At 63.1% G+C, this 55,471-nt stretch carries 54 protein-coding genes (1 of these 54 cut by a window edge); 27 read left to right on the top strand and 27 right to left on the bottom strand.

Annotation, left to right across the window (positions count from 1 at the left end):
* Nucleotides 1–476 precede the first annotated feature (476 nt).
* The 6 genes from F3J17_RS27940 to F3J17_RS27965 all read left to right on the top strand — a co-directional run bounded on the left by F3J17_RS27940 (nucleotide 477) and on the right by F3J17_RS27965 (nucleotide 3,784).
* On the top strand, nucleotides 477–803 hold the full coding sequence (locus tag F3J17_RS27940) for a hypothetical protein (protein ID WP_167066861.1): 327 nt from the start codon (nucleotides 477–479) through the stop codon (nucleotides 801–803).
* Between the two features lie 154 nt (nucleotides 804–957).
* Nucleotides 958–1,839, top strand: coding sequence for an alpha/beta hydrolase family protein (locus F3J17_RS27945; protein ID WP_167066864.1), 882 nt, complete (start codon nucleotides 958–960; stop codon nucleotides 1,837–1,839).
* A gap of 239 nt (nucleotides 1,840–2,078) precedes the next feature.
* On the top strand, nucleotides 2,079–2,435 hold the full coding sequence (locus F3J17_RS27950; RefSeq protein WP_167066867.1) for a hypothetical protein: 357 nt from the start codon (nucleotides 2,079–2,081) through the stop codon (nucleotides 2,433–2,435).
* Nucleotides 2,436–2,610: 175 nt separating this feature from the next.
* Nucleotides 2,611–2,919 (top strand): DUF1488 domain-containing protein, encoded by a 309-nt coding sequence (locus tag F3J17_RS27955; protein WP_240161184.1) that lies wholly within the window; start codon nucleotides 2,611–2,613, stop codon nucleotides 2,917–2,919.
* Nucleotides 2,920–2,938: 19 nt separating this feature from the next.
* A complete protein-coding gene (locus F3J17_RS27960) occupies nucleotides 2,939–3,517 on the top strand; it encodes a hypothetical protein (RefSeq protein ID WP_167066873.1) in 579 nt (192 codons plus the stop codon).
* A 102-nt stretch (nucleotides 3,518–3,619) separates the two neighbouring features.
* Complete coding sequence (locus F3J17_RS27965) at nucleotides 3,620–3,784, top strand: DUF1328 family protein (protein ID WP_027820439.1); 165 nt, start codon at nucleotides 3,620–3,622, stop codon at nucleotides 3,782–3,784.
* Nucleotides 3,785–3,895: 111 nt separating this feature from the next.
* Here F3J17_RS27965 and F3J17_RS27970 read toward each other — a convergent pair whose 3' ends face one another.
* Nucleotides 3,896–4,690 carry an SDR family oxidoreductase gene (locus F3J17_RS27970; RefSeq protein WP_167066876.1) on the bottom strand — a complete coding sequence of 265 codons (795 nt, stop codon included), beginning with the start codon at nucleotides 4,688–4,690 and terminating at the stop codon, nucleotides 3,896–3,898.
* Between the two features lie 137 nt (nucleotides 4,691–4,827).
* On the opposite strand from F3J17_RS27970, the gene F3J17_RS27975 reads away from it, so the two are divergent.
* Entirely contained in the window at nucleotides 4,828–6,057 is a 1,230-nt protein-coding gene (locus F3J17_RS27975; protein WP_167066879.1) for a YbfB/YjiJ family MFS transporter, read from the top strand.
* Nucleotides 6,058–6,353: 296 nt separating this feature from the next.
* Nucleotides 6,354–7,559, top strand: a complete 1,206-nt coding sequence (locus F3J17_RS27980; protein ID WP_167066882.1) for an NAD(P)/FAD-dependent oxidoreductase — start codon at nucleotides 6,354–6,356, stop codon at nucleotides 7,557–7,559.
* 139 nt (nucleotides 7,560–7,698) lie between these two features.
* Here F3J17_RS27980 and F3J17_RS27985 read toward each other — a convergent pair whose 3' ends face one another.
* The 4 genes from F3J17_RS27985 to F3J17_RS28000 all read right to left on the bottom strand — a co-directional run bounded on the left by F3J17_RS27985 (nucleotide 7,699) and on the right by F3J17_RS28000 (nucleotide 12,152).
* Nucleotides 7,699–8,220: an Rrf2 family transcriptional regulator gene (locus F3J17_RS27985; RefSeq protein WP_167066885.1), complete on the bottom strand. Its 522-nt coding sequence runs from the start codon at nucleotides 8,218–8,220 to the stop codon at nucleotides 7,699–7,701.
* A gap of 89 nt (nucleotides 8,221–8,309) precedes the next feature.
* Nucleotides 8,310–8,915 carry a TetR/AcrR family transcriptional regulator gene (locus tag F3J17_RS27990; protein ID WP_167066888.1) on the bottom strand — a complete coding sequence of 202 codons (606 nt, stop codon included), beginning with the start codon at nucleotides 8,913–8,915 and terminating at the stop codon, nucleotides 8,310–8,312.
* 77 nt (nucleotides 8,916–8,992) lie between these two features.
* A complete protein-coding gene (locus F3J17_RS27995; RefSeq protein ID WP_167066891.1) occupies nucleotides 8,993–11,134 on the bottom strand; it encodes a phospholipase C, phosphocholine-specific in 2,142 nt (713 codons plus the stop codon).
* A 109-nt stretch (nucleotides 11,135–11,243) separates the two neighbouring features.
* Nucleotides 11,244–12,152, bottom strand: coding sequence for a LysR substrate-binding domain-containing protein (locus F3J17_RS28000; RefSeq protein WP_167066894.1), 909 nt, complete (start codon nucleotides 12,150–12,152; stop codon nucleotides 11,244–11,246).
* A gap of 158 nt (nucleotides 12,153–12,310) precedes the next feature.
* Between F3J17_RS28000 and F3J17_RS28005 the strand changes: the two genes are divergently transcribed.
* Entirely contained in the window at nucleotides 12,311–12,586 is a 276-nt protein-coding gene (locus F3J17_RS28005) for a hypothetical protein (RefSeq protein WP_167066897.1), read from the top strand.
* A 93-nt stretch (nucleotides 12,587–12,679) separates the two neighbouring features.
* Here the strand turns inward: F3J17_RS28005 and F3J17_RS28010 are convergent, their stop codons facing one another.
* The 3 genes from F3J17_RS28010 to F3J17_RS28020 all read right to left on the bottom strand — a co-directional run bounded on the left by F3J17_RS28010 (nucleotide 12,680) and on the right by F3J17_RS28020 (nucleotide 13,731).
* Complete coding sequence (locus F3J17_RS28010) at nucleotides 12,680–12,886, bottom strand: hypothetical protein (protein ID WP_167066900.1); 207 nt, start codon at nucleotides 12,884–12,886, stop codon at nucleotides 12,680–12,682.
* Nucleotides 12,887–12,952: 66 nt separating this feature from the next.
* Nucleotides 12,953–13,456 carry a response regulator gene (locus F3J17_RS28015; RefSeq protein ID WP_167066903.1) on the bottom strand — a complete coding sequence of 168 codons (504 nt, stop codon included), beginning with the start codon at nucleotides 13,454–13,456 and terminating at the stop codon, nucleotides 12,953–12,955.
* Nucleotides 13,457–13,476: 20 nt separating this feature from the next.
* Complete coding sequence (locus tag F3J17_RS28020) at nucleotides 13,477–13,731, bottom strand: DUF2795 domain-containing protein (protein WP_167066906.1); 255 nt, start codon at nucleotides 13,729–13,731, stop codon at nucleotides 13,477–13,479.
* A 371-nt stretch (nucleotides 13,732–14,102) separates the two neighbouring features.
* Here F3J17_RS28020 and F3J17_RS28025 point away from each other — a divergent pair, with 371 nt between their 5' ends.
* On the top strand, nucleotides 14,103–15,275 hold the full coding sequence (locus tag F3J17_RS28025; RefSeq protein ID WP_167066910.1) for a GGDEF domain-containing protein: 1,173 nt from the start codon (nucleotides 14,103–14,105) through the stop codon (nucleotides 15,273–15,275).
* 923 nt (nucleotides 15,276–16,198) lie between these two features.
* On the top strand, nucleotides 16,199–17,497 hold the full coding sequence (cqsA, locus tag F3J17_RS28030; protein ID WP_167066913.1) for an alpha-hydroxyketone-type quorum-sensing autoinducer synthase: 1,299 nt from the start codon (nucleotides 16,199–16,201) through the stop codon (nucleotides 17,495–17,497).
* Nucleotides 17,498–17,592: 95 nt separating this feature from the next.
* On the opposite strand, the gene F3J17_RS28035 is transcribed toward cqsA, so the two are convergent.
* From F3J17_RS28035 to F3J17_RS28045, 3 genes are all read right to left on the bottom strand, one after another.
* On the bottom strand, nucleotides 17,593–18,630 hold the full coding sequence (locus F3J17_RS28035) for a response regulator (RefSeq protein ID WP_167066916.1): 1,038 nt from the start codon (nucleotides 18,628–18,630) through the stop codon (nucleotides 17,593–17,595).
* A complete protein-coding gene (locus F3J17_RS28040; RefSeq protein WP_240161185.1) occupies nucleotides 18,627–19,988 on the bottom strand; it encodes a HAMP domain-containing sensor histidine kinase in 1,362 nt (453 codons plus the stop codon). Before F3J17_RS28040 ends, F3J17_RS28035 begins: the two co-directional genes overlap by 4 nt.
* 378 nt (nucleotides 19,989–20,366) lie before the next feature.
* Nucleotides 20,367–22,016, bottom strand: coding sequence for a benzoate-CoA ligase family protein (locus tag F3J17_RS28045; RefSeq protein ID WP_167067211.1), 1,650 nt, complete (start codon nucleotides 22,014–22,016; stop codon nucleotides 20,367–20,369).
* Nucleotides 22,017–22,303: 287 nt separating this feature from the next.
* Between F3J17_RS28045 and F3J17_RS28050 the strand changes: the two genes are divergently transcribed.
* The 5 genes from F3J17_RS28050 (at nucleotide 22,304) to F3J17_RS28070 (ending at nucleotide 28,488) form a co-directional block, all read left to right on the top strand.
* Nucleotides 22,304–23,278 (top strand): helix-turn-helix transcriptional regulator, encoded by a 975-nt coding sequence (locus F3J17_RS28050; RefSeq protein ID WP_167066919.1) that lies wholly within the window; start codon nucleotides 22,304–22,306, stop codon nucleotides 23,276–23,278.
* Between the two features lie 166 nt (nucleotides 23,279–23,444).
* The gene (boxC, locus tag F3J17_RS28055) at nucleotides 23,445–25,178 is read left to right on the top strand and encodes a 2,3-epoxybenzoyl-CoA dihydrolase (protein ID WP_167066922.1); all 1,734 of its coding nucleotides are present in this window, start codon (nucleotides 23,445–23,447) and stop codon (nucleotides 25,176–25,178) included.
* A gap of 27 nt (nucleotides 25,179–25,205) precedes the next feature.
* Entirely contained in the window at nucleotides 25,206–26,645 is a 1,440-nt protein-coding gene (gene boxB, locus F3J17_RS28060; RefSeq protein ID WP_167066925.1) for a benzoyl-CoA 2,3-epoxidase subunit BoxB, read from the top strand.
* 25 nt (nucleotides 26,646–26,670) lie between these two features.
* Nucleotides 26,671–27,894, top strand: a complete 1,224-nt coding sequence (gene boxA / locus F3J17_RS28065; protein WP_167066928.1) for a benzoyl-CoA 2,3-epoxidase subunit BoxA — start codon at nucleotides 26,671–26,673, stop codon at nucleotides 27,892–27,894.
* A 135-nt stretch (nucleotides 27,895–28,029) separates the two neighbouring features.
* Nucleotides 28,030–28,488 carry a PaaI family thioesterase gene (locus F3J17_RS28070; RefSeq protein ID WP_167066931.1) on the top strand — a complete coding sequence of 153 codons (459 nt, stop codon included), beginning with the start codon at nucleotides 28,030–28,032 and terminating at the stop codon, nucleotides 28,486–28,488.
* A 36-nt stretch (nucleotides 28,489–28,524) separates the two neighbouring features.
* Here the strand turns inward: F3J17_RS28070 and F3J17_RS28075 are convergent, their stop codons facing one another.
* Together F3J17_RS28075 and F3J17_RS28080 are read right to left on the bottom strand one after the other, a co-directional pair.
* The gene (locus F3J17_RS28075) at nucleotides 28,525–29,436 is read right to left on the bottom strand and encodes a ketopantoate reductase family protein (protein ID WP_167066934.1); all 912 of its coding nucleotides are present in this window, start codon (nucleotides 29,434–29,436) and stop codon (nucleotides 28,525–28,527) included.
* 59 nt (nucleotides 29,437–29,495) lie between these two features.
* A complete protein-coding gene (locus tag F3J17_RS28080) occupies nucleotides 29,496–30,344 on the bottom strand; it encodes an NADPH-dependent oxidoreductase (protein WP_167066937.1) in 849 nt (282 codons plus the stop codon).
* A 291-nt stretch (nucleotides 30,345–30,635) separates the two neighbouring features.
* Between F3J17_RS28080 and F3J17_RS28085 the strand changes: the two genes are divergently transcribed.
* Nucleotides 30,636–31,499 carry an oxidoreductase gene (locus tag F3J17_RS28085; protein WP_167066940.1) on the top strand — a complete coding sequence of 288 codons (864 nt, stop codon included), beginning with the start codon at nucleotides 30,636–30,638 and terminating at the stop codon, nucleotides 31,497–31,499.
* 3 nt (nucleotides 31,500–31,502) lie between these two features.
* Here F3J17_RS28085 and F3J17_RS28090 read toward each other — a convergent pair whose 3' ends face one another.
* Both F3J17_RS28090 and F3J17_RS28095 read right to left on the bottom strand, forming a co-directional pair.
* A complete protein-coding gene (locus F3J17_RS28090; protein WP_167066943.1) occupies nucleotides 31,503–32,153 on the bottom strand; it encodes a hypothetical protein in 651 nt (216 codons plus the stop codon).
* Nucleotides 32,154–32,164: 11 nt separating this feature from the next.
* Nucleotides 32,165–33,559 carry a selenium-binding family protein gene (locus F3J17_RS28095; protein WP_167066946.1) on the bottom strand — a complete coding sequence of 465 codons (1,395 nt, stop codon included), beginning with the start codon at nucleotides 33,557–33,559 and terminating at the stop codon, nucleotides 32,165–32,167.
* A 251-nt stretch (nucleotides 33,560–33,810) separates the two neighbouring features.
* On the opposite strand from F3J17_RS28095, the gene F3J17_RS28100 reads away from it, so the two are divergent.
* The gene (locus tag F3J17_RS28100; RefSeq protein WP_167066949.1) at nucleotides 33,811–34,113 is read left to right on the top strand and encodes a DUF4148 domain-containing protein; all 303 of its coding nucleotides are present in this window, start codon (nucleotides 33,811–33,813) and stop codon (nucleotides 34,111–34,113) included.
* A 76-nt stretch (nucleotides 34,114–34,189) separates the two neighbouring features.
* Here F3J17_RS28100 and F3J17_RS28105 read toward each other — a convergent pair whose 3' ends face one another.
* Nucleotides 34,190–34,765: a TetR/AcrR family transcriptional regulator gene (locus F3J17_RS28105; RefSeq protein WP_167066952.1), complete on the bottom strand. Its 576-nt coding sequence runs from the start codon at nucleotides 34,763–34,765 to the stop codon at nucleotides 34,190–34,192.
* A 115-nt stretch (nucleotides 34,766–34,880) separates the two neighbouring features.
* Between F3J17_RS28105 and F3J17_RS28110 the strand changes: the two genes are divergently transcribed.
* Nucleotides 34,881–35,684, top strand: a complete 804-nt coding sequence (locus F3J17_RS28110; protein ID WP_167066955.1) for an SDR family oxidoreductase — start codon at nucleotides 34,881–34,883, stop codon at nucleotides 35,682–35,684.
* Between the two features lie 90 nt (nucleotides 35,685–35,774).
* Here the strand turns inward: F3J17_RS28110 and F3J17_RS28115 are convergent, their stop codons facing one another.
* The 6 genes from F3J17_RS28115 to F3J17_RS28140 form a co-directional block, all read right to left on the bottom strand.
* The gene (locus F3J17_RS28115) at nucleotides 35,775–37,247 is read right to left on the bottom strand and encodes an efflux transporter outer membrane subunit (RefSeq protein ID WP_167066958.1); all 1,473 of its coding nucleotides are present in this window, start codon (nucleotides 37,245–37,247) and stop codon (nucleotides 35,775–35,777) included.
* A complete protein-coding gene (locus F3J17_RS28120) occupies nucleotides 37,244–38,242 on the bottom strand; it encodes an HlyD family secretion protein (RefSeq protein ID WP_167067214.1) in 999 nt (332 codons plus the stop codon). Before F3J17_RS28120 ends, F3J17_RS28115 begins: the two co-directional genes overlap by 4 nt.
* 7 nt (nucleotides 38,243–38,249) lie before the next feature.
* Complete coding sequence (locus F3J17_RS28125) at nucleotides 38,250–38,459, bottom strand: DUF1656 domain-containing protein (RefSeq protein ID WP_027818583.1); 210 nt, start codon at nucleotides 38,457–38,459, stop codon at nucleotides 38,250–38,252.
* Nucleotides 38,460–38,496: 37 nt separating this feature from the next.
* Nucleotides 38,497–40,635 (bottom strand): FUSC family protein, encoded by a 2,139-nt coding sequence (locus tag F3J17_RS28130; protein ID WP_167066961.1) that lies wholly within the window; start codon nucleotides 40,633–40,635, stop codon nucleotides 38,497–38,499.
* Nucleotides 40,636–40,652: 17 nt separating this feature from the next.
* Nucleotides 40,653–41,108 carry a MarR family transcriptional regulator gene (locus tag F3J17_RS28135; protein ID WP_167066964.1) on the bottom strand — a complete coding sequence of 152 codons (456 nt, stop codon included), beginning with the start codon at nucleotides 41,106–41,108 and terminating at the stop codon, nucleotides 40,653–40,655.
* A 197-nt stretch (nucleotides 41,109–41,305) separates the two neighbouring features.
* The gene (locus F3J17_RS28140; protein ID WP_240161186.1) at nucleotides 41,306–42,001 is read right to left on the bottom strand and encodes an HAD family phosphatase; all 696 of its coding nucleotides are present in this window, start codon (nucleotides 41,999–42,001) and stop codon (nucleotides 41,306–41,308) included.
* A 107-nt stretch (nucleotides 42,002–42,108) separates the two neighbouring features.
* Here F3J17_RS28140 and F3J17_RS28145 point away from each other — a divergent pair, with 107 nt between their 5' ends.
* The gene (locus F3J17_RS28145; protein WP_167066970.1) at nucleotides 42,109–42,867 is read left to right on the top strand and encodes a class I SAM-dependent methyltransferase; all 759 of its coding nucleotides are present in this window, start codon (nucleotides 42,109–42,111) and stop codon (nucleotides 42,865–42,867) included.
* A 29-nt stretch (nucleotides 42,868–42,896) separates the two neighbouring features.
* Here F3J17_RS28145 and F3J17_RS28150 read toward each other — a convergent pair whose 3' ends face one another.
* Nucleotides 42,897–44,033 (bottom strand): alanine--glyoxylate aminotransferase family protein, encoded by a 1,137-nt coding sequence (locus F3J17_RS28150; RefSeq protein ID WP_240161189.1) that lies wholly within the window; start codon nucleotides 44,031–44,033, stop codon nucleotides 42,897–42,899.
* A 354-nt stretch (nucleotides 44,034–44,387) separates the two neighbouring features.
* Here F3J17_RS28150 and F3J17_RS28155 point away from each other — a divergent pair, with 354 nt between their 5' ends.
* Nucleotides 44,388–44,783 (top strand): PaaI family thioesterase, encoded by a 396-nt coding sequence (locus F3J17_RS28155; protein WP_167066977.1) that lies wholly within the window; start codon nucleotides 44,388–44,390, stop codon nucleotides 44,781–44,783.
* 93 nt (nucleotides 44,784–44,876) lie between these two features.
* Here F3J17_RS28155 and F3J17_RS28160 read toward each other — a convergent pair whose 3' ends face one another.
* From F3J17_RS28160 to F3J17_RS28170, 3 genes are all read right to left on the bottom strand, one after another.
* Nucleotides 44,877–45,671, bottom strand: coding sequence for an ABC transporter ATP-binding protein (locus F3J17_RS28160; RefSeq protein ID WP_167066980.1), 795 nt, complete (start codon nucleotides 45,669–45,671; stop codon nucleotides 44,877–44,879).
* Nucleotides 45,672–45,674: 3 nt separating this feature from the next.
* Complete coding sequence (locus tag F3J17_RS28165) at nucleotides 45,675–46,571, bottom strand: ABC transporter permease (protein ID WP_167066983.1); 897 nt, start codon at nucleotides 46,569–46,571, stop codon at nucleotides 45,675–45,677.
* A gap of 173 nt (nucleotides 46,572–46,744) precedes the next feature.
* Nucleotides 46,745–47,734 (bottom strand): ABC transporter substrate-binding protein, encoded by a 990-nt coding sequence (locus F3J17_RS28170; RefSeq protein ID WP_167066986.1) that lies wholly within the window; start codon nucleotides 47,732–47,734, stop codon nucleotides 46,745–46,747.
* A 1,050-nt stretch (nucleotides 47,735–48,784) separates the two neighbouring features.
* On the opposite strand from F3J17_RS28170, the gene F3J17_RS28175 reads away from it, so the two are divergent.
* From F3J17_RS28175 to F3J17_RS28195, 5 genes are all read left to right on the top strand, one after another.
* The gene (locus tag F3J17_RS28175) at nucleotides 48,785–49,912 is read left to right on the top strand and encodes a branched-chain amino acid ABC transporter substrate-binding protein (RefSeq protein WP_167066989.1); all 1,128 of its coding nucleotides are present in this window, start codon (nucleotides 48,785–48,787) and stop codon (nucleotides 49,910–49,912) included.
* 158 nt (nucleotides 49,913–50,070) lie between these two features.
* A complete protein-coding gene (gene livH / locus F3J17_RS28180; protein ID WP_167066992.1) occupies nucleotides 50,071–50,997 on the top strand; it encodes a high-affinity branched-chain amino acid ABC transporter permease LivH in 927 nt (308 codons plus the stop codon).
* A 7-nt stretch (nucleotides 50,998–51,004) separates the two neighbouring features.
* Complete coding sequence (locus tag F3J17_RS28185) at nucleotides 51,005–52,279, top strand: high-affinity branched-chain amino acid ABC transporter permease LivM (protein ID WP_167066995.1); 1,275 nt, start codon at nucleotides 51,005–51,007, stop codon at nucleotides 52,277–52,279.
* Nucleotides 52,276–53,046 carry a high-affinity branched-chain amino acid ABC transporter ATP-binding protein LivG gene (gene livG / locus F3J17_RS28190; RefSeq protein WP_167066998.1) on the top strand — a complete coding sequence of 257 codons (771 nt, stop codon included), beginning with the start codon at nucleotides 52,276–52,278 and terminating at the stop codon, nucleotides 53,044–53,046. The genes F3J17_RS28185 and livG overlap by 4 nt, the downstream gene beginning before the upstream one ends.
* Nucleotides 53,046–53,747: an ABC transporter ATP-binding protein gene (locus tag F3J17_RS28195; RefSeq protein WP_167067002.1), complete on the top strand. Its 702-nt coding sequence runs from the start codon at nucleotides 53,046–53,048 to the stop codon at nucleotides 53,745–53,747. Before livG ends, F3J17_RS28195 begins: the two co-directional genes overlap by 1 nt.
* A 103-nt stretch (nucleotides 53,748–53,850) precedes the next feature.
* On the opposite strand, the gene F3J17_RS36635 is transcribed toward F3J17_RS28195, so the two are convergent.
* Nucleotides 53,851–54,498: a LuxR C-terminal-related transcriptional regulator gene (locus F3J17_RS36635; protein WP_167067005.1), complete on the bottom strand. Its 648-nt coding sequence runs from the start codon at nucleotides 54,496–54,498 to the stop codon at nucleotides 53,851–53,853.
* Nucleotides 54,499–54,885: 387 nt separating this feature from the next.
* On the opposite strand from F3J17_RS36635, the gene F3J17_RS28205 reads away from it, so the two are divergent.
* Nucleotides 54,886–55,471, top strand: partial view of a DUF4337 domain-containing protein gene (locus F3J17_RS28205; protein WP_167067008.1) — the 5' portion only. The gene runs 32 nt beyond the window's last position; only the first 586 of its 618 coding nucleotides appear in the window; it begins with the start codon at nucleotides 54,886–54,888; its stop codon lies off the right edge, out of view.

The following is a 55,471-nucleotide window of genomic DNA, read 5'->3' on the forward strand; positions in this document are numbered from 1 at the left end:
CCCACCGCACCCCCGATCACCGCACCCGTGCTGCCGCCGACCGCGCCGCCCAGCGCAGCGCCCGCGACACCGCCGAGCGCGCCGCCCAGCGCGTTGTTCATGTCGCCGGCCATGGCAGGCAACGAAACCGCTGCGGCCAGCGCCGCAATCGCAACCATCGGGATGAATTTCTTCGACATGGAGGAGCCCATTCATTTTTAAGATGGAGCGGAGTATAGCGGGCAATCTGAAAGGCTTCTGTAACGCCGGCAGAGGCGGGGGGTAAGAGGTGTAACAAAATGATCCCAAACCTTCCGATGCGCGTGAGAGAGCGTTGCGGCGAGTGAGAAAGTCTTGCCGATTGGCGGGTCTCCGGAGGTTCCGAGCGCCTTGCCGTCCCCATTTCCTATGGCTTCCAGGACAATTCCTACGTGTGCTAACCTGTATATATATACAGTACTCGGCGCGCCGAATGGACCGGAAAGCAGGACGCAATCATGGGACGGAATCATCGTCATTTCCCGCCGCTCACCGCGGCGGAGCTAGCCGATATTTACGACCGGCACCCGCTGCCTGTTGTTTTGCGGCTGCTTTGGGAGATTCACCGGCTGCGCTCGACCGTTCGCCGGGCGAACCAGATTCGCCTGATGATCGGCACGCGCGTGGGGTCGGCCAATACGCCGGCGGGCATCTGGGAGCGCTTCGAGCAGGATCTGGACGCCGAGCCCTGTCTTACCGATCCGCTAACGCCGCGACAGAAGGGACTACTGCATGAAGGCGAGCCGGAAGGGCGATTGCGGCGACGCAGGCGTAATGGGGACTAATCGATCGGGCAAGAAAGGCGGGAACAAGAGGTAGTCTGAAGGCAAACGTGAAGGAAGCCGTAGGGTTCATAGAAATTTGGCTGTAAGTGCCCCTTGTTACAGTCATCGCAGGCGTCGTGCCTTCGGTGGCAGTTAAAACAAGAGCGATCAACTCATGCTGACAGCCCGCGCGTTCCGGCCCTTCAAATTATTCGCGTTGTTCCTGACGCCACTTTTCGCGCTGCTCCTCGCCACGCCCGCGTGGGCCTTCCAGACGCGTATCGTCTCGATCCCGAGCGCGGCCATGCATCGCGCGTTCGATGCAACCGTCGTGCTTCCCGACGATTACGCTCGCAGCAGCAGCGCGGCGCGCTTTCCGGTCATTTATGTGCTGCACGGCTCAGGCGGCAATTACGCCGACTGGACTTCGAACACGCAGATCGGCAAGCTCGCGGATCGTTATCACGTGATGCTCGTGATGCCCGACGGCGGCCACGAAAGCTGGTACATCGACAGTCCCTTCGATACCGCGAGCCGCTACGAAACCTATGTGGGCACCGAGGTCGTCTCGTATATCGACGCGCATTTCCGCACGCTTGCCACGCGCCAGACGCGCGCGATTACGGGCTTGAGCATGGGCGGCTTCGGCGCGCTGCGCATCGCGCTCGATCACCCCGAGGCGTTTGGCGCGGCGGGCAGCATCAGCGGGGCGGTCGATCCGCGTAATTGCGAGGATGAACCGGGCATCGACCGCATCTTCGGCAATCCCGCACGTCATGCCGATTTCTGGACGCGCAACGCCATTGTCGAAGGCGCGAACAGCTTCGAGCAGGCGCATATCGCGCTGACGATCGATTGCGGCGTGAACGATTCATTCGTGCAGTCCAACCGCACGTTGCACGAAAAGCTCATCGCGCTAGGCGTGCCGCACGATTACGCGGAGCGGCCTGGCGGCCATACGTGGTCGTACTGGTCCAACGCCATCCGTTATCAGGTGCTGTTTTTTGCCACCTCGTTCCAGCACAACGGTTGGCATCCGGCTACGCACCAGGCGTAACGCGCTCATGCGCGGGCATGATTCGCATGCCTGATTAATATCGCCGGTTTGTGGTTGCAGGCTCGCGCAATGCGAGCCTTTTTTCTTTTTCGCTCCCATCTGCGCACCTTTTTCAGCCGCCTGTGGCACATCGATTGCGCTTTCGATGGCGTTCGTGCGGCGCGTCATCGGCGCTGCCGCATGTCGACAAACGGATCGCAATTGGATCGCCAACGGATCGTTTTCCAAGGAGCGCAATCATGAATTCCACCCTCAAGGCAGTGACGTTGTCTCTCGCGATGGCCGTGTCCGGCGCGGCGTTCGCCGCGGGTGCAGCCGGTGGCACGGGTGGCACGGGCAGCGGCGGTAGTTCGGGCAGCATGGGCGGCAGCAACGGCGTAGGCGCGGGCGGCGGCAATACGCAAGGCGCGGCAGGCGTGGTGCCGGACAGCAATCGCAACAGCAAGAACATGAAGGGCTACGGCACCAGCGGCTACGGCTCGCCGGGCACGACGGGCGTGGGCGGCGGCCAGGGCGCGGGAACGGGCGCCACGCCCAGTCGCGCACCGTCGACGATGCCGGGATCGCAGCAGTCATCGCCTGATTCAAGCCAATAAGTCATCGCGGCAGGCGCGGCGCAGCGTCCTGAAATCCGCGTTGCGCCGCACCTGTTGACCTCGGGCATCGCACTTGCTCAAGGGGTTGAACGTGATTGAACAGACGCAGGCGGCGTGATTGCCGTCGCGCGATTGCAAATGTTGTGGCCAGGCAGTCATGGCCCGGGATACCGATATGAATATCCACTACAGCAACGATCCGCCTCAATTCGACGGCGCGAATCTGCAGTTGCACTTCGTCGCCGAAGTGGATGGCGAGGCGCTCGATTGCGCCATTACGGCGGAGGCGCTGGAAGATCACTTTGGCGCGCAATCGGCGCTTGAAGGGCCGTTGCGCGAAGCATTCGCGCGCGGACAATCGCGCATTCACGCGGTCTGCACGCGCGCCATCGAACAGCGCGGAGGCGCGGTGGTGCTGCACAGCGGCCGGTTCCGCGCGCCGGATGTACTCAACGTACGCGACATACCCGACGCTCTGCATTGAGCATCGAGGAGGTCACATCATGTCTCTGATCGTAGCGAGCCGTTTCACGACCTTCAATGACGCCGAAGCGGCGATGGACAAGTTGCACAACAACGGATTCGTCGATGAGGACGTGTCGCTGTTCTACGTCAATCCGGGTGGCCAGCACGCGCGCTTTCCGGTCGGCGGCGACCGTTTCACCGATCCGCAATCGCGTTGGGCTTCGCTTGGCGCAGGAGCGGGAGCGGCGGCGGGCGCGCTGGTTGGCGTGATTCTCGCCATCGTGCTTTCGCTCCTCTTTTTACGTTCGCTGCTCGTGCTGGCGGTCGCCGCCGGTGTGGGCGCCTACGTGGGCACGCTCGCGGGCGCGCTGTGGCAGACGCGAGGCGGCGGCCGTGGGCATCGTCCCGATATCGGCCATGACCCCGACGGCACGCCTGCCGCGCGCGAATCGGGTGTGCTGGTGGCTGTGCACGTGAGTCCCGGGACCGAGCAGCAGGCCGCACAAGTGCTGGGCGCGGCGGGCGGCCGGGAAATCGAACGCGCCGACGGGCGCTGGCAGGACGGTCATTGGTCCGATTTCGACCCGACCCATACCGTTGAGCCGCTGCAACGCTGAATGTTTTTCGAACTGTTTTCGACTGAGCTGTTTTGCTTTTCAATGCCGCGTGCGCGCGGCGCCTGACTTTAACCCGGGCTGAACCGGAGACTGGAGGACGTCATGCTTCAATACGCAGTCATTTTCTTCATCATCGCAATCATCGCCGCCGTATTCGGCTTCGGCGGCATCGCGGCGGGTGCGGCATCGATTGCCAAGATCCTGTTCTTCATTTTCCTCGTGGTGTTTCTCGTCACCTTGTTGCTGGGCGTCGTGCGGCGAGGCTGATGCGCTAGTACCGCGTAACCAGTCTCACGATAAAAACGGCCCGCGCATGACGGCGCGGGCCGTTTTTCGTTCGATAGAACCCGTGGTATTAATAAGGATGACGTAGGGACGTCAGGCGATCGTGTCCACCACGCCGCCATCGACGCGCAGCGCCGCGCCCGTGGTCGCCGAAGCCTCTTTGGAGCATGCGTACACCACCATGTTCGCCACTTCTTCCACACTCGCCGCGCGTTGGATGATGGAAGACGAGCGATGCTCGCGCACGAAAGCGGCCGCCACTTCCTCTGCGCTCTTGCCCGTTCTTGCGACTTCGTCCTTGAGCATCGCTTCCACGCCGTCGGAAAGCGTCGGGCCGGGCAGCACCGAATTTACCGTCACGCCGGTGCCGGCAAGCCGTTTGGCGAGACCGCGCGCTACAGCGAGTTGCGCGGTCTTGGTCATGCCGTAGTGAATCATGTCGGCCGGAATATTCAGCCCCGATTCCGATGAGATGAATACAATGCGGCCCCAACCTTGTTTCGCCATCGCCTCGGCGTAAGCGCGCGAGAGCCGCACGCCCGACATCACGTTGGTTTCGAAGAAACGCAGCCATTCGCTGTCGGGAATCTCGAAGAAGTCCTGCTGCTTGAACACGCCCAGATTGTTCACCAGGATATCCACCTTCGGATAAGCCTTCACCAGCGCCGCGCATCCCGCCTCGTTCGACAGATCGCCAACGAAACCCTGCACCTGCGCGCCGGACACGGCCGCGCGCACCGCGGCTTCGGCGTCGCGCACGTTGCCCTCATGGCGGCTGCTCACAATCACTTTCGCGCCCGTGCCCGCTAGCCCTTTGGCGATGGCCAGACCGATGCCCGCGGCCGAACCGGTAACGAGCGCAAGTTTTCCCGACAAGTCGATTTTCATGCTGGCTCCAGTCTCGTGAAGAACGGGCAGTGTACTGCGCGTGCCGTATCGCTGCACTCAAGGCTTGCGTTTTGTGTCAATCGATATAGAATGCGTCTGTATTGTATCGATTGATATAGAACGCGAGGAAAGCAAACATGTCGGCGACTCCTTCCACCCTTGGCGTGCGCGCGCCTGATCGGCTCGATACGCAGGCGCTGTTCGCGACGCTCGCGGGTCTGTGTGGCAGTTTCGTCGCGATTGGGCTCGCGCGTTTCGCGTACACGCCGCTGATTCCGTCATTGATCCAGGCGCATTGGTTCACGGCCTCGCAGGCGGTTACGCTGGGTGCGGCCAATTTCGCGGGCTATTTGCTGGGCGCGTTGCTCGGGCGTCCCATCGCACACCTGCTCGGCAATCGTCTTGCGTTGCGCGGGCTCATGGCGACCGCCACGCTGGCGTTTTTTGCCTGTGCCTTTCCGCTCTCGATTGCGTGGTTCTTTGCGTGGCGGCTCGCTTCGGGCGTGGCGGGCGGAGCGATCATGGTGCTGGTGGCCACGTCGATCCTGCCGCATGTGCCGCCCGCGCGGCGCGGCTTCGTGAGCGGGATGATCTTTCTCGGTCTGGGGCTGGGCATCGCGGCGTCGGGCACCGCGATTCCCTGGTTGCTTCACTACGGCCTGCGCGTCACGTGGATGGGACTCGGCGCGATTGCGCTGTTGCTTACCGCAATAAGCTGGTTCGGCTGGCCGCGCTCCGATGCGCCGGTGGCAACGGCTGCTCATGGCACAACACAGCATGGCCTTGCGAAACCCACCCGCGCGTTGCGGGTGCATTACGCGCAGTACGCTGCCAACGCGCTCGGGCTCGTACCGGCGATGGTGCTGCTCGTCGACTACGTGGCGCGCGGTCTGGGGCAGGGCGCGGCCAGCGGCGCGTATATCTGGGTGCTCTATGGCGTCGCGGCGATCGCAGGTCCGATCGTCTGTGGCCAGGTGGCGGATCGCATCGGTTTTCGTCTGACCTGGCGCTTTGCGCTGCTGGCTCAGGCAGCCGCGGTGGCCTTGCTGGCGCTGTCGAGCCACATGGCCGCAATTCTCACGGCAACCGTTGTACTGGGCGCTTTCACGCCGGGCGTCGTTCCGGTTGCGCTCGGCCGAATCCATGAACTGATCCCGCACGATCATCTGGAACAGCGCGCCGCGTGGAGCCGTGCTACGACGGCTTTTGCATTGTTTCAGGCGTTGGGCGGCTATGGCTATTCGTATCTGTTTTCACATACGCACGAAAATTACGCGCTCATCTTCACCTGCGGAGCCGTTGCGCTGGCCTTGGCGTTCATCGTCGATCTGTTCATGAGCCGACGGTCAATCGAAACGGTCATGTAATTCGTATCACTGAATAAACGATAACAAACGCTCGTGTGCCTCGTGCACGCGGGCGTTTTTTCATGTCCAGATGTCACGCGCGAGTGAGGCATCGCCGAATCATCCGATGAATCGGGCAACGATGTCGTCATCGATCATCGCGATTTCAGTCAACAGTGTGTTTCATTAAGTCGCATTGTAACGCATAACTACGACTCATAGAATCGCAGTTATGCGATGCGGCAACGCAGCGCGTTTTTCCAGATGCAGTAGTTCGATATCGATCGGGCTCACGCAACGATCTACAGGAGTGGAACATGTCGAAGCGAATTCTGATTGTCGGGGCCGGTTTTGCCGGTATGTGGAGCGCGTTGAGCGCGGCGCGTCTGATCGACGAGGCCGGTCGCGCCGATGTCGAAATCGCACTGATCGCGCCGGAGCCGCAACTGCATGTGCGCCCGCGTCTGTACGAGGAAGGCCCGGCAAACATGAAAGCGCCGCTCACGGAAATCTTCGATGCAGTGGGCGTGAAGTTCGTGCAGGGCACCGTCGACCAGATCCACACCGATCGCCGAGAAGTGACGGGGCAGGATGCGCAAGGGCGCGCTTTCACGCTGGGTTACGACCGTCTCGTGCTGGCGACGGGCAGCAAGCTGTTCCGCCCCGAAATCGCGGGCCTTGCCGAACACGCGTTCAGCGTCGATCAGGTCGACGAGGCGGCGGCGCTCGAAACGCATATCCGTAATCTGGCGCAGCAGCCGGATAGTCCTGCGCGCAACACCATCGTGGTGGCGGGCGGCGGCTTCACGGGCATCGAAACGGCTGCGGAAATGCCGGCGCGTCTGCGTGCCGCGCTCGGCCAGGACGCGCAGGTGCGCGTCGTGGTGGTGGAGCGCAACGATGCGATCGGTCCCGATCTTGGCGCGGGCCCGCGTCCGGTGATCGAAACGGCGCTGCGTGAGTTGGGCGTGACGTCGCTGCTGGGCCAGGGCGTTGCGTCCGTCGACGCAAATGGCGTGACGACTGCCGACGGCACGCGCATCGAATCGAACACGGTGATCTGGACGGCAGGCGTGCGCGCCAGCGCGTTGACCGCGCAGATTGCCGCGCCCCGCGATGCGGCAGGCCGTCTCTATGTGGACAGCAATCTGGCGGTCGAAGCCGTGCCCGGCGTGTACGCGACTGGCGACGTTGCCAGCGCGGCCACCGACGATGTGGGCAACCGTACGCTGATGTCGTGCCAGCACGCGATGAATCTGGGCCGCTCGGCAGGGCACAATGCAGCCGCCGATCTGCTCGGCCTTGAAACGATTGCCTATAGCCAGCCGAAATACGTGACCTGTCTCGATCTCGGTCCGTGGGGCGCAGTCTATACGGAAGGCTGGGAGCGCGAAGTGAAGCTGAGCGGCCAGGAGGCGAAGCAGCTCAAGCACCGCATCAACAGCGAATGGATCTATCCGCCGCGTGCGGATCGTGAAGAGGTGCTGGCGGCTGCCGATCCGCGCCGGATCGTGGTTGCTTGAGCTGACGCGGCATATTGAAGTCGCAATGCGAAAGCAGGCTCTGAAAAGAGCCTGCTTTTTTTGCGCCCGCGTTTTATAGCGGGCTTAAAGCGAATTCAAGCCTGATTCAAGCCGATATCAAGTTGATATCAAGCCGCTATCAAGCGCGATCGCTGCGCCGATTCGCGGCCCGTTCGCCGAACCACTGCACCACCTGCTTGCCATGACTCGCAGGCGCTTTTGAGTGAGCGCGTGTGGCGAGATCGGCGAGTGTGTGCTTTTTCAGTTCCTCGCGCATGCTGCGCTCCGCGCCTTGCATGACCGCGTGAATCGAACAGGTGCCGCGTGTGGCCCACGCGGGCGCGGCATCGTCGAATAGTGCGCATTGAGCGCGGATTTCGCGGCAATCGAATAGCGCTTTTTCGCCGTCGATGGCTTCCACCACGTCATGCACCGTGATCGCCTGCGGCGCGCGCGCAAGCGTGAAGCCGCCGCGAATGCCTTCGGTGGCGGAAACGAGTCCCGCCTTCGCCAGGCGGGTAAAAAGCTTGGCGGCGTAATCCACCGAAACGCCCTGCATTTCGGCCAGATCGCGCACGCTGGCTTCGCGTACACCTTCGGGATCGGCCAGATAGAGCAGGCAATGCAAGCCGTACTCGACGCCGGTGCTGATGTAAGACATGGCTATACCACGACTGAATGAATCGGAGTTATAAGCGTATCACGCTTGAGCATCGCGCGCAGGCTCTAGTGCAGGGCGAAAATAAGGACTCAATGTGCGGCATGTCCCGGCAGCAGGCCTAGTAGCGTGAGCGCAGGCGCGACGGCGCCCGTCAGCCATTCGCGCTCCGGATGAATGCGGGCGATCACGCGCAGGCCCAGCAGCACCGCGAGCAGATGCTGAGCCGCTTCCGGCGCGCTGACCGTCTTCGCGATTTCGCCGCTGCGCTGGCCTGCTTCGACGCAGCGCAGGAAAAAGTCGCGGATCTGCGTGACTTCCGCGGTGACGGCGGCGCGCAATTCGTGGTCATCCGGTGCGGCTTCCAGACCGGAATTCACCATCAGACAGCCGCGTTTGTCCGGATCGTCGAGCGAGCGCTGCACGGTCTCGGCGAAAAAGCCGGTGATGGCGGTGCCGGGCGTGGCGGCGGCTTCATGCCGCACGATACGGTCGCGCAGCGAATGTTCCAGATAATGATCGAGCACGCGCAGGAACAACGCGCGCTTGTCGCCGAACGCGTTGTAAAGGCTGGGTTGCGTGAGGCCGGTGGCTTTCACGAGATCACGCGTCGAGGTGGCTTCGTAGCCGCGCGCCCAGAACGCGCCGCAGGCGGCATCCAGTACGCTGGTTTCGTCGAATTCGCGGGGGCGGCCCATGGTGGCTCCATCGGGTGGGGACGCCTTATTTTAAATCAATCGATATAAAATGTCCTGCTCGTCGCCAGAACGATGCTTCACGCGCTCCCCATTTCCGGATCGCTGATGCTATCGCGTCCGGTTTCCACGCGACCCGCGAAGCGGCGTGTCACGCCGTTTTCCGCGCTCAGCGTGAAGTCGTACCATCCACCCGCATCGCCCAGTGACCAGCTATGTTCGGCGCGGCCTTGTGCGGGTACGGTGGTGGCCCAGGGCGCATCGGTGCGATAGGCGTTCGACTGTACGCTGCACGTGCTGGGTTCGCGCCCGCTGTTCTCAAGCGCGAGTGTCAGGATGGCGTTCGCCACGTCGTAGCGCAGACGCGCTTCTGGGTTCGGGCCGCGCAGTACGGCGTCCACGTCGCCGGTAAAGCCGCGATGGAAGCCATTGGGGCCGAGTATCCAGAGATCGTAGCGGTCGCCGTCGGCGGCTTCGGGCGTCCAGTCGTCGGCGAGTTGCTTGCCTGCCTCGACGGTGTAGCGGCGCGGCACGCGCTCCAGATGCAAGCGGTCGTAGACATGAAAGACCGCGCCCGCGCTGCCGTCATTGACGAAGGCGAGCCGCACCTTGCGCCGCCCTTTGACGCTCGCATGCACATGCAACTGATACGGCAACGCGCGTGACGGGCGCGCTAGCCGCGCCTGGCGCGGCAAGCTCTGATCGGCCACGGCTGGCGGTGGCACCGCCTTGAGCTTGCTTTGCTGGGCGTTGAGGGCGTCGGCGGTGGCCTTGTCGGTCGGTGGAAATGCAGCGGCTGATTTTTCATTAGGCGTGCTGAAGTTGAACGCAGAGGTCATATCGCCGAATACCGCACGACGCCACGCGCTGATATTGGGTTCTTCCACACCAAAGCGCCGTTCGAGAAAGCGCAGCACGGACGTATGATCGAACGCCTGCGAGTTGACGAAACCGCCCGTACTCCACGGTGAAATCACGAACATCGGCACGCGTGGGCCGGGGCCATAGGGCAGACCATCCGGCGTGAGCGGCTTTTCGTCGCCTGGCGGGTTGGATACGGTGAAGTATTCGTGCTTCGTGCTGACCGTGGATTTGCCCGCATAGCCGCCGTCGGCATTCGGAGAGGGGACGTCGGGCGGCGGGACATGATCGAAGAAACAGTCGTTTTCATCGTAGTTCACGAACAGTACGGTCTTGCTCCAGACCTCCGGATTGGCGGTGAGCGTGTCCAGCACCTGCTGGATGTACCACGCGCCCTGGTTGGGCGTGGAGATGGCGGGATGTTCGCAATAGGCCTGCGGCGAGACGATCCAGCTCACCTGCGGCATGCGGTCCGCGGCGATATCGTCTTTGAGCGCCTGCAGGAAGCCGCCATCGGGCATGGTATTGCCGATGCCTTTGTAAAGCGGCGCAACCGCTTCGATCTCGGGCGTCCACGGCGCATTCGGTGCGCCGCTGATCGATTCATGCACCTTGCGGAAGGTCGCGAAACCGCAGAGCGGATTGTCGTTGTAGTTATCGGGCTGGTTTTCGTAGACCTTCCAGCTTACGCCGGCCTGTTGCAGCCGCTCCGCATAGGTGGTCCATTTCAGCCCCTTTTCGGAAGGCCCCAGCCAGTCCCAGCCGTTATTGTTCACCACTGCATGCGCATCGAAGCCGCCGCCGCCGGGGCCGTTCGTGCCGGTCCACAGGAAGATGCGGTTCGAATTGGTGCCGCCATGCAGCGAGCAATGATAGGCATCGCAGATCGTGAAGGCATTGGCGAGCGCGAAGTGAAACGGCAGATCGGCGGCTTCCAGATAGCCCATCGAGGTATCGCCTTTCGACTTCGGCCATTGCGTCATGCGACCATGATCCCAGGCGCTGTGCGCGTCGAGCCATTCGTGCGCGCCGCCCGCGAGCAGCGCATTACCCTTGTTTTTATCGAGGTGAAAGGGCAGCACGCTGCGCGCCCCGTCGCTTTGCTGCCAGACGCTTGCGCCTTGTGGCTGCGGAATGGTGATGCGGTCGCCGAAGCCGCGCACACCCGGCAGCGTGCCAAAATAATGATCGAACGAACGGTTCTCCTGCATGAAGATCACGACATGCTGGACGTCCTGAATCGTGCCGGTGACGTTGTTCGCGGGAATCGCAAGCGCGCGGCGGATGGCCGGCGGAAACAGGCCAAGCGCAGCGCCCGCGGCGGCGGCGCGCAGAAAGTGACGGCGGTCCTTCGAGGTCATGGTGCCAGTTCGTTCGGGTTCGTTCTGGGTCGTTGTGGAGCTATCGTACCCGGAACGCGTGCTGGCAGCTTGTGCATGGCGCGCGCCATGCCGCATGAACTAGCTCGTTCTACGAAGCATCGGCATAGGCAGCCGCGGTATCGACCGGCTCCGCGTCCAGCACGCTCATGAACGCCTCGATCAGACGCGCATTGGTGCGGCTCTTGAGGTGATAGAGATATTCGTGCATCACCGGGCCATCCGGTTCGATCGGCACGCTCACCAGCGCCGCGCCGCGCGGCACCTCGCCCGAGGGCATCAGCGAGCACCCCAGGCCATGACGGATCGCCTCGCAGATCGCTTCGCGGCTGCCGATCTCGATGAGCGCGGCGGGCGTCACGCCGCGCCGCTTGAGCGCGGCTTCGGTGGCGTCGCGCGTGCGCGAGCCAGGCTCGCGCAGCAGCAGCGTCTGCTGGGCTAGCACATTCAGGTCGGTGCTGCGCTTGTGCGCAAGCGGATGAGCTGGATCGACCACCAGCACAAGCGAATCGGTCGCAATGCGATGGCGCGTGAGCGAGGGGTCGTCGACGCGATTCGACGAAACCGCGACATCGACGCGATATTGCACCAGCGCGTCGAGCACTTCCTGCGAATTGCCCACTTCGATGCCGATCTGCACGTTCGGATACCGGCGGCGAAACGCCGCGACGGCCGGAAGAATGTAGTAGGGGCCGGTCGTGCCCAGGCGGAAACTGCCCGCATCGAGCGTGCGGCCGTCGCGCAGCGCGCAGTCGATGGCCAGCTCGCTTTCCATCATCCGGTCGATGAGCGGCATCAGCGAGGCGCCCGTCTGGGTCAGTTCGACGCGGCTGCCGCGCCGATGGAACAGCTCGACGCCATAATGCTTTTCGAGCTGCTGGATGCGCGCGGTGACCGTGGGCTGGCTGATCGAGAGATGCCGGGCGGCGGCGGTAATGCTGCCATGCCGGACGGTTTCGTAGAAGGCGGCGACGAGCGGCGCGAGTTGCGGGGCGAGCATAGGAGGGATCAGCGGGGGGAGGAGTCAACGACCGAATCTACGGCAAATAGCCTCGACTCTACCGCGCATGCGCGACAGTTTTGTTAAGCCGTGCTTGGTCGCATGCAGCGGGCATCGGGTTTGCGCCATCTCGTCATACATAGCACGGGAGGTTTGCCATGAAAACCCAGCGCAAGTCGACTGAAGTGCATCCTGCGCAAGCACCGCAGGTGGATCACGAGGACGATGCTCCGGTCAAGCATCCGCGTCACGAGGGTGGCGAGCCCGTTGCGGCTAAACATCCGCACGAGCCGCGCTCGGTCGGGGTGCAAGGGCATGAAGATCTCGAACGCGGTCTGGAAGATACCGACCGTTGGGGCGGCGATGCGTATCAGGAGCGCACGCAGAACGACGCCCAGGTCAACCGCAATACGCGTGAAAAGCATCATCGGTGATAACGCGCGCGGTGCGTGGTGCATCGCAACCCGCGCCGCGCGCGATTTTTTGCTGATCTAATCGCTGTGGCTCAGCCGTGGCTTAGACATAATTCAACCGCTTTTCCCGCCGCCGTCGATCCCTGCGCCGCGCCGCCACACTTCCTTACCGCGTTCGGAGAGTTCGCCGCTGCTGTGCGTGCTGTCGGGCTGAGTGCCGTGTACGGCCATATCGCCGCCCGGCGGCTCCTGAGCGCGCTGTTTCTCGTGTTTGCGCTGCGAAACGCGATCGTCCTGCGAGCGTCCTGCATAGTCGTTCATGTGCGTTCTCCCGAATCGTGAAGACAACACTGACCGATGCGCATCGGGCGTACCTCGCGCCGGATATCAAGGCGCGGCGATCCGATGCAACATATCGAGCAATTGCGAAACGGCGAACGGCTTGCGCAGAAAGCCCACCACGTCGGCATCGGGCGGCGGGGTGACCAGCGCGGACACCAGCACCAGCGGCACATCCATGAGCACACTGTTGCGGCGCATTTCGCGCATCAGGGAAAGGCCGTCCATGTGCGGCATCATGCAGTCCGAAATCACGACGTCGGGCGGCTCGTCCAGTGCACTCCTGAGCGCATCGAGACCGTCCTCTGCGGTCCTGACCCGATAACCTTCCTGCGCGACCAGTTCCCTGAGTGCATTGAGCGTGTTGATGTCGTCATCGACGAGTAAAACGGTAGCCATACGTTTACCTGAGCGGAGCGCGCCCGTGTTTTGCGCCTTTTCTTGCGCGGTGTTCTGACTCATTTCGCGCCGGCGCGAGCCGGGGGCAGGCGTGTGCCTGGCGATGGGGGCGTTGCGCGCAATTTCCATTCCAGTAGTTTTCATCGGCTTCATGGGGCCTCCCTGGGCGGAACTCAGCCCGGTGCTTCGCGGCGCGGCCGGGCGCGCGCGTCGATGCCGGCGACGATCGATGCCGACACTTCCGCGAACCCGCCGAATGCCTCGTCGGGCAAACCGCGCAGCGCATCGAGCACTTCGGGGTCCGCGTTCGCCTGACCGGCGGCATCGATGAGCGTAGGCGGATGCGCGGGGTAGGACACGTCATTGACTGCGCGCTGAACCCGGTCGATCAGCGCGTCACGCGGATTGACTGCAGAGTTGGTTGGCATGAGCGTCTCCTGCAAATGAATAAACGGTAGTCAGCTAATTCCAGCAGATGCCGTTCCCGTTTAGCGGCGATTATTTGTCCGGCATTGATTTGCGATTGCACTGACGGGTCTGGGCGAATTACACCTGGTATAAACGCTAAAAGACGCTATTTCACCGCGTCCGTTAAAAATCCGCCGTCGGGAATAAAATCGGAATAATTTACTTATTAAGGGCAGGCCGCCTTCGATTCAACATCGAAACGCATAAATTCATATGCCGAGGCGATATTTTTAAAGTTTCTGCCGCTAAACTATTGCGGGCCCCGTTTTTCTAGCGGCCCGTGGCGCGCGATAACAGGCGCCGTCCTCAGACGTTGCGTCGTGTGCCGCTCATGCTCGATCCGGTCAATATCCTTCTCGTCACGGTGCTTTCGAGCATCATGAGTCTCGCCATTCTCGGTTCGCTGCGGCCAGCGCGCATTCCGGGCGTGAGCCGCTGGATTGCCGCTTACGTCTGGGCCAGCGTCGCGCTCGTGCTGACGGGCATGCAGCGTCTGGGCATGCCGGTTCTCACGATTCTCGTATCGAATACCCTGCTGGCCATCGCGGTCACACGCGTGCTCGAAGGCTGCCGCGATTTTTTCGGACTGCCCGAGCGCGCGCCGCTTGCGCGCATCGGTTGTGGCGTGGTCGCCGTCGGCATCGCATGGTGGTACTGGGTGGAACCCAGCCTGGCCGCGCGCATCGCGCTCGTCTCCGCTTTTCATGCCGCGATTTATGCGGTGATCGGCTGGATGGCGATGCGCTACCGGCCGCCTGGTCGTCCCGTCTACAGCTATCGGTTTGTTACTGCTTCCGCCTGGCTGGGCGCATTCGCTCACGGTCTGCGCGGCCTCACGTATGGCACCGGGATGATAGAGCAAAGCACACTGCTGGTCGCCACCCCGCTCAATGTCATCTGGCTCGCGCTGGGGATTCTGGTGTTGCCGTCGCTGTCCATCGGCATGGTGCTGCTCGCGCACGACCGCATGGCGGAAAGACTGGAACGCCTTGCCAACCGCGACGAACTCACGGGTGCGCTCACGCGTCGCGCCTTCGTCGCGCAGGCGCTCGCACTGATCGAAACCGCGCGCGTCAAGTCCACGCCGGTGGTGCTGGCGATTGTCGATATCGATCACTTCAAGGCCATCAACGATCACTTCGGCCATGCTGCGGGCGATCGCGCGCTGGCGCACTTTGGCCGCGTGGTAGCGACGGGCGTGCGCGACACCGATCTGTTCGGTCGTCTGGGCGGCGAGGAATTCGCGCTGCTATTTCCGGCGATTACCCGGGAAGCGGCGGTGATGCGTCTGGACGCGCTGCGTGTGGCCGCGCTCGCGGTACGGCGCGGCGGCGATGCGGCGCAACCCGAGCAGGAGCAGGCCACGCCGCATGCCGGGCTCACTTTCAGCGCAGGCGTGGATATGCTGCAACCCGGCGATACGCTGGCCAGCCTGATGGCGCGCGCGGACGCCGCGCTCTATGAAGCCAAAACGCGCGGACGCGATCGCGTCGTGACGGCTTAGCCTGCGTTCTCATCCATTGCCGCGGTCATCAAGCATTCACATAGACGCCGGCACCTTTCCCCCACGCATTCGTTCCCGTCGAAACTATTTCGACCTCCTGTCGTTCGATCGACGTCATGCGAAATGAATAAATGGCGAATCGATTGGAACGGCCAGAATCGCCCTGATCTCAGCCAGTTATGCGTTACAGCAGGGCGCAATCGTTTCGTTATGCATAATGGATTTCGTTGCGGATGAAATCTGTCACGTCGCTGTTTTTAAAGGATAATTATCAAAAGGTGTGAGTGACGTTCCATGCAACGGTCATTCCAGCCAGCGGCGCGGCCCCATGCCAGCGCCGCCGCGACAGCATCACAGTCTTCGGGCAGGCGTCTCTTCCTTGGTACCCAGTGGCGATCACGCAAAGCGGGAATCGTGCGGATGTCGAGGCGCCCGCCCACGGCGTCGAGCGCATCCATTCGCCTGCGAAACCGCTGCCCCGCGTGCGCGGTCGGGCGCGTGAGCGCGTGCCGGAGCTAGCCCTCCTGTGCGCGAACGCCGGACGCACCGAAGGGAGACGGCGCAGAGCGGACCGCATCGGCAGGTCTCCCGCGCCGGGCGGTTCCGCGCGCCGTGGCGCGCCACGCACGCTCGCGTGCGCCTGTGCCCGCACGTGTGTTCCTGACACACCTGCCTGTCGGCACGTTGGCGCCCGCGCGAGCGCCAGCGCAGCTCGCGCGGGCCTTATCCCCTGTTGCGCGCCAGGCACGCGCTTCATCAGTCTTTGTCATTTCCGCATTCATCAGCCCTTGGCGGGCGTGAACGCGCGACGTCCGTTCGCGCGCGTCAGGCTTGCCTGGGCCCATTACCGGCCAGCCATCCCAATGGTTCTTTGACGGGAAGTCGCCTGCGGGGAGGCGGCCATCAACCACCTGGAGCCTGAGATGCAAGTAACCAAAAACAACTGGCGGGATGCGCACAACAACGACGCCGCGCTGCCGGCTTTCCTCGCCGCGCGCGTGGACCGCTACTACGGGGAGCGCGTGCAGCAGAGTTGGGGAGGCGGCCACATCATGAAGGGGCGCGTGGCCGATGCGGATGCGTTGCATCTGTCGAGCAACGACTATCTGTCGATTGCGCGTCACCCGGAGATCATCGATGCGATGACCCGCAGCATTCGCGACGAAGGCAATGGCCTGTTGATGTCAGGCGTTTTTCTGCACGGCGACGAATGTCCGCAATTGCAGCTTGAAGACCGCTTCGCGCGCTACATGGGCGCTGAAGCGAGCGTGTTGTGCCAGTCGGGCTTTGCGGCCAATACGGGATTGATCCAGTCGATCGCCAATGCGCAGACGCCGGTGTATGTCGACATGATGGCGCATATGTCGTTGTGGGAAGGCATTCGAAGTGCGGGTGCCAAAGCCATTAGTTTCTTCCACAACGATGTTGAGCACCTGGAGCAGCGCATTCAGCGTTACGGGCCGGGCATTGTGATCGTCGATTCGGTGTATAGCACCAATGGCAGCGTGTGCCCGCTGCAAGCCTTTGCGCAGGTGTGCGAAGAACACGATTGCGTGTTCGTGGTGGACGAATCGCATTCGCTTGGTACGCATGGGCCGCATGGCGCGGGTCTCGTCGCGGAACTGGGACTCACGCAGCGCGTGCACTTTCGTACGGCGAGTCTTGCGAAGGCGTTTGCCGGACGTGCGGGCATCGTCACCTGTTCGCGCCGCTTCCAGGAGTACTTCAAGTGCGAGGCCTTGCCGGCCATCTTCAGTTCGACCTTGTTGCCGCACGAAACGGCGGGACTGGCGGCGACGCTCGATGTCATCGAGCGTGACGACTGGCGGCGTGCCCGCGTGGCGGCCAATGCACGTTATCTGCGCTCGCGGCTCGCGGAATTTGGCTACAACCTGAACGGCAGCGAGACCCAGATCATCGCACTCGAAGCCGGGCCGGAGCCGCAGACCATCATTCTGCGCGATGCGCTGGAGGCGCGCGGCATCTTCGGTTCGGTATTTTGCGCGCCGGCTACCGCGCAGAATCGCTCGCTCGTGCGGCTCTCGATCAACGCGGCGCTGGACGAATCGGAACTGGAGCGTCTGGTGGACGTGTGCGAAGCGATACGCGACGAAGTGCAGATGTGGAACTGGCCGTCGACGCGTCGTCTCATGGAGCGCGGCGCGGGCCGTGTACGCATGCGTCAGACGCCGACGCTGGCGGATTTGCCGGTAGCGGCTTGAGGCGGGCGCGACTGGACCTTCAGGTTAGATTGACGTAAGCCTGCGATTCATGCGATTCGGGGCGGCCCGAAGTCTGCCCAGGCGGAGTGAGATACTCAGTGTGAATCCCATTCCGCCTGGATTTCGCGATCGAGTTGCTGAAGATAGGAGTCGTAAGACAGCACGTTATCGAGCGCGAATCCGGCAGGCTTCTTTACGATTGCATAGGTATAACGGCGGTCGCTTTCGAATACCGATGCCGCATGCATGTACGGCTGCCATTCTGCGCATTGCGCCGGGTAGTAGCCTTCGGTGCGCCAGAAGTAGGGAACGCCGCGATGGCTGTTGAGTTCGGCGAGAAACGAAGCGGGCGCGCCCTGTTCGACCGCGATCTCGCGCACGCCGCGCAGCGATTCGTCGGTGTGCAGGATCAGCAGATACGCGGTGCCTTGCGCGTCGAACATCAGCAGGCCGTGCGGCTGATACGAGAGATAGTGCTCGACGATCCCGAGCGTTTCGAAAATACCCTGCACGTGCTTTGCAAGCCCGTCGTCCTTGAGGAAGGCATATTCGGACACTGCGAGCGCATCGAGCACCGCGCCGCAGGTTTTATCGAAGAATGCCGCCTGCATGTCTCGAATCGTTTGATTCAGGGTTTCCACTGCGTCGACTTCATGCTTGCGGATAAAGCGGTCGATCACGCCTTCGTTGAAACTTTTAACGGCGACGTGTTCGTCGGCCTTGCCGGTGAGCACGATTTTCTTGAGCGCCGGATTGGTCAGGCGACGGCAGAACTCGATGCCGTTGAGTTCCGGCATGTCGTAATCGACCACCACTACCGACACCGATTCAAAACGCGCCGGCCGGTGCACGAGCGAGCGGATTGCGTCCACGCGCATGGCAATCACCTGATGCGCATCGTTTTCTTCGGTGCGGTCCAGATAGGGGCTGAAGATAGGCGAAGCGGGCTGGTCCACTGCCGCGCGGCCGTTCAGAAAGCGCAGCGCCTCCGTGGGAGAACTGAAGAGCCGGAATGCCAGTTCCGGATCGAGTTGCAGGCTCAGGTTCGACAGAAAGGCCGCGCTGTCGTCGACGAACGCGGCGGTGGTCGGCCAGGAGAGGGGCTGAATGGCTTTCTGGATGGCTTTCGTCATGGCGCAGGGAATGTCAAAACGAACTCGGTGTACTTGCCTTTCACCGACGAGCAGGCAATGGCTCCCCCCATCGCTTGCATGACATCGCGGCAAAATGCCAGCCCGATTCCTGCTCCGAGCGCCACGTCATCGGTGGTGGTGGAAGAAGTATAAAAGCGGGTAAAGATATGCGGCAAGACCTCCGGTGAAATACCGGCGCCACTGTCGCTGAAAATCAGCCGATTAGCGCGATTGGCACTTTCGAGCCTGATCGAAATATGGGCGCCGTCAATACTGCCCATATGCCGGAATGCATTTTTCATCAAATTGAATAACACGTGGACGGTCAGCATTTCCGAGCCGATGAATTCGAAATCGGGCCGTAGATTGCAATGCACGCGTGCGCGATCGCCTTCACGAAAAGGATATCGCGCAAGGGCGGTTTCTACGCAGTGTGCTATCGAACACGTCGTTGCATTTTGCATGCTGCCGCCGGTGAAGCGTGCGGTGGCCAGCAGCATGTCGATGATTGCATTCGAGTGGAGTGCTTCCTGTTCAATGCGGCTGACCACACCCTGCATCGAATAAAGATGCGCCACGCGTATTTTCGGCACCGGCAGGCGATGGCGTTGCGCCAGCGCGTAAGTATCGAGCAATGCGGGCAGATAACGCATCAGGCCCGCTGCACCGACGCGTATCGCGACGAGCGGCGTACGCAGTTCATGCGCGACGCTGCCCGCTGTGGCAAGCATGGCGCGCTCCTGTTCGATCTGGATGCGATCCGAATCGTAATTGGCCACGGCGCCGATTGCGACGGCGAACGAGAAAATCGCCAGATGCGTGAGGTAATTCGCGTTGAGCACGATCGGGTCGGTCGTGAGTACATAGGCGAGCAGCGCGAGCCCAATGCCGACCAGAAACTGCAGCACCAGCATGAGCCAGTCGAGCAGCAGCACCATCACGAAAGCCGCAATCAGCGCGCTCTCCACCCAGACGTCGTTGCCGTTGTTCTTGAGCAGCATGAAGGTGAAGAAAAACGGCAACGCGTAGAGCGTGGCCAGATACCAGTACCAGGGCAGCAGTTTTTTGGCCGAGGCGGGCCAGCGCTCGAAGGCGAGAATCGGCACGAACAGCGCCGCGCCAATCAGACGTAGCCAGAGATTTTCATAAGGCTGCGGAAACAGCTCCTTCCAGACGTAGTAATAGAGCGGAAAACCGATGCTCGCGACCACTGCGAGCGGCCGCATGCGCCGCTTGACATACTGGAGATTGCGCAGCGCGGGCATGAATGCGCGCGCCACGCGCGGTTTCAGCGATGCCCAGCCGCGCCGCGCGCGCGACGTGAATCTCGATACGTTCATCAGGGTGGAATCGCTCATGGTTTGATGCCGGAATTCGATGCCGCCTGGATCACCGCCTGCGCGAGCCAGGAATCGGGCACGGCCTGCTGCTGAGTGTGGCCGGTGATTTCCCGTGGCGGATCGCTGGCGCGCCGCACGCGCCGCTGGGCGTTGCCGAAGCCGCGCCTGGCGCGGCCAGTTGCAGACGATACATCATTGTGACGCGCGGATGTGGCATGGCCAGGGCGGCGATGTCACATTTCGGCAGACCGTTGGCGGGAAGCGCAACTGAGCGATGCAGCGTGCATCGAATGGTCTGCGGAAAAGCGCAAGTTGGCGCTTGCGCGGCTCAGGAGGTCACGAAGCGCACGATGGCCTGGCGGACGTTCGCAGGCAATACCGTCATCGAGTCACGAGTCATGGCGTGCGGAATTCCTCGCGCAGACGGAAGCGCTGGATCTTCCCGGTGGCGGTCTTGGGCAGATCGTCGACGAACAGGATGTCGCGCGGATACTTGCGCGGCGCGAGACGCGTCTTCACGAACGCCTTGAGTTGTTGCGCGAGTTCGGTGTGCGCAGCGTGTGTTGAGGGCGACGCTTGCAATGAGTGCGCGGCGCGCGCTTCGGCCTTGAGCACGACGAATGCACAGGTCCGCATGAGCCCATCCTGCTCGATGCCGATCACGGCCGCTTCGAGCACGGCGTCGTGCTGCACGAGCGCCATCTCCACTTCGATCGGCGAGACATACTGGCCGCTGACCTTGAGCATGTCGTCGCTGCGGCCTGCGTAGACGTACCATCCGCCCGGAATACGGCGGTACTTGTCGCCACTTCGGACCCAGTCGCCCAGGAAGGTGGCGCGCGACTTTTCGCGATTGTTCCAGTACATCACGGCGGCGCTCGGGCCACGGATGTAGAGGTCGCCGATTTCGCCCTCGGGCACGAGATGGCCCGCTTCGTCGCGCAGTTCGATCTCGTAGCCGGGCACGGGGCGGCCGGTGGTGCCGTACTCGACTTCGCCCGGACGGTTGGAGAGAAAGATGTGCAGCATCTCGGTGGAACCAATGCCATCGAGAATATCGCTGCCGAAATGACGGCTGAAACGCTCGCCGATCTCGCGCGGCAGCGCCTCGCCCGCCGAGGTGCAGATGCGCAGCGCGACGTCGGCGCGCGCGGGCAGGGACGGCGAGGCCATCATGCTCGCGTAGAGCGTCGGCACGCCGTAGAAGATGGTTGGGCGGTGGCGCACGAGGCGCGCAAATACGGCGTCGGCGGTGGGGCGTTCGGCCATCAGGATGGTGGTCGCGCCCACCGACAGCGGAAACGACAAACCATTGCCCAGCCCATAGGCGAAGAACAGTTTGGCGGCGGAGAACACGATGTCGCTTTCGCGGATGCCGAGTATCGGCTTTGCATAGGTTTCGACGGTCCAGTACAGATTGGCGTGCGTGTGTACGGTGCCTTTGGGTTTGCCCGTCGATCCCGACGAGTAGAGCCAGAAGGCGATATCGTCGCTGCCGGTTTGCGCGGCACGTGAAGCGGGCGGGGCGTGGTCGATGAGATCGCCCAGTATGTGATGCTCGCGTGCGCTTGAAGCCGCATCGTCGGCGGGCCGGGAAATCACCAGAAGGCAATCGCTGCGTTCAGCCTGATCGAGCGCGGCGCTCACCACGCCTTGCAACGCCCCGGACGCGATCACGAGCCGCGCGCGGCTGTGGTTGAGCATATAGACGTAGTCGGGCACGCCCAGCAGCGTGTTGACGATCACGGGCACGACACCCGCATGCAGCGCGCCAAGAAAGGCAACCGGCAACTCGATCGTATCGAGCATCACCAGCAGGATGCGCTCTTCGGCCCGCAGTCCCAGTGCGCGCAGCGCGGCGGAAAACCGACGGGCGCGCAATTCCAGCTCGCCGTATGAGAGCGTGCCGTCGTCGTCGATATAGGCGGGCCAGGCGCTGCGCTCTGCGTTGAGCGCAAACAGATGCGCCGCGAAATTGAACTGCTCAGGCGGCGGTGGGGCGGGCGTTGTGCGTTCGAGCGCCGCAAGCGGCGGCGCTGCCTGGATATCCACGTTGCTGTCTCCGCTGTCTTGCGTCCGCTTCACGTTTCCTTTGGTGCGTCTCCAGGGATCGCGAGCGGACGGTTGTCGTTGTGAGCGCTACGGTACAGGGGGATTCGAAGTGATTCGGATTGCCTGGTAAATGCTGGTTTGCCCGGGTGTGAGGCGACCCTGGTGGCTTGCGTTTCCCGAAGGGGTTTGTCGTTTAGACGACTTTTAGCGGAAAATCAGGGGCAAGCAAAGTGCGTGTCAAGCACTATAGTACATAAAACTGGGTTGAGAGGCCTCTGAAGATGAAGCAAACGTATATCGCCGATGCGCCGGCGAACGACGTGACGGACAACGCGCAGGCCCGCGAGGGGGCCGACGCGGCAAGTGGCGCGCGCATCGAGCGCGATCCTTTCCTGACAGCGATGGGCGAGCGCGTGCGGATGCTGCGCGCGCGCCGCGGCATGACGCGCAAGGCGCTCGCCGCCGAGACGGGGCTCTCCGAGCGCCATCTCGCCAATCTGGAATCGGGCGTCGGTAACGCCTCGGTGCTGGTGCTGCGCCAGATCGCGACCACGCTGAACTGCGCGCTCGCCGAGGTAATCGGCGACGTCACGACTTCATCGGCGGAATGGCTGTTGATCCGCGAACTGCTGCAAGGCCGCGATCCGGCCGCGCTGCAACGCGCTCGCATGGCACTGGCGGACATGTTCGCGCAAACGCCCGCCGACGAGCATCGCAACGAACGCATTGCGCTGATCGGCCTGCGCGGCGCGGGCAAATCGACGCTCGGGCGCATGCTTGCCCAGGAGCGCAAGGTGCCGTTCGTCGAACTGACCCGCGTGATCGAGCAACTGGCGGGCTGTCCGCCTTCGGAGATCCATTCGCTCTATGGCGCGAGTGCCTACCGCCGCTACGAGCAGCGCGCGCTGGACGCCGTGATCGCGGAACATCCGCGTGCGGTCATTGCTTTGCCGGGCGGCCTCGTGGCCGAGCCGGGCACCTTCAACACCCTGCTTGCGCACTGCTTCACCGTCTGGCTCCAGGCCGCGCCCGAGGACCATATGCGCCGCGTCATTGCGCAGGGCGACCTGCGGCCCATGTCGGGCAACAACGAGGCGATGGACGACCTCAAGCGCATCCTCGCGGGCCGCAGCGAACTCTACGCGCGTGCCGACATGCGCTTCGACACCAGCGAAAAGACGCTGGCCGACGCCTATCTGCAACTGCGCGACCGGCTGGCGGCGCGATTGGGCGCGGAGCCTGTGCGTCCTGATTGAAGAACGTGAGGCACGATTCGCGCGGCGGCGCATGCACTACTTTTCATGGATTACCCACTGAACTTCTGAATATGCACTAAAGTGCTTTACATGGGTGGAGTGCTGCACTATCGTTCAAAGCAACGAGAGGCACATTCCCGCAAGGTTCCCGATACCGGAGACGCCCATGGCCGCCGCAGACATCGCTACTGCCCCGCCGCCTGTTGCTTCGCAAGCCGATCCGGCCCGCTCCCAGCGGGTCGACTACCGCACCGATCCCTCGCAGTATCGTCACTGGACACTGAGCGTCGACGGCCCGATTGCGACGCTCGGCCTCGATATCGCCGAAGACGGCGGCATTCGAGAGGGCTACAAGCTCAAGCTCAACTCCTATGATCTGGGCGTCGATATCGAGCTTTACGACGCGCTCCAGCGCATTCGCTTCGAGCATCCCCAGGTTCGCAGCGTTGTGGTCACGAGCCTCAAGGAGCGGGTGTTCTGCTCGGGCGCGAACATCTTCATGCTGGGACTTTCCTCGCATGCGTGGAAGGTCAACTTCTGCAAGTTCACCAACGAAACGCGCAACGGCATCGAAGATTCGTCGCGTCATTCAGGGCTGAAATTCATCGCCGCCGTCAACGGCGCGTGCGCAGGCGGCGGTTATGAGCTTGCGCTGGCGTGCGATGAAATCCTGCTCGTCGACGATCGTTCGTCGACGGTCGCGTTGCCCGAAGTGCCATTGCTCGGTGTGCTGCCCGGCACCGGTGGTCTTACTCGTCTCACTGATAAACGCAAGGTGCGCCACGATCGCGCCGATATTTTCTGCACCGTCGCCGAAGGCATTCGCGGCGAACGCGCCAAGGCCTGGCGGCTCGTGGACGACGTGGTCAAACCCAATCGCTTCGCAGAGGCCGTACAGGCGCGCGCGCTTGCGCTGGCTGCGCAGAGTGGTCGTCCCGCGCAGGCGCGAGGCGTCGCGCTCACGCGTATCGAGCGCGTCGAGCCCGAGAATGGTTTGAGTTACGCGTGTGTCGACGTGACGATCGATCGCGCAAAGCGCACGGCCACCTTTACGGTCAAGGCGCCGGATCTGGCGGATGCTGCGCTGCCTGAAGGGAGCAATGCCGGTATTGAAGCGATCGTTGCCGCCGGAGCCGCGTGGTGGCCGCTGCGCATGGCCCGCGAACTCGACGATGCGATTCTCTCGATGCGCACCAACGAGCCGGAAATCGGCACGTGGATCCTCAAGACCGCAGGCGATGCGCGCGCGGTGCTGGCGGCCGACGCGGCGCTGATCGCACATCGTGATCACTGGTTCGTGCGCGAGACGATTGGCATGCTGCGCCGCACGCTGGCGCGCGTCGACGTGTCTTCGCGCTCTCTGTTCGCGTTGATCGAACCCGGCTCGTGCTTCGCGGGAACGCTGGCCGAACTCGCTTTCGCCGCCGATCGCAGCTATATGGCCGCGCTGCCATCGAATGAAGACGAAGAGCCGGTTATTACGCTATCCGAAGCGAATTTTGGGCTGTATCCGATGGTCACGCAGCAGTCGCGTCTGGATCGCCGTTTCTACGGAGAAGCCGAACCGCTCGATGCGGCGCGGTCTTGTATCGGCCGCGCGGTCAAGCCGGTTGAAGCCGAAGCGCTCGGGCTGGTCACCGCCGCGCCCGACGACATCGACTGGGCCGACGAGATCCGCATTGCGCTGGAGGAGCGTGCGGCGATGTCACCCGATGCGCTCACGGGCCTCGAGGCGAATCTGCGTTTCAACGGCCAGGAAACCATGGAGACGCGCATTTTTGGGCGACTCTCGGCATGGCAGAACTGGATCTTCAACCGCCCCAACGCCGTGGGTGAAAAGGGCGCGCTCAAGGTCTACGGCACGGGCAGCAAGGCGCAATTCGATCCCGCCCGCGTTTGATTGACACGATCACAGCCAGGAACGCTCATGTCCACGCTCAATGCTTCGATCAATTACAGCGACAAGATTCCGAACAACGTCAACCTCGCCGACGACCGCGCCTTGCAGCGCGCGCTCGAACAATGGCAGCCGAACTTTCTCTCCTGGTGGGGCGACATGGGACCGGAAGGCTCGCATGGTTTCGATGTTTATCTGCGCACCGCAGTGAGCGTGGACGCGGGTGGCTGGGCGCATTTCGATCACGTGAAAATGCCCGACTATCGCTGGGGCATCTTTCTCGCACCCGGCGATGCGCAGCGCAAGATCCACTTCGGCGCGCACAAGGGTGAAGCTGCCTGGCAGGACGTGCCGGGCGAGCATCGCGCGAATCTGCGTCGCATCATCGTGACGCAGGGCGATACGGAACCGGCTTCGGTCGAACAGCAACGGCATCTGGGTTTGACCGCGCCGTCCCTGTACGATCTGCGCAACCTCTTTCAGGTCAACGTGGAAGAAGGGCGGCATCTGTGGGCGATGGTCTATCTGTTGCATCGCCACTTTGGTCGTGACGGTCGTGAGGAGGCCGAAGCATTGCTCGAACGCCGTTCAGGCGACGACGACAATCCGCGCATTCTGGGCGCGTTCAACGAAAAGACGCCTGACTGGCTGGCGTTTTTCATGTTCACCTATTTCACGGATCGCGACGGGAAGTTCCAGTTATCGGCATTGGCGGAATCGGGCTTCGATCCGCTCGCCCGCACGACGAAGTTCATGCTGACCGAAGAGGCGCACCACATGTTCGTGGGCGAATCGGGCGTCTCGCGCGTCGTGCAGCGCACGGCGCAGGTGATGAAAGAGCTGGATACGAGCGATGCAAAGCGCCTGCGCGAAGCGGGAGTGATCGACCTCGAAACAATCCAGCGCTACCTGAATTTCCACTATTCGGTGACGATCGATCTGTTTGGCGCTGACCACTCGTCGAATGCCGCCACGTTCTATAGTGCAGGCCTGAAAGGCCGTTACGAAGAAACGAAGCGCGACGACGACCATCAACTCGAAGGACAGACGTATCGTCTGCTTGACGTGCAGGAGGGCCGCCTGGTCGAGCGCGACGTACCGATGCTCAACGCCATGAACGAAGTGCTGCGCGACGACTACATCAAGGATTCAGTGGCGGGCGTGAACCGCTGGAACAAGGTGCTGGAGAAGGCGGGGATCGATTTTCGTCTGAGTGTGCCGCACAAGGCGTTCAATCGACGCATCGGCACGTTTGCGGGTGTGCGAGTTGCGCCGGAGGGCCGCGTGATCGACGAGGCGCAATGGGCGACCAACGAAGCGAACTGGCTGCCTACCGCCGAAGATCGCGCGTATGTGGCTTCGTTGATGGGGCGCGTTGTGGAGCCAGGCAAGTTCGCCAACTGGATCGCGCCGCCTGCGATGGGCGTCAACCGACAGCCCGTTGATTTCGAGTACGTGCGTTTCGATTGAAGCGTGGATTATTGTGAATACGCGCATGGACACGCACAGTGAAACGCTGCGGCAACATCTGATCGACCCCGAGATCTGCATTCGCTGCAACACCTGCGAAGAGACCTGCCCGATCGATGCGATTACGCACGATGGCGTCAATTATGTCGTGAAGGCAGAGGTGTGCAACGGTTGTATGGCCTGCGTGCCGCCATGCCCGACTGGCGCGATCGACAACTGGCGCAATGTGCTCAAGCGTGCAGCGTATAGCCTTGACGACCAGTTTGGCTGGGAAGCATTACCCGGGCAGAATGCGGAAATAGACGCGCCCGCGCAAGGGCCTTTGCCGCGTGACGCGGCGCACGAAGAGGCTCCCGTGGCTTCCGATACCGTGCGTGGCTCGACCATTGCGCCATGGTCGGCGGCGCGGCCGTACGTGCAGCTATACACGCACAAGACGCCAGCCACGGCGACGGTAGTGGGCAATTACCGCCTCACCGATGCCGCCGCGCAAAGCGATATTCACCATATTGTGCTCGATTTCGGGACGTTGCCGTTTCCGGTGCTGGAAGGCCAGTCGATCGGCATTCTGCCGCCGGGCACGAGCGCCGATGGCCGCGCGCATCACGCGCGCCAATACTCGATTGCCAGCCCGCGAGATGGAGAAAGACCGGGCTACAACAACGTCGCACTGACCGTAAAGCGCGTGCAGCATCAGAACGGCGATGGCGTGTGCTCCAACTATCTCTGCGATCTTGAGAAGGGCGATGTGGTGACGGTGATTGGCCCTTTCGGCAACACCTTCCTGATGCCGAACCATCCGGATTCGCATCTCCTGATGATCTGCACGGGCACTGGATCCGCGCCGCTGCGGGCGATGACGGAGTACCGGCGTCGCCGCAGGGCAGTGGGCGAAACTGGGGAAACGGGCAAACTCATGCTGTTCTTTGGCGCGCGCACGCGCGAGGAATTGCCTTACTTTGGACCACTGATGAATCTGCCAAAGGACTTCATCGACACGAATCTGGCCTTCTCGCGCACACCGGGCCAGCCGAAGCGTTACGTGCAGGACGCCATGCGTGAACGCGCCGAAGACGTTGCGCGCCTGCTCAGCGATGGCAATACCCATGTTTTCGTATGCGGACTGCGAGGCATGGAGGATGGCGTGCTGCAGGCGCTCGAATGTATCGCCGCATCGCACGGCATGGACTGGACGGCGCTCTGGGAGAGGCTCAGGCGCGAAGGGCGACTGCACCTCGAAACCTACTGACATCAGCATAAAAACATCAGAGGAAATCCGCTAAAAAGCGTTTAAGCACGATCGTTCGCAACAGGGTAGGATGTCGCCATGCGTTGCGCCGGGCAAACCGGGCGCGGCACGCTCAACCGATGGAGACTTTGACCCATGAATCTCGTTGCCGAACTTCCCGCAGGCCTGACCGGCCTCGAACAATTGCAGCAGATGCTCGCGAGCGGCCGCGTCGCGCCGATTGGCGAAACGTTAGGCTTCAAACTCGCGGAAGTGGAGGAGGGCCGAGTGGTGTTCGAAAGCGTGCCTGGCGTGCACGCCTACAACCCGATCGGCACCGTGCACGGCGGCTATGCGGCTACGCTGCTCGATTCCGCCTGCGGTTGCGCGGCGCACTCGCGTCTTGCCGCGAATCAGGGTTACACCACGCTGGAATTGAAGGTGGCCTATCATCGCGCGATGACGGCCAGCACCGGCACGGTGTACGCCGAGGGCCGCGTGCTGACCATCGGCCGCCGCGCCGCCTTCACCGAAGCGACGATCAAGGACGCAGCGGGCAAGCTCTACGCATCGGCGACATCGACCTTGCTGGTGTTCGAGCGCGAAACGACGTAAGGTCGAAACGCGCATGGAACAGGCGCGCGGGCGCGGTCAGATCGTGCCGTGCGCCTTATCTTCGATCAGTTTCACAATCGTATGCAGCAGGCGATTGGCAGGCGTTGCGACGCGCAGCGCTTCGCCGCGCTGCACGACGTAACCGTTGAGATGATCGATTTCGCTGCGCTTGCCGCGCGCGAGATCCTGCGCCGTCGACGAATACTGCTCCTGCATGGTCTCGGCGATACGGCTCACGTTCGCATCCACATCGGGCGGCAACGTCACGCCGTCGGCTTGCGCGACGGCCTTGCATTCGGCTACGACGTCGCGCATCGAATCGCGCACGCCCACGCCCTGCACGAGTCGCCCATAAGGCAACTGTGAAATCGCCGAAAGCGCGTTATACGCGCAGTTCAGAATCAGCTTGGACCACAGCGCGCCGCGCACGTTGGCGTTGATTTCCGTGGGTACGCCCGCCTCGATCAGTGCGCGCGCAACGGTTTCGCTCTGGCGTGACGGTTCGATCACCAGTTCGCCGCGGCCGTTGTGGCGCACGTGACCCGGACCGGCCATTTCGCTCGCTACATACACTACCGCAGCGGCGACTTCCTGCTTGATCGCCGTGCGTAACCGCTCGGCGTTATCGACGCCGTTTTGCAGCGTGAGTACGAGCGCATCGTCTGAGAGATACGGCGCGATGGATGCGCCCGCACTTAAGGTATCGGTCGATTTCACGCAGAACAGCACGAGTTGCGCACCCGCTACGGCGCTGGCGTCGGCGCTTCCATGCAGGTGCGGAGCGCCGATGCGTTCGTCGAAACTCTGCGTTTCAAGGCGCAGGCCGTTGCGTTCGATCGCTTCAACATGCTGGGCGCGCCCGATCAGCACGACGTCGTGTCCCGCGCGTGCGAGCATGCCGCCGTAATAGCAGCCCACTGCACCAGCGCCCATGATGGCGACTTTCATCTGCATCGCTCCTTGTTCAATATCGTTGCGTATTCAACGGATTCGACCGATCACGCGCTTTAACGCAGCTCGAAACCGAGTGCGTTGAGTGCCTCGCGCAGACGGTCGCGGCCATGCAGCGATTCGCGGCTGCGCCAGCGTGCCAGCGAGCGCGACGTCCAGCCCGCAGCGCTTTGACCTTGCGCGGTCTGGAATTCGCCGATTACTTCGTCGTAACGCGCGATACCGTCTTGCTGCGAAGTCGCGTCGTATTGTTCGCGATGGAGCACGACGGGCTGCGGCAGACGCGGCTTGATCTGCGCGGGGCGCGTTTCATCCTCGTAACCGATGCACAGGCCGAACACGGGCAGCACGCGCGGCGGCAGCCCCAGTTCGGCGGCGACCTGTTCGGGTTGATTGCGGATCGCGCCGATATAAACACCGCTCATACCGAGCGATTCCATCGCCACCACGGCATTCTGCGCCGCAAGCGCCGCATCGATCACGCCGACGAACAGCGTTTCCATATAGTGAAGACCTTCGGCGCTCGCGCCGTTGCGGCCTGCGGCGGCTTCGAGACGGTTGAGGTCGGCGAGCCAGACGAGGAACAGCGGCGCTTCGCGAATCTGCGACTGATTGCCGGCGAGCGCGGCCAGACGCGCCTTGCGTTCCGGGTCTTCGATCGCCACCACGCTCCACGTCTGCAGATTTGACGAAGTCGAAGCCGATTGCGCGGCGGCGATCAGCGTTTCGAGCGTGCCTTGGGGCAGCGGCTTATCGGCGAAATTGCGCACTGAACGGTGCGCGAGCAGCGAATCGAGCGTCTCGTTCCAGGCGGGCAGCGGCGCGCTCCACGGCGTGCCATAGCGCGTTTCGAGGGCACGTTGAGCGGCGGCGGTGGACGTCTCGGGCGAGGTGACGGTGGACATCGGGTCTATTTCTCCGGCAATTTCGATTGAAAGCGAGGCGCCCACTGTGCGAATCAGGGTACAAGGGCGCGAGCGCCGTATGGTACATGGGCCGCGCGATTGGCGCTCGGGCAGGTCTGCACGTTGTGCGCGTTACCGCTATCATCGGCAGTCGTGGCGTGCCGCTTTCTGATGGTCCATTTGCGTTGCGGCCGCGCCTTCCACTTGCCTTTCGGGCGCGCGCCGTGCTGGGCGCACCCAAGCGTCGATCCCGTCAGTTCTCCGCCGTCTACCGCATGTGAGGCTACGTCCATGTCCGATATTTCCACGAACAACGCGTCACCCGTCTGGTTCATCACCGGCTGCTCCACCGGCTTTGGCCGCGAACTGGCGCTGGCCGTACTCGAGCGCGGCTGGCGCTGCGTTGCTACCGCTCGCGACAAGGCTTCGCTCGATGACCTGGCACCCGATGCGGGCGATCGACTGCTGCGCGTTTCGCTCGATGTGACCGACGCCGCGCAGATCGAGGCCGCCGTCGCGCAGGCGCTCAAGCAGTTCGGCGCAATCGACGTGCTCGTTAACAACGCGGGCTACGGCTATCAAAGCTCGATCGAAGAGGGCGACGAGCGCGAAATCCGTGCGCAATTCGATGCGAACACGTTTGGCCTCTTCGCGATGACGCGCGCGGTGCTGCCCGGCATGCGTGCGAAAGGCGGCGGTCACGTCATCAATATCACGTCGGTGGCAGGGCTTGCGGGCTTTCCGGGATCGGGCTACTACTCGGCCTCAAAGCACGCAGTGGAAGGCTTCTCCGACGCGCTGCTCGCGGAGGCGGGCCCGCTAGGCATCAAGGTCACCTGCGTCGAGCCAGGGCCTTTCCGTACCGATTGGGCGGGCCGCTCGCTGGTGCAAACGCCCAACCGCATCGCCGATTATGCGGAAACCGCTGGCGCGCGCATGCAGCGCACCGCCGAAGGCAGCGGTAAGCAGGCGGGTGATCCGAAGCGCGCGGCGCTCGCGATGATCCGCCTGACCGAAGTGGAGAAGCCGCCGCGCCATCTGGTGCTGGGCGCGTTTGGCGTGGATGCGGTGGCGGCGCGCCTGCGTGCGGCACTCGCCGATATCGACACCTGGCGCGATACGAGCCTGGCGACGGATTATCCGCAAGGGGAGTGAGTTTCAACCCGCCGCGATCATCAGCGCGCCGGTGGCCACCAGCGCACCTTGCCAAAGCCATTCGAAATTGATCCAGCCGCGCCTGAGGATACCCAGACCCAGGTATTCATAGGCGAGCAGCGCGATGGCGGCGGTCGTCGCGAGTGTGACGACCGTATGCAGTGCGGTGAACGCTGCCGATACTGCAAGCGGGCCGCCCACACTCAGGCCGCTGCCGCAGACCGGCAACAGCGCGGGCATCAGCATCAGCCCTGCACCGTGCAATGTCGCCATCAACGCCGACCACGCGGCAAGCCCGACAAAGCCCGCCGTCATGCCAACCCGCACGCGATGGCGGTGCCCGTAAGCATGCTGCCACGCGGCCCAGCCGATCAGCAGCGCGCCCAGCACCCAATGCAGCCCGCTATGCGCGAGCGGTGGCGCCCATGCGCCCAGCAAGGCAATCGAACTCGTAAAAAGCAGCACGGACGCCGCATGACCGAGCGCGATAGGCGGGAGCGCCAGCAGCAGCGCCGACCGACTGCCGCGCTGCAAGCCGAGCGCTGTCGCGAACAACCAGCCCATCGCAGGATTCACACCGTGAAAAACGCCGCTGGCGACCACGGCGCTCCACGCGGCCCAATGCGAAGTGAGGCTGCCAGCCAGGTTGTCCATGCCAGTCCGCGTTATGGATAGCAGTACGAATCGGACGAGCAGTCGCCGCCTTCTAGCCGGATCTGGTGCGGCCGGTGCGTCTTGGGCCATTCGACGAAAAAGCGCTCGTCGAAATCCAGGCCGCCGTCAGGACCGGCATTGAGCTTGACCATCCAGCCGTCGATACCTTGCGGATAGAACTGTGCGTCGATCGCGCCGTACAGCGAGTTCGTGAAATACACGCGGCGGCCGTCGCGGCTGACCTCGACCATCTGCGGGCCGCCGTTGAGCGCGCGACCCTGCGCGGCCGGATGCGTAGCGCTGGAAACGATGCCGCCCACGCGCACCTTACCCGTGAGTTTTGGATGTTCGGGATCCGAAACATCGTATTGGCGCAGATCGCCGGTTCCCCAGCACGCCACGTAGAGAAAGCGGTCGTCCAGCGAAAGCGCGATGTCGGTGACGAGCGGCGGCACGGCCGAAAATCCCTTGAGCATGGGTGGCAACGTTTCCGGATCGGCGGGCTCGGCAGGGATCTCGATGATCTTGCGCGCGGCCCACTGATCGCCATCCCGATACCATTGCCAGATTGAGGCAGAAAGATCCTTCAGGCTGATAACTGAATTCACGAAACCGTAGGGTTTCGTGGGATCGTGCGCCGGGCGCAGTTCAAACACCAGCTGATTTTCCGCGCCAAAATCGAGCACCTGTTTGTGCTTGCGCGTATGCAGATCCCAGAAATGCAGCCGATGTCCATATTGTCCGCCGAGCAAAACCTCGGGCACGAGACCGTTTTCGAACGCTGCGGGCAGGCCCCATTCGCTCGTCACGAGCGTGTCATAACCCAGATGCCACCAGCCATCGTAAGCCAGTTGTTGAGGACCCCGTTCGATTTCCCATTGGCCGAGAATGTCGAAGCTCTCGTGATCCATCAGGAAGATGCCACCGGGCGCTTCACCTTCGGCATTGGCGAGCGCAGTCACATAAATGCCATCGGGGCCGCAGTGCACGGTATGCGGGCGCGAATAACCCGCACGCTGGGCGACGTCTTCCGGCTCGTGCACGCGCACGATGGAAGGGCGACGCGGATCGGGCTTCGTATCGACGATATGAATGCGCGAGGAACGCAGTCCAGGCACGATCAGATAGCGGCGTTCGGTGTGCGCGTGCGGCGCGTTCGGGCAGAGGCACGAACTGCAGGCGTTCCAGCCGAAGTGATGGAGTTCGTCGCCGGTATTCGGCATGGGCAGGCGATGGACGATGCGACCGTATTCGGGCGAGGCCGGGTCGAGATCGACCACGTCGAGCGTATCGGGGACGCTGCCGGTCGGGTCGAAACTCGCGACCCAGGCGAGTGTTTCCGCTTTCGCTTCGGCCGCCAGTCGCGCGGAGGGATAAAAGCTCGGGTCCGGCTTCCATGTCGCCATCGCTGCCTCCTCTTCGATATCGTCGAAGCGCCTATCATGACCCAATTCGCAGACGAACGCTTTTTTTAAGCGCTTATTCCTCGTGGTTTCAAGCTTATGAGTGGCGGTGATAAAGCGCGCGATTGTGCGTTCCGCGAAAACAGTGAATTCGCCGCGCTGGCATTTATCTGGCGTTCCGCTCTTTCTAGACTTATCACACCGGTTCGCAGCCTGGGCTGCACCGAACAAGTCAAGTTATCGGAGGTGGAGTCATGAAGTCGCTGATCAAGGCAGTCGCGCTGGCTGCGGTAGTGGTAGCACCGGCCGTTTCTTTCGCTCAATCGCAGGCCGACAATGGCCCGGTTACGCGTGAACAGGTGCGTAATGAACTGAAGGCGCTTGAGTCGGTGGGTTGGCGCCCGAATGTAGCGTCGCCGTATTATCCCGATGATTATCGCGCTGCCAAGGCGCGTCTCGATGCGCGTAATGGCAGTGGTTATGGCCCCGCAATGGACGGCACATCGCAAAGCGGCGCAGCAAGCAGCTACTCGCCGCCGGTGTATATGAACCGCTAAGGTTCGCCGTCGCCAGCAAGAGAAATCGCGCCGCCTGGATGGAAACATCCGGGCGGCGTTGTTTTATGCGGATACTTCAGAGCGGTGCCGATGTATCGGCATCCTGATGTTCGATCCAGGCGAGCGTTTCGTTGAGCACTTCATCCGATAGCGCCGGATCGTCGACGAGGCGCGCGAGAATGATCGCGCCCACCATGGCCGACCAGCCGCCGATCGCCGCGCGCCGGGCTTGTGCGGCATCGTATGCGCCGTCGCCCGCGCCGCGTGCGCTCAGGCGCTCGATCTGCTTTCTCAGACCCGCCGCCATAGCCGCGCGCGCCTCGGGCGTCTGACGCACCGTTTCCGCGCCAAGCGCGGCCGTGGGACAGCCATCCGCGATATTGTCGCGATGCTCGCTCGATAGATAGCGCGCGGCATACCGTGCCAGATTCGTTTCGCCCGTATCGCCCTGGCCGATCAGATGTTCGAGCGTCTGCGCGATCAGTTCGTCCTTCGACTTGAAATAGCCGTAAAAGCCGCCGTGCGTGAGTCCGGCGGCGCTCATCACGTCCGCGACCGTTACGGCGTCATAGCCGCGCTCACGAAAAAGGCGGCTCGCGGCCCCCAGAATTTTCTGGCGATTTAACGCCACCTGCTCCCGACTGACTCGCATCGCGTCCTCCGTACCGCATTTTCCTGCTTGACATTATACATGATGACCATCATCATTCGATCAAATACATGATGGTCATCATGTAAAAGTCCACGACACTCGAAGGAGTTTCACCATGTCTGCTCAACAACCTGCTGTTCTCATTACGGGCGCATCCTCCGGCATTGGCGCGGTGTATGCCGATCGTTTCGCGAAACGCGGCCATGACCTCGTGCTGGTCGCGCGCGATCAAACGCGCCTGGAAGCGCTTGCGGCGCGGCTGCGCGAGCGCGACGGCGTCAACGTCGAAATCCTGCGCGCCGATCTCACGCAGCGCGCCGATCTGATCAAAGTGGAGAAGCGCGTTGCCGAAGATTCGCGCATCGGCGTGCTGGTCAACAATGCCGGCGTGGCATCGGCGGGTGGCTTTCTCGAACAGGGCGTGGACGAAGTGACCCGCGTGATCGATCTGAACACCACGGCGCTTGCGCGGCTGGCTTCAGCGGTTGCGCCGCGTTTCGTGCGCGAAGGGAAGGGGGCGATCGTCAATATCGCTTCGGTGGTGGGTCTCGCGCCCGAGTTTGGCATGAGCGTCTATGGCGCGACCAAGGCCTTTGCGTTGTTCCTTTCGCAAGGACTGCATCTGGAACTCGGCCCGAAGGGTGTCTATGTGCAGGCCGTGTTGCCCGCTGCGACGCGCACGGAAATCTGGTCGAGCGTTGGCAAGGACGTCAACACGATCGAAGGCGTGATGGAAGTGGACGATCTCGTGGATGCGGCACTGGTGGGCTTCGATCGCCGCGAGACGGTGACGATTCCGCCGCTGCCCGATGTGCAGCAGTGGAATACCTTCGACCAGGCGCGTCAGGCAATGATGCCGAATTTCGCGCAGTCGCAACCGGCAGCGCGCTATCGCGAGGCGGCGCACGACGCGAAGTAAGCAAACGTCTCAGACAACGACGCTGGACTTGAGCCGTTGTATCGCTTCAGCAAAAAGGCGGATCCAGCCGCACGCGGATCCGCCTTTCGCTTATTGGGAATGCCCAGCAGGTTGCCCCGCCGCCGGCTTTTCCTGATCCGGCTCCCATCCCCCGCCTAGCGCGAGGAACAGCTTCACCTGATCGAGCGCCACCTGGCCTTCCGCCGCAGCAACCTGCGAATGCGCGCTCGTGAGTGTGCGCGTCGCGTCGAGATCCGAAATAAACGATTCCCGCCCTGCCGAATAAAGCCGATGCGTTTCATCCGCCGACTGCTTCGCCGATGCGTAAGCCGTGCGCAGCGCATCCGCACGTTGATCGTCGGCGGCATAGGTCGCGAGACTCGACTCCGTTTCACGCAGCGCGTTCAACACCACGCCGTCGAAATGCGCGAGCGCGCCGCTCGTTGCCGCTTCCGCGCCGCGCACGCGGGCGCGCTGACCGTTGGCCGGGAACGTCCAGCTAATCAGGGGTCCGAATGACCACGCGTTGGTCTTGGCCGAGAACAGATCGCCGGTCAGGCCGACCGTGCCCACGCCCGCTCCGAAACTGACATCGGGATACATCTCGGCAATCGCCACGCCGATGCGCGCCGTCGATGCTGCGAGCTGGCGCTCGGCCTCGCGCACATCGGGGCGACGTCTGAGAAGCGCGGCCCCGTCGCCGACGGGAATCGGCTGCTTGAGTTTGGGCAGGCGGTTGCAGGCCAGCGCGGCGGGCGGCAGATCCTTGGGCGCGCGCGCCAGCAGCATGGCCAGTTGATATTGCGCGACGCGGCGGCGGCCCTCGAAACGCGGGATATCCGCAGCGAGCGTCTGCACCTGGGTCTGTCCGCGCGTCACGTCGGGCTGATTGCCGCGGCCCGCGTCGCGCAGGCGCTTCGTGAGCGCCACGCGCTGCTGTTGCAGCTTCAGCGATTCCTGCGCAATGGCGAGTTCTTCCGCTGCCGAGCACGATTCGACATAGGCCTGCACCACGTCGGCGACCACGCTGATGCGCGCGAGGTCGGCGGCGGCTTCGACGGCCTCGTCGTCCGCGCGTGCGGCTTCCACGCCGCGCTTGAGCTTGCCGAACAGATCGAACTCGTACGACACGTTCACGCCGAGGTCGCCCAGCGTCGCCACGGGGACTTTTTCGAACAGCAGATACTGCTCGCCCGACACCTGGGCGCGCTGCGCGCCCGCGGTTGCGCTCCCGGAGAATCCGCCCTGCGCATTGGCGACATCGACGACGGCGCGCGAGCGTTCGAGGTTCGCGGCGGCCACGCGCAGATTCGTGTTCGACGCCAGCGCGTCCTGCACGAGTTCATTGAGCGTGGGATCGTCGTAAAGCTGCCACCAGTTGGCCGGCACGTTCTGCTGCGAGACGGGCGCCTTGTCCGCGCCTTCGATCGGCCCTTGCGCAAGCGGCGCATTCACTGCGGCTTCCTTCGGAAGCTTGTAGTTCGGCCCGAGCGTGATGCACGCGCCCAGCGCAAGGGCGAGCGGCGTGAGGGCGAAACTGCGCCAAAGACTGCGACGTGTCATTGCGAAGCTCCGCTCGCCATGACCGGCGCGACGGCGGCATCGGAACCGACGACGGCTGCGCTTGCGCCATTCACACCGCTTGCGCTATTTGCGGCGGCATTGGCATTGCGCTTGTCTTTCTTGTCCGCCGCATCGTCGCGCACCGCAACGGTGGCGGTGCGGCCCGCGATCATGCGGAAATCGTCAGGCACTTCGTCGAGCGCGACGCGCACCGGAATCCGTTGCGCCAGACGCACCCAGCTAAACGCCGGATTCACGTTCGGCAGCAGGTTCGGGCTGAGCTGACGGTCGCGGTCTTCAATCGCCGCGACGATGCTCTGCACGTGGCCGCGCAGCGGACGGTCCTCGCCCATCACGATGATCTCCACCGGCTGGCCGATATGGATGCCGTGCAGGCGCGTTTCCTCGAAGTAGCCGTCCACGCGGAACGAATGCAGATCGACGACGGACAGCACGGCGCGGCCCGCCGACACGTATTCGCCCGTACGTGGCGCGCGGTCGTTCAGATAGCCGTCGACCGGACTGACGATGGTGGTGCGATCGAGATTGAGCTTCGCGGTGTCCACCTGCACCTGGCCGTCGGCGACGGACGCCTCGCCTTGCTCGACGCGCGTGCGGCTTTCTTCCATCGACTCACTCGCCACGAGATTGCCGAGCGCGATATTGCGCGCGTACTCGCGTTTGGCCTGCGCCAGCGTGGCCTTGCGCTGTTCGAGCGCGGCTTGCGCGAGACGCAGCGACAGCGCGTAGCGGGCCTGGTCGATTACGAACAGGACCTGGCCTTTCTTGACCGGCTGGTTGTCCACCACGTCGACGCGGGTGATGAGGCCGCCCACGTCGGGCGCGACCTGAATCACGTCGGCGCGCACGTGGCCGTCCCGCGTCCACGGCGAGAACATGTAGTAATTGACGATGCGCCACAGCACGAGGGCGGCGACCACGACGACGATGAGCGTCAGCAGGATCTGTCCTGCGGAGAACCAGGTTTTTTTCACGTTCACGTTAGTTCACGAAGCGATGCGACACGATGATGACGGCGGCCAGTACGAATACATAAATGCCGAGATCGAAAATGGAACGATGCCAGACGAGCCGGTAAAAACCGACTCGCGTGAGCACCTTGCCGATCACGACGTTGATGAGGTACGCGATCAGCATCAGCACGAGGACGGCGGGCACGAAGACGCCAAAAATATCGATTTCGCCGATCATGGTGCGGATTTCGAATGAGGTTGAACAGAAACAGTGCTCATGCGCCGGCCTCCGGTGTGCCACCGTGCGGACGCTCGCCCGCAAGCGCGGGATAGAGCGCGAGGCGCAGGCCCACCAGCGCGTGCAGCGTATCGCGTAGCCAGCGCTGCGAAAGACGCGCGCGCGGCGTGCCGCCTGGCGTGACGGTGTCCGCGGCGCTGGCCGCTTCCTGGGCGAGGCCGCGCGTGGCGACGCGATGCATGGCGTCGTCGATGGTCGAGAGCAGGGCGGGCGAGGCGTTCTGGCGCTGGCTGGCTTCGGCGCAGCGCGTGTAGTGATCGCTCACGCCTGCGAGCACGCGGTCGATGGCGGCAGGCACATCGCCGTCGAGCTTGCGGCGCGAGCGGCGCAGATCGAGCGCATTGAGTGCGATGCGCAGATCGCGGAAGCTTTCGATCGACGGATGACGATGCTCGTCCGAAGCCGCCAGACGCGGGATCAGCTGCATCAGCCGGTCGACCATGCGCGAAGTGAGATTGCGCTGATCGGTGAGCGGTGCGGTGGAGGCAGACAGCGCCACGTCCGTCCAGCTTGAACGCAACAGGCGCCTCGCTGCGAATTCCGCGCCGAAGGGGCGCGTCACGCGCGTCCAGACATAGGCGAACAACAGGCCCGCGACACCCGCGATATTGCTGTTGAGGAACACGAGGAAGTCAGTGTCGTAAGCGCTCTGGATGCTGATGAAGGTCGCCGTGTTCACGGCTGTGAGCATCGTCACCATATTGAACGCGGGACGCGGGATCAGCGTGCCGATCAGAATGAACGGCCCCGCGAAGATCAGCACCAGCATCGCAAAGTCGTGCACCTTGGGCAGCACCACGAACAGATACAGGCCCGCGAACACTACGCTCGCGGCGGTCGCGGCGAAGAAGCGGAACACCATCGGCGCGGGCTCGTCGAGTGCGGCGAAGAAGCAGCAGGCCACGGCCGCGAGCGTCACGGCGCCCGCGCCATCGTGCCAGCCCGAACTGACCCACAGCCAGCAGGCCACGAGAATCGCGCTCACGGGCACCGCGCACGAAATCAGCATCAGGCCGCGGTCGTAGAAGCGTTCGGTGCCGCCCAGCCGCCAATGGCGATAACGTGGCCGCCACGTGCCTTCCTCATGCGCGATCAGCGTGCGCAGGGACAGGCAATCCTGCCAGACGTCAATCACCTGGCCCAGACGCCAGAGCGCGTTCGAAAGCAGCGCGCCTTCCCAGCCGGTGAGCTGGTCGTGCGCCGGTTGCAGCGCGGCGATGCGCGCGCGCAGACTGTCGGCGATGCTGTCGCCCTTGTCTTCGCGCATGTCGGCGGGGCGGGTGGGCAGCGGTGCGTCGAACCATTTGGCCGCGTCGGTGAGCAGCGCGTCGAGCCCTTCGGGCCAGACGTGCAGATCGCGGCGCAAGGCGATCAGCGGATCGGCAAGCGCCGAAATCATCGGCAGAAATAGTTGCATGCGCCCGCGTAGATCCTGTGCGCGTGCAAGGATTTCCGGATGCGTATGGTCGTAGCCCAGCTGGCTCAGCAGGAATTCGAGCTGATTGACCGTCGACGCCAGACGCTGCCGGCAGGCTGAAATCGCCTTGCCGACGATATTGCCCGTGAGCGTTTCGCGGCCGTAGAAGGCGGCGTCGCGGAACCAGGCGTCGGCGCGCTCGATCAGCGTGGGCGCGAGACGGCTCGGCAGAATATTGCTGCCGATCACGCTCGCGCAGATGATGCCGACCGTGATTTCCTCGGTCCGCGCGATGGCGACGTCGAACACGGTGCTCGGGTCCGTCACCGTGGGAAAGGCCACGAGCGGCATGGTATAGCCCGCGAGCATGAACACATAGCTGCGCGCGGTGCGATCCATGATCGCCAGATAGAGCAGCGTGCCGGTCCACAGCGCCACGACCACGCTGAACAGCAGCGGCGTTTCGACGAAGGGCGGCACCAGTGCGATGGCGGCTGCCGCGCCCAGGGCGGTGCCGAGCACGCGATAAAGCGCCTTGGAGCGCGTCGCGCCAACGAACGGATTCGAGACGATGTAGACGCTCGCCATCGCCCAATACGGGCGCGGCAGCTGGAACACGAGCCCGATATAGAGCGCCAGCATCGACGCTGCGAAGGTCTTGACGGAGAAGAGCCAGTCGCGGATGGAAGGGTAGGTCATGAGGCCGCTTTCAGCTTTCAGTCAGGAAGGTTGCCGTCGGCCGGATCCGGCGCGTTGAAGGCACTGAGCACGCGCAACGTGGCTTCCAGGTCCGCGCGGCTCACGCCCTTGAGAACGCGCGCGCGCAACTCGCGCAGGTCTTCTTCCATTTTTGCGGTGACCGCCTGGCCTTCATCGGTAAGGGAGATGGTCTTGGCGCGGCGGTCGTCGGGGTCCTCGTCGCGGCGCACGAGGCCGGCGGCGCAGAGCTGGTCGAGCAGACGCACCAGCGACGGGCCTTCGATGCCCACGTGTTCGGCGAGCGTTACCTGGCGCACCGCCTCGCCCAGACGCCCGGCGGTGAGCAGCGGCGTGGCGCAGGCTTCGGAAACGTTATAGGCCGTGAGCGCACCGTGGCTCGTGCGCCGCCACTTGCGGGCGGCCGTCACGAGCGTGCTGCTGACTGCCAGACGTAAGGTGTGAAGATTCGACATCGGCGGGATGATAGCGTAAAGCGATTCGGTAGCAAACTATCTTTTCCGGCGAACGGCCATTTCCGGATAGTAATGGAGGCGTGGCGTGTTTGCGTGCTGATTGTCGCTTTCAGCGGCTTTCGCGCGCCGGGTGTGACGCGCGCGCCACGGCGCCCGGCTATGTCATATGTGCTTAACGTCGCGCCGCTCGTATCGCTTTACGATGCGTTCCAGGTCGTGAGCAGGGCGGGCAACTGCGCCATATCGGTGAAGACGTGCGCGACGCCTTCGGCCTTGAGCGCTTCGGCGCTGCTGTGGCCGGGTGCGGCGGGGCTGTAACCGAACACGGTGGCGCCCGCCGCGAGACCGGCGCGCGCGCCCGTTACGGTGTCCTCGACCACCGCGCAGCGGCGCGGGTCCACGCCCAGCCCGGCTGCGGCGGCCAGATAGACGTCCGGATGCGGCTTGCTGCGCGGCGTTTCGTGGCCGCTATAGATATGGTCGCCGAAGGACTCCAGTAGGCCGACCTTGCGCAATTGCAACTCGACCTTGCGCCGATCCGCACCCGAAGCCACGGCAATGCGGCCATCGTAGGCCGCCTGCACCGCGCGCACGGCGGCCGGTGCGCCGGGAATTTCGATCAGATCGCGCGCAAGCGCTTCATTACGGCGCGCGCGGAAGCCTTCGAGCCAGGCTTCGGTCAGGCGGAAACCGGTATGCGCCTCGATGCGCGCGGCCTCGTCCTTGACCATCTTGCCGACGAAAATGCCCATCGCTTCATCGACGGACAGCGTCCAGCCCAGCTCGCCGAGCATCTGGACCAGCACGATATGGGTGATGCGCTCTGAATCGACCAGCACACCATCACAGTCAAACAGGACGGCGTCGAAGGGGAGAACGTGGGGAGTGGGCAAGGCGGACATCGTCGGTGGAAGGTTTGTAAGCCGAGGGGCGATGATAACCGGGATGGGCAGTGAGGGCTGGCACAATACGCGTTTTCGCTTTTGATTGCCGCCTCGCCATGCCGACCGATCCCAACACCGAGCAGCCTTACACGCCCGAACTTCCGGGCCGCGCGGCCTACACGCAATTTGCCGATCGCTATGCGCAGATGGCGCCGGAAAAACCGCACAACGCGCTTTACGAGCGCCCGGCGACGGCTGCGTTGCTCGGCGACGTGGCGGGCCTGAGCTTGCTCGACGCGGGCTGCGGTCCCGGCATCGTCAGCGCGGAGATGGCGCGCGCAGGCGCACAGGTGAAAGCCTTCGACGTGACGCCCGCGATGGTCGAACTCGCGCGCAGCCGTTGTGCCGATCTGGACGTGGAAATCGCGCAGGGTGATCTGGGTCAGCCGCTTGCCTGGCTGGCCGATTCCCAGTTCGACCGTATCGTCTGCTCGCTCGCGCTCGACTATATAGAGCATCTCGCACCGACATTCGCCGAATTCCATCGTGTCGCGCGGCCCGACGCGCGGCTGGTGTTTTCGATGGCGCACCCCATGCGCGACTGGATCGACACGCGCACGCGCGGCAATCGCCCGTATTTCGACACCACGCGTTTCGGCCTGCACTGGGGCGGTTTCGGCGAGCCGAAGCCTTATGTGGAGGCCTACCGTCGCCCGTTGGCCGATATCGTCAACGCTTTGCTGGAAACGGGCTGGCAGATCGACGGGATGCTGGAGCCGAAGCCCGCGCCTGAAATGAAGGCCGTCGCTCCCGCGCTTTACACCGAGCTTGCGCTCGCGCCCGCCTTCCTCTGCATCCGGGCGCGCCGCGACTGATCCAGCCTGAGTGCGGCCTTAGCGCGGTCTTAGCGCCGCGCGGCCGCCGAAAGCGACTCTTCGAGCGCAGCCACGCCCGCGGGCAGATCGACGTTTGCGCCCAGATCGCGCATGGTGCGGCCCAGCGCGTGAACCGTGCGGAACAGATGGTGCTCGCGGCATTGCTCGCCCATCTGGCCAATCCGCACGATCGGCAGTCCGAACGATCCGGCGATCTCCACCTGATACTGCTGCGAGATATGGTTGCACACGTCGCGCGGCGTGAGGCCCGCAGGCAGGCCGATGCCGACCACCGAATTCAGGCGGCACTCCTCCGGCGTATAAAGTTCGAGCCCAAGCGCGGCGACGCCGCTTTGCAGCGCCAGCGAGCAGCGCTGATGACGCGCGAAACGCTTTTCGAGCGTTTCCGTGCAGACGAGGCGCAGCGCTTCATGCAGCGCCAGCACGCCCGATACCGGCGCGGTGTAGTGATAGCCAGCCTTGTGCCAGAAGTTCTCCGCGAGCGTGGCGTCGAGACACCAGTGCGTATTCGGCTCGGTGCGTTCGCGTACGCGCTGCCATGCGGCGTCCGAAAACGCGATCAGCGATACACCGGGAATCGAGGACAGTCCTTTCTGGCCGCCCGTGATGACCACGTCGATGCCCCACGCATCCATTTCCAGCGGCATGGTGCTCAGCGTGCAGACCGCATCGACGACGACCAGCGCGCCCGCCGCCTTGGCGATGCGCACGATGTCCTTCAACTGGCGGTTCCACACCGTATTGGACGTCTCGCCGTGCACGATGGTGACGATGGCGGGGCGCGTGCGCTCGATGGCCTGCGCCACGGCGTCGAGCGAGGCGATCTCGCGATCGCCCACGTCGAGTGTGGAGACGTCCGCGCCGATGCGTCGCGCCATCTCCGCCATCCGGCCGCTGAAAAAGCCGTTGACGATCGACAGCACGCGAGTGCCGGGCCAGGCGAGGTTCGACACCGCCATTTCCATGGCCGCCGATCCCGGACCGGCCACGCCGAGCACCCAGTTCGAACGCGTCTGGAATACGTAGCGCGCCATGGTCTTCACCTGATCGATGACGCGCGCCATGGTGTCGCCGAGGTGATTGATGACGACCGAATTGGCCTTGGCGACGGCATCCGGGATCGGCACCGGGCCTGCGCCCATCATGAGCAGCGGCTCATCGGGCAGGATCTCGGTGAGCGGATCGACCGCCGGGCAGGCGACCGGCAACGCGGCGGCGGCCGCCGCTGCCCGTTGCGGGATCAGGGTGTCGGTGGGGCGCGTGTTGTCGGTCATGATGAGTTCCTTGAGGGTGCAGCAAAACGCTGCGAGTGAAGTTTGCACGCACGCTGGCGGCAGGGGAAAAGTAGAGTGTTCTCCGGCGCGGCCCACAAAGCCATGTACAGTTGCGCGGAATTCCTCTGAACAGTGCGAAGTGCGCTGTCCCGGCGCGCTGTGAAGCCGCATCGGGCGGCCTATAATCGCCGCTTTTCTGCTTCACATTATCAAGGGGAGTGCAGCATGCCGCAATTCGCCGTCGATAACCCGTTTCTGGAAACCCTCGGCGTGAGCGTCGCGCAGTGGCACGAGGGCTATGCGGAGCTTCTAATGCCGATCGACGGCTCGAAGCTCAATCGCCAGGGTGTGCTGCAAGGTGGCGCGATCGCTACCTTGCTCGACGCGGCTGCTGGCTATGCCGGTCTTTACGCGGATCCGGACGCACCCAAACGTCACGGCTTTACGCTGTCTCTTACGACGAACTATCTCGACAAGGGATTGGGCCAGTTCGTGCGCGCCAAGGGCTTTCTGGAGCGCGGCGGTCGTTCGATCTTCTTTGCACGCGCCGAGGCATGGGTGGATGACCGTCTGCTGATCGCCAGCGCGCAGGGGACGTTCAAGTATTCGAAATCGGCTTGATATCGTTCGGATTCCATAACGATTTTCTGTAAATGAAGAAGCCCGCAAACCATAAGGTTAGCGGGCCTCTGACAACCAACCGCCTGATTCTGCTTAACCCAGCAGCAAAGCGTCGTCGGCGAGCTTTTCGTGGCGTGTCTGCTCGAACATGCGCAGCAGGTCGGGCACATCCAGACCGCGCCGCTCATCGCCCGACACATCCAGCACCACCTGCCCCTGATGCAGCATCACCGTGCGCTGACCATAATCGAGCGCCTGACGCATGCTGTGCGTGACCATCATGGTCGTGAGCTTCGCTTCCTCGACGATGCGCGCCGTGAGTTCCAGCACGAACGCAGCGGTCTTCGGATCGAGCGCCGCCGTATGCTCGTCGAGCAATAGAATGCGCGACGGCTGCAGCGACGCCATCAACAGGCTCACCGCCTGACGCTGACCGCCCGAAAGCAGGCCGATTCGATCCGTCAAACGATTTTCGAGGCCGAGATTCAGCTGGCGCAGCTTGGCGCGAAACAGCTCGCGGTCCTGCTTTTTCAGCGCTGGGCCAAAGCCGCGCCGCTTGCCGCGCGCCATCGCCAGCGCCATGTTTTCTTCGATCGTCAGCGCTTCGCAGGTGCCCGCCATCGGATCCTGGAACACACGCGCGACCAGATGCGCGCGATCCCACGCCTGCTTTTTCGTGACGTCGTTGCCGTCGATGGTGATCTTGCCGTCGTCCACCATCTGATCGCCGCTGATCGCATTGAGGAAGGTGGATTTGCCCGCGCCGTTCGAGCCGATCACGGCCACGAACTGGCCGGTGGGGATTTCCAGCGTGAGGCCGCGCAGCGCGCGCGTTTCTATCGGCGTGCCTGGGTTGAAAGTCAGTTTGAGGTCTTGTGCGCTGAGCATGATTTAAGCCCTCCCGTTCTTGCGGCCAAACAGCTTTTTGCGCGTCGCGGGCAGCACGAGCGCGACGGTCACGAGCACCGCGGTCACGAGGTTCAGATCCTGCGCCTTCAGGCCGATGAAATCGCTATTGAGCGCGAGCGCAATAAAGAAGCGATAGAGAATCGCGCCCAGCACGGCGGCGAGCGTCGTGAGCACCAGACGGCGCGCGGGCAGAATGCTCTCGCCGATGATGACCGCAGCCAGCCCGATCACGATGGTGCCGATGCCCATCGAAATATCGGAGCCGCCCTGCGTCTGCGCGAACAGCGAGCCTGCGAGCGCAACCAACGCGTTGGACAGCGCCATGCCGGCCAGCGTCGCGCGGCCCGTGGCGATGCCCTGCGCGCGCGCCATGCGCGGGTTCGCGCCGGTCGCGCGCAATGCGAGACCGTATTGCGAGGAGAAGAACCAGTCCACGCCGAACTTCGCCGCAAGCACCACCACGAACAGCGCGAGCGGGCGCAGCACGTAGTCGGGCAGCCACGCGGGCTGGATCATGGTGAAGACGGTGGATTCGGTAATGAGCGGCACGTTGGGCGCGCCCATCACGCGCAGGTTGATCGAGTAGAGCGCGATCATCATCAGGATACTGGCGAGCAGATCCATGATTTTCAGGCGCACGTTGAGCCAGCCGGTGACGAAACCGGCCGCCGCGCCGGCGATCATCGCGCAGAGCGTGGCGACGAACGGATCCTGACCGTGCGCGATCAGCGTGGCCGCGACAGCGCCGCCCAGCGGAAAGCTGCCGTCGACGGTGAGGTCGGGGAAGTTGAGGATGCGAAACGAGATCAGCACCCCGAGGGCGACGAGGCTGAAGATCAGGCCGATCTCGAGCGCGCCCAATAGCGAATAGAGGGACATGGGAAATCCTGTTGCGGTTTCCGGCGGGCGGATTGCGGTGACGCAGCCGGATGGGTCGCCGCGCGCGCCGCGCCGCCCGGGTGAGGCGGCGTGGCGCACGCGTGCGCGAGGCCCGATGAAGGCCGGTGTCTTGCTATGCGAATACGCGTATGCGCGTGCTTGCGCGCGTCGCCTTACTTGACGACCGTGGTCGCGTCCTTGAGCAGATCGGCGGACAGCGTCACGCCCTGCTTTTGCGCCGCAGCCGGATTCACGAACAGTTGCAGCTTGCTGCTGGTTTCCGATGCGATCGCGCCGGGCTTTTCGCCCTTCAGGATGCGCACGACCACTTTGCCGGTTTGATGGCCCAGATCGCTATAGTCGATACCGAGCGCTGCAATGGCGCCGCGCTTCACGCTGTCCGTATCGGATGCGACGAGCGGAATCTTCGCGTCGTCGGCCACTTTCACGAGTGCTTCGTAGGCCGAAACGACGTTGTTATCCGTGTTCGTATAAATCACGTCGACCTTGCCGATCAGGCTCTTTGCCGCCGAGCCGATGTCCACCGTGCGCGGTGCAGCCGCTTCCTTGAGCGTCATGCCCTGCTGCGCGAGCAGTTCCTTGAGTGCCTTCACGACCACGACCGAATTCGCTTCGCCGGGGTTGTAGACCATGCCGACGGTCTTCGCATTCGGCACCACGCGCTTGATCAGCGCGACCTGCTTGTCGAGCGGCAGCTTGTCCGACACGCCGGTAACGTTGGTGCCGCTGGGCGTCCACGTTTTCACGAGCTGCGCGGCGACCGGATCGGTCACGCCCGAATACACCACGGGCACCGACTTCGTTGCGGCAACGACGGCCTGCGCCGAAGGCGTGGCGATGGCGACGATCGCGCTGGGGTTGTCGCCGACGAACTTGCGGGCGATCTGCGCGGCGGTGCCGGTGTTGCCCTGGGCGCTCTGATATTCCCACTTGAGATTCTTGCCTGCGTCGTAGCCGGCGGCCTTCAGTTCGTCGCGCACGCCGTCGCGGATGGCGTCGAGCGCGGGGTGTTCGACGATCGACAGGACTTCGACGGTGGCGGTCTCGGCGGCGCGTGCTGCGCCCGAGGTCAGGGCGAGCGCGGCGGCGCTGGCGATCAGGGTAAGGGTGGCGGCCTTGGCGGCGAGCTTGAAGGTTTTCATTCTGTTTGATCTCCCCCGAATGTTCGGTTCTGGACGGGTGTGGTCCGCTTGCGCGGCAACGCCGCCGAAGGATGCATCCCGTTTCGCGCACGGCGCGCACGTCTTGACCTTGCGTGCCCCTTACGCCATGCGCCGCGATGGTGCACAAGAGCGGCGGCGAGGCAGCGAGCATACCACCGACTTTTAGCGATCTGGAACGCGCACCGGGACAGTGCAGCGAGGATGCGACGGCTTGTCACCCACGATCAAAAAAATGTCGATGGGATTTTTAGGGAAACTCCGCGGTGCGCCGAAAATTTTCCCGGTTTCCGATCGGAAATAATGTTTCTTCTGGATGTCGATGGATTATCGGTGGAGAAGGCTGATTCTACGATTTTGCGATGAAAGCAAAACGTAAATTGTCTATTGAAATCAACAAGTTGGCGTAATTTGCATTTAGGGTTTGTACTATAGGTGAGCGTGGCTGTCAGAGGAGAAATTTCCAATCCTGATTATATGTTGTCGATCGGATAAAAATATTCGATCAGGCTTCCGGACGATTTTCCAATAAGAACGTCCAGCGTCATTTATTTCGGATCGGAAATCGATTCTCCGCGAGCCGCACCAGCCTTGAATCGCGCGGGATCGACGTTTGCGACAGCCATCGCCCACACCGATTTCCCAAATGTTTTCAAGCTCTTTGGCCTGATTTTCCTCAATTGACGGCGATCAATACTGCGCGAGGTATCGGAAAAAACCCTTGGTTGCGAGTGGGGGATTTTATTGATAGCATCCGCCGGTCGCTGATTGAGTCCGGACCACCCTCCGGACGAAATGCAGTGAACGGGGCAGGCGGATCGCTTGCGCAACAGGGAACACGTAACAACGTGCTTCTCTCCGAACTCAACCGCAACAAAGCGGGTGATATACGCCGGGCCCCGTCACGTCTTTTGTGTTCTCAGCTTTTCTGGCCCGTCGTTGTCGTCCCCCCTGGCTTGTCCTCGGGGTGCTGTTCGTTTGCGCAGGTCATCCGTCTGACCGGTTGACCCGAAAACAATCGAGGAGCTCCTGATGACGTCGTTGTCCTGCCTTACCCGCCTTACCTCTGTCTCCGTGGCAGCCGCGCTGCTCGCTTTTGGTGCAGCCGCTCACGCCGAGACCGTCAAGATCGCTATCGCCGGTCCGTTCAGCGGCCCGGTCGCCCAGTACGGCGACATGGTCAAGGCTGGCGCCCTGACCGCAATCGACCAGATCAACGCCGCCGGCGGTGTTAACGGCAACAAGCTCGAAGCCGTCCTGATGGACGATTCGTGCGAGCCGAAGCAGGCCGTCGCCGTCGCCAACAAGATCGTCTCGCAGCACATCCAGTACGTGGTTGGCCACGTCTGCTCGGGCTCGACGATCCCCGCATCCGACATCTACGAAAACGAAGGCGTCGTGATGGTCACGCCCTCGGCGACCGCACCGCAGCTGACCGAAGGCAAGAAGCGCCAGTTCATCTTCCGCACCATCGGCCGCGACGACCAGCAAGGCCCGGCAGCTGCCGCCTACATCATCAACAAGGTCAAGCCGAAGAAGGTTGCGATCCTGCACGACAAGCAGTCGTACGGCCAGGGCATCGCGACGTCGGTGAAGTCGGCGCTCGATAAGGCGCACATCCCGGTTGTGGTGTTCGAAGGCATCAACGCGGGCGATTCGGACTACTCGGCAATCGTCACCAAGCTCAAGTCGCAAGGCGTGGACTTCGTGTACTTCGGCGGCTACCACCCGGAAATGGGTCTGCTGATGCGCCAGTCGCGTGAGCAAGGCGTCAAGGCCGTGTTCATGGGACCGGAAGGCGTGGGCAACAAGGACGTGACGGCCATCGCCGGTCCGGCTTCGGAAGGCATGCTCGTGACGCTGCCGGCCGACTTCGCAGCCGATCCGGCCAACGCGAAGCTGGTGAAGGCATTCGCGGACGCCAAGCGCGACCCGAACGGCCCGTTCCAGATGCCGTCGTACGCGGCAGTGGAAGTGATCGCCGACGGCATCGCTGGCGCGAAGAGCACCGACCCGACCAAGGTTGCCGCTTACCTGCACAAGAACTCGTTCAACACGCCGATCGGCAACGTCCAGTACGACGCTCAGGGCGACCTGAAGTCGTTCCGCTTCGTTGTGTACACGTGGCACAAGGACGCCACCAAGACCGCCGCGAACTGATCCCGGCGCTGCACGCTGCTAGCGGCATACGCCCCGCCTTCTGTTGTGGCGGGGCGTTTTCATAGCTGCTTCATTGTGGTTGTGCGCGCAACCATAAAAACGGATTGGTACGGTTCTAAAGGGTCTCTTACCGGCTTCATCGCCGCGGGGCTTAAAGCATGAATGATTTTCTTCCTCAGTTTACCCAGCAGCTCGTCAACGGGCTCACGCTGGGTGCGATCTATGCGCTGATCGCCATCGGCTACACGATGGTCTACGGCATCATCGGCATGATCAATTTTGCTCACGGCGAGATCTATATGATCGGCGCCTATGTGGGCCTCGTCACGCTCACGGCTATCGGCACCACGGCGGGTTATCCGCTGCCGCTCGTGCTGGGCGCGGCGCTCATCGTCTCGGTGGTGGTCACCGGGCTGTATGGTTTTGCGGTCGAACGCGTCGCGTATCGGCCGTTGCGCGGCGGGCCGCGTCTCGTGCCGCTGATCTCGGCGATCGGCATGTCCATCTTTCTGCAGAACTACGTGCAGATCGGTCAGGGCGCACGCGATGTGTCCGTGCCGATGCTGATTTCCGGCGCGCTCGACTTCAATATGGGCGGCAACTTCGAAGTGACGATTCCGTACGCACGCATGTTGATCGTGGGCACCACGGTCGTGCTGATGGTCGCGCTCACGCTCTTCATTTCGCGTTCGCGTATGGGCCGCGCCTGCCGCGCCTGCGCCGAAGACATGAAGATGGCCAACCTGCTCGGCATCGACACGAATCGCGTGATCTCCTTCACGTTCATTCTGGGTGCGATGCTGGCGGCGGTGGGCGGCGTGCTGATCGGTCTGACGATCGGCAAGCTCAATCCGTATATCGGCTTTATCGCTGGTATCAAGGCGTTCACGGCGGCGGTGCTGGGCGGCATCGGCAGCATTCCGGGCGCGATGCTCGGCGGTGTGCTGCTCGGTCTGGCCGAAACCTTCGCGTCGGCGTACATGCCGTCCGAGTACAAGGACGTCGTGGCGTTCGGTCTGCTCGTGCTCGTGCTGCTGTTCCGTCCCACCGGCCTGCTCGGCAAGCCGGACGTCGAAAAGGTGTGAGGTCGATATGAGCCAAACTGTTTCGGTTCGCGCGGCCAGCCATAGCGGCCCATCTTCGTCGCAGACGTTGAAGGGCGCGTTCGTGGCCGCCTTCGCGACCATCATTCTCACTGCGCCCATCCTTGGCTTGCAGCTTACGCTCGACGGCTATCAGGTGGTGTTGCAGCAGCACTGGCATCCGGTGTGGATTGCCGCCGCGGTGGTGTTCGTGTTCCAGCTCGTCAAGCCGATGTTTGTGCGCGCAACGAGTACGGTGAAATTGCCGAAGGCGCCGGCGCTTGGCGCGCGTCAGCAACGCATCGCGATCTGGGTGCTGCTTGCCTTCGGTCTGGTGTTCCCGTTCATCAGCTCGCGAGGCACCATCGACGTCGCCACGCTCGCGCTCATCTACGTGATTCTGGGCCTCGGCCTGAATATCGTGGTGGGCTTCGCGGGTCTGCTCGACCTGGGTTACGTGGGCTTTTACGCGGTGGGCGGCTATACGTATGCGCTGCTAAACCAGTACTTTGGCTTCACGTTCTGGGAATGTCTGCCGCTCGCGGCGCTGGCGTCGGCGACGTTCGGCTTCGTGCTGGGCTTTCCGGTGCTGCGTCTGCGCGGCGACTATCTCGCGATCGTCACGCTCGGCTTCGGCGAAATCATCCGTCTGCTGCTCAACAATCTCACGAGCATCACGGGCGGCCCGGACGGCATTTCCGGTATTCCCAAGCCCACCGTGTTCGGCTTCGAACTCGCGCGTCATGCCAGTGTGGAAGGCGCAAAAACCTTCAACGAGCTGATCGGCATCGAATACAGCGGCGAACACATGATCATCTTCCTGTACCTGCTCGCGCTGGTGCTGGTTGCGTTCACGCTGTTCGTCACGAGCCGCCTGCTGCGCATGCCGATGGGCCGCGCCTGGGAAGCGCTGCGCGAAGACGAAATCGCCTGCCGTTCGCTGGGCCTGAACCCCACGCGCATCAAGCTCTCGGCGTTCACGCTGGGCGCCTCGTTCGCGGGTCTCGCCGGTGCGTTCTTCGCCGCGCGCCAGGGTCTGGTCACGCCCGAGTCGTTCACCTTCATCGAATCGGCGCTGATTCTCGCCGTGGTGGTGCTGGGCGGCATGGGCTCGCAACTGGGCGTGGTGCTCGCCGCGATCCTGCTGACCGCGCTGCCGGAAGTCGCGCGCGGCTTTGCCGAATACCGCATGCTGATTTTCGGTCTGGTGATGGTGCTGATGATGATGTGGCGTCCGCAGGGTCTGTTGCCCGCTAGCCGTCCGCATGTGGAGTTGCCGCAATGAGTGCACAAGCGTTGTTGAAAGTGGCGGGTTTGCAGATGCGCTTCGGCGGTCTGCTGGCCGTGGACGGCATCGAGTTCGACGTGCGCCCGAATGAAGTCTTCGCCATCATCGGGCCGAACGGCGCGGGCAAGACCACGGTGTTCAACTGCGTGGGCGGCTTCTATAAGCCGACGGCGGGCGACATCGTGCTCGACGGCCACGCGATCAACGGACAGCCGAGCCACCAGGTCGCGCGTCGCGGCCTCGTGCGCACGTTCCAGAATATCCGTCTGTTCAAGCAACTGACGGTGCTCGAAAACCTCATGGTTGCGCAGCATCTGAAGGTGAACCGCAACATGCTGAGCGGCCTGTTCGCGACGCCCTCGTATCGCCGCGCCGAACGCGCCGCGCTCGAACGCGCCGCCTACTGGCTCGAACGCCTGGGCCTGAGGGACGTAGCGAATCGCGAAGCGGGCACGCTGTCATACGGCCATCAGCGCCGACTCGAAATCGCGCGCTGCATGATCACGGACCCGCGTCTGTTGATGCTCGACGAACCGGCAGCCGGTCTGAATCCGCAGGAAAAGATCGAGTTGCAGCACATGATCGATGGACTGCGCAACGAGTTCGGAATCTCCGTACTCCTGATCGAACACGATATGAGTCTGGTGATGGGCGTATCGGACCGCATCCTCGTGATGGAACACGGCAAGCCGATCATGATTGGCAAGCCTGAAGAAGTGCGCAACGACCCGCGCGTGATCAAAGCCTACCTGGGAGAGGACTGATGCTGAAGCTGGACAAGGTCCATACCCATTACGGTGCGGTGGAAGCGCTGGCGGGCGTGTCGATCGAAGTGAACAAGGGTGAGATCGTCACCCTGATCGGCAGCAACGGCGCCGGCAAGACCACGCTGATGATGACCGTGTGCGGCACGCCGCGCGCATCGTCGGGACACGTGACGTTCGAAGGTCAGGACATCACGCGCATGCCCACGCATGAAATCATGCGCCTCGGCATGGCGATCTCGCCGGAAGGCCGCCGCGTGTTCCCGAGCCTCACCGTGCTCGAAAACCTGCAGATGGGCGGCTTCTTCGCCTCGCAGCAGGACATCGACGCGGGTATCGAGCACGTCTTCAAGCTGTTTCCGCGCCTGAACCAGCGTGCGAAGCAGCGGGCGGGCACGATGTCGGGCGGCGAACAGCAGATGCTGGCGATCGGCCGTGCGCTGATGAGCAAGCCGCGTCTGCTGCTGCTCGACGAACCGACGCTCGGCCTTGCGCCGCTCGTGATCGCGCAGATTTTCGACATCATCCGCACGATCCGCGAAGAGGGCGTAACGGTGTTCCTCGTTGAGCAGAACGCGAACAAGGCGCTGCATGTGGCCGATCGCGGCTACGTGCTGGAAACCGGTCGCGTGGTGCTGGCCGATAGCGCCGACAACCTGCTCGCCAACGACGATATCAAGCGCGCCTATCTGGGCGGTTAATACCGCCCGCGGTTGAGGGTGTTGAGAGACGTTCGACGGCCCGCGCATTGCTCCCTTGAAAAAAGGGCGATTGCGCGGGCCGCTTCTATTTGTGCGCAGCGATTCAGTCGCCGCGCGCGTGCGCCAGTTGCGCAAGCTGGGCGACGAGTCGCATCAGATCGCCCTGACTCCGCGTGGCCGTTTTGGCGAAAACGTGATGAAGATGCGTGCGCACGGTCGAGGGCAGAATTCGCAGCGCAGCGGCGATATTGCGTGGATTTTCGCCATTGCCGATCTCGCAGGCGACGCGCGCCTCGGCGGGCGTGAGCGCGTAAAGCGCGATCAGGCGCTGCTCGATGCCGCGCTGTGCAGCCTGCGGGTCGATCACCATCAGCATGGCCGAGCCACGCTTTGCGCCGAGCGGCGACACCAAAACCTGAAGCGGCATGCCGCATGTCGTGCGCTCGATCAGCATGGCGCTCCCGCCGCGCATGCGTGGCCCGCCACCCGCCGCATTGGCGATCAGCGCATGGAGTCGCTGTGTGGCCGTGGGGGAATACGCCTGCAAGCCATGCGCACTTTCTCGCAAACCCGGCGGCTGCACGAGTAGCGCGGCGGCGGCGCGATTGGCGAATGTCACCTGCGCTGCGCGATCGACGATCAGCACGGCTTGCGCGAGACCGTCGAGTGCATCGAAGGCATCGAGCGCAGCAGGCGCATCAAGCGGCGCGCGGCCGGATTGTGCATCGTCAGTGGGCAGACGGCGTTGCACGCGGATTTCTCCCGCCATTGGCAAGCATCGTGGTTCACGTCGATCTGGCGACGGGCACACGCCAGAAGCGCCGCGCAGTCACGGTCGGACGGAGAGGGAAGGATGTGTCCACGCAGCAAAATTGCGCAGATTGAACCGGGCGAGGCACGTTAGCAAACGGCCTGCGCGCGCCATGCACCGCAGCATGCGCAATGCATTCTTCTATGAATAGACGATAAAACTTTCAATCAGGTTTCGAATTGATGCGTTTCTCTTTCTTCGTGTCGCGGCATTGACGGGGACTGGACAACTGGCCCCGGCTCACGATAATGGTTCGTCCCGCAAGGGGCACAACGCGATCCCATGCGTTGTGCACAGTCACTATGAGTCACACCGGAGAGTCGTTGGATGTCTGAAGAGTATGAAGTGCACGGACCGCACGATCACGCGGTCGAACATGCCGCAGCCGGCCACGGCCATGCAGCGCATGGTGCCGAAGGCGAGCGCGACCCCTTTCCGGGCCGCATGGCGGTGATGACGGCGATCCTGGCGTCGATCGGCGCGATCCTCTCGTACCAGAGCGGCAACAGCGAAAACCTCGCGCTCTATTACAAGAACGAGGCGGCGATCCACAAGACCGAAGCGGCGAATCAGTGGGCCTATTACCAGGCCAAGGGCGAGAAGCAGAATCTCGCCGAACTGGGTGCATCGCTGGCCGCGCTTGCGCCGAATGCCGCCGAAGCCCAGCGACATTTCGCCGCCGATGCCGACCGCTATCGCCAGCAGAAGGATCCGATCCGCGCGAAGGCCGAGGCGCTGGAGAAGCAGGTGCAAGCCGACGACGAGCACGCGGAACAACTGCTGCACGGTCACCATCGCTGGGCGCAGGCCACCACGCTGATCCAGATCTCGATCGCGCTCACAGCGATTACCTTGCTCACGCGCCGCAAGTGGCTGCTGCGCACCTCGGTGGGTGTTGGCGCGGCGGGTGTGG

The sequence above is a fragment of the Burkholderia sp. Ax-1719 genome (genome assembly GCF_011753055.1).
Classification (GTDB): domain Bacteria; phylum Pseudomonadota; class Gammaproteobacteria; order Burkholderiales; family Burkholderiaceae; genus Paraburkholderia.

Bases quoted from the DNA above. Each gene is read 5' to 3' on its own strand.
- F3J17_RS27940 (WP_167066861.1), top strand. From the start codon at position 477: ATGGGACGGAATCATCGTCATTTCCCGCCGCTCACCGCGGCGGAGCTA.
- F3J17_RS27945 (WP_167066864.1), top strand. From the start codon at position 958: ATGCTGACAGCCCGCGCGTTCCGGCCCTTCAAATTATTCGCGTTGTTC.
- F3J17_RS27950 (WP_167066867.1), top strand. From the start codon at position 2,079: ATGAATTCCACCCTCAAGGCAGTGACGTTGTCTCTCGCGATGGCCGTG.
- F3J17_RS27955 (WP_240161184.1), top strand. From the start codon at position 2,611: ATGAATATCCACTACAGCAACGATCCGCCTCAATTCGACGGCGCGAAT.
- F3J17_RS27960 (WP_167066873.1), top strand. From the start codon at position 2,939: ATGTCTCTGATCGTAGCGAGCCGTTTCACGACCTTCAATGACGCCGAA.
- F3J17_RS27965 (WP_027820439.1), top strand. From the start codon at position 3,620: ATGCTTCAATACGCAGTCATTTTCTTCATCATCGCAATCATCGCCGCC.
- F3J17_RS27970 (WP_167066876.1), bottom strand. From the start codon at position 4,690: ATGAAAATCGACTTGTCGGGAAAACTTGCGCTCGTTACCGGTTCGGCC.
- F3J17_RS27975 (WP_167066879.1), top strand. From the start codon at position 4,828: ATGTCGGCGACTCCTTCCACCCTTGGCGTGCGCGCGCCTGATCGGCTC.
- F3J17_RS27980 (WP_167066882.1), top strand. From the start codon at position 6,354: ATGTCGAAGCGAATTCTGATTGTCGGGGCCGGTTTTGCCGGTATGTGG.
- F3J17_RS27985 (WP_167066885.1), bottom strand. From the start codon at position 8,220: ATGTCTTACATCAGCACCGGCGTCGAGTACGGCTTGCATTGCCTGCTC.
- F3J17_RS27990 (WP_167066888.1), bottom strand. From the start codon at position 8,915: ATGGGCCGCCCCCGCGAATTCGACGAAACCAGCGTACTGGATGCCGCC.
- F3J17_RS27995 (WP_167066891.1), bottom strand. From the start codon at position 11,134: ATGACCTCGAAGGACCGCCGTCACTTTCTGCGCGCCGCCGCCGCGGGC.
- F3J17_RS28000 (WP_167066894.1), bottom strand. From the start codon at position 12,152: ATGCTCGCCCCGCAACTCGCGCCGCTCGTCGCCGCCTTCTACGAAACC.
- F3J17_RS28005 (WP_167066897.1), top strand. From the start codon at position 12,311: ATGAAAACCCAGCGCAAGTCGACTGAAGTGCATCCTGCGCAAGCACCG.
- F3J17_RS28010 (WP_167066900.1), bottom strand. From the start codon at position 12,886: ATGAACGACTATGCAGGACGCTCGCAGGACGATCGCGTTTCGCAGCGC.
- F3J17_RS28015 (WP_167066903.1), bottom strand. From the start codon at position 13,456: ATGAAGCCGATGAAAACTACTGGAATGGAAATTGCGCGCAACGCCCCC.
- F3J17_RS28020 (WP_167066906.1), bottom strand. From the start codon at position 13,731: ATGCCAACCAACTCTGCAGTCAATCCGCGTGACGCGCTGATCGACCGG.
- F3J17_RS28025 (WP_167066910.1), top strand. From the start codon at position 14,103: ATGCTCGATCCGGTCAATATCCTTCTCGTCACGGTGCTTTCGAGCATC.
- cqsA (WP_167066913.1), top strand. From the start codon at position 16,199: ATGCAAGTAACCAAAAACAACTGGCGGGATGCGCACAACAACGACGCC.
- F3J17_RS28035 (WP_167066916.1), bottom strand. From the start codon at position 18,630: ATGACGAAAGCCATCCAGAAAGCCATTCAGCCCCTCTCCTGGCCGACC.
- F3J17_RS28040 (WP_240161185.1), bottom strand. From the start codon at position 19,988: ATGAGCGATTCCACCCTGATGAACGTATCGAGATTCACGTCGCGCGCG.
- F3J17_RS28050 (WP_167066919.1), top strand. From the start codon at position 22,304: ATGAAGCAAACGTATATCGCCGATGCGCCGGCGAACGACGTGACGGAC.
- boxC (WP_167066922.1), top strand. From the start codon at position 23,445: ATGGCCGCCGCAGACATCGCTACTGCCCCGCCGCCTGTTGCTTCGCAA.
- boxB (WP_167066925.1), top strand. From the start codon at position 25,206: ATGTCCACGCTCAATGCTTCGATCAATTACAGCGACAAGATTCCGAAC.
- boxA (WP_167066928.1), top strand. From the start codon at position 26,671: ATGGACACGCACAGTGAAACGCTGCGGCAACATCTGATCGACCCCGAG.
- F3J17_RS28070 (WP_167066931.1), top strand. From the start codon at position 28,030: ATGAATCTCGTTGCCGAACTTCCCGCAGGCCTGACCGGCCTCGAACAA.
- F3J17_RS28075 (WP_167066934.1), bottom strand. From the start codon at position 29,436: ATGAAAGTCGCCATCATGGGCGCTGGTGCAGTGGGCTGCTATTACGGC.
- F3J17_RS28080 (WP_167066937.1), bottom strand. From the start codon at position 30,344: ATGTCCACCGTCACCTCGCCCGAGACGTCCACCGCCGCCGCTCAACGT.
- F3J17_RS28085 (WP_167066940.1), top strand. From the start codon at position 30,636: ATGTCCGATATTTCCACGAACAACGCGTCACCCGTCTGGTTCATCACC.
- F3J17_RS28090 (WP_167066943.1), bottom strand. From the start codon at position 32,153: ATGGACAACCTGGCTGGCAGCCTCACTTCGCATTGGGCCGCGTGGAGC.
- F3J17_RS28095 (WP_167066946.1), bottom strand. From the start codon at position 33,559: ATGGCGACATGGAAGCCGGACCCGAGCTTTTATCCCTCCGCGCGACTG.
- F3J17_RS28100 (WP_167066949.1), top strand. From the start codon at position 33,811: ATGAAGTCGCTGATCAAGGCAGTCGCGCTGGCTGCGGTAGTGGTAGCA.
- F3J17_RS28105 (WP_167066952.1), bottom strand. From the start codon at position 34,765: ATGCGAGTCAGTCGGGAGCAGGTGGCGTTAAATCGCCAGAAAATTCTG.
- F3J17_RS28110 (WP_167066955.1), top strand. From the start codon at position 34,881: ATGTCTGCTCAACAACCTGCTGTTCTCATTACGGGCGCATCCTCCGGC.
- F3J17_RS28115 (WP_167066958.1), bottom strand. From the start codon at position 37,247: ATGACACGTCGCAGTCTTTGGCGCAGTTTCGCCCTCACGCCGCTCGCC.
- F3J17_RS28125 (WP_027818583.1), bottom strand. From the start codon at position 38,459: ATGATCGGCGAAATCGATATTTTTGGCGTCTTCGTGCCCGCCGTCCTC.
- F3J17_RS28130 (WP_167066961.1), bottom strand. From the start codon at position 40,635: ATGACCTACCCTTCCATCCGCGACTGGCTCTTCTCCGTCAAGACCTTC.
- F3J17_RS28135 (WP_167066964.1), bottom strand. From the start codon at position 41,108: ATGTCGAATCTTCACACCTTACGTCTGGCAGTCAGCAGCACGCTCGTG.
- F3J17_RS28145 (WP_167066970.1), top strand. From the start codon at position 42,109: ATGCCGACCGATCCCAACACCGAGCAGCCTTACACGCCCGAACTTCCG.
- F3J17_RS28150 (WP_240161189.1), bottom strand. From the start codon at position 44,033: ATGATGGGCGCAGGCCCGGTGCCGATCCCGGATGCCGTCGCCAAGGCC.
- F3J17_RS28155 (WP_167066977.1), top strand. From the start codon at position 44,388: ATGCCGCAATTCGCCGTCGATAACCCGTTTCTGGAAACCCTCGGCGTG.
- F3J17_RS28160 (WP_167066980.1), bottom strand. From the start codon at position 45,671: ATGCTCAGCGCACAAGACCTCAAACTGACTTTCAACCCAGGCACGCCG.
- F3J17_RS28165 (WP_167066983.1), bottom strand. From the start codon at position 46,571: ATGTCCCTCTATTCGCTATTGGGCGCGCTCGAGATCGGCCTGATCTTC.
- F3J17_RS28170 (WP_167066986.1), bottom strand. From the start codon at position 47,734: ATGAAAACCTTCAAGCTCGCCGCCAAGGCCGCCACCCTTACCCTGATC.
- F3J17_RS28175 (WP_167066989.1), top strand. From the start codon at position 48,785: ATGACGTCGTTGTCCTGCCTTACCCGCCTTACCTCTGTCTCCGTGGCA.
- livH (WP_167066992.1), top strand. From the start codon at position 50,071: ATGAATGATTTTCTTCCTCAGTTTACCCAGCAGCTCGTCAACGGGCTC.
- F3J17_RS28185 (WP_167066995.1), top strand. From the start codon at position 51,005: ATGAGCCAAACTGTTTCGGTTCGCGCGGCCAGCCATAGCGGCCCATCT.
- livG (WP_167066998.1), top strand. From the start codon at position 52,276: ATGAGTGCACAAGCGTTGTTGAAAGTGGCGGGTTTGCAGATGCGCTTC.
- F3J17_RS28195 (WP_167067002.1), top strand. From the start codon at position 53,046: ATGCTGAAGCTGGACAAGGTCCATACCCATTACGGTGCGGTGGAAGCG.